Below are 57,671 nucleotides of genomic sequence, written 5' to 3'. Positions count from 1 at the left end.
CAATGGTACATTTACAATATAACTGCCTTCACTATTAGGAATAGCAGATATGTTTTTTACTTTTCCTTCAAGTACTCCATATTCTGTTTCAGGGTAGTTTAGTAGTTTAATATTAACTTCTTGACCGGACTTTATTTTTCCACTATTTTGAATCGGGGCTTTAATCCTAGCTAAATAATTCTCAATTTTGTTTGGGACAATAGTAAATAGCAAATCTCCCTTGCTAACTGTTTGATTTTCATTCCAAATGCTCATGAAGTTTACTTCTCCCTCTATGTCAGATTTTAAAAGGTATAGTTGTTCCCAATCTTTAATTGTTTTTTTTAATTGGTTGAGAGATTGAATAACGTTTTTAAATAATCGTGTTTCGACCATCTGATTATTAATCACATTTTCTTTTTCAGTATGATAAGCATCATTAAGTGTTTGTTTAAGCTGTGAAATAGAAATGTCAATATTCTTTAAATTTCTCTTGTTTTCCAGAAAACCTAGCTGTTTTGATTCATATTCCTGAAGGGAAATAACTCCTTTTTCATATAATTTTTTATGTCGTTTTAATTCATTTTCCGAAAATTGAAAAGTCTCATGTGTTATCGCCTTTTGGTTTTCAAGATTGGTGAGTCTTAACTTTAATTCTGAAGCTGATAATTGATTGGCGGCAATTTTATTTTTATAAGGATCTAATGTTTCGTTCAGTAAATAATCAATGTATTCTTTTTCGAAAATAGAATATGCATAAGCGACTTCACCCAATTCCAATATTGGCAATTGCTCAACAGGTAAATTTATTCTACCACCGTTCAGATTTAAAGAATCAATGATTTTTTTTAAAAAAATAATATCCTTCAAATTTGCTGGATTTTCAATCATGGCCATAATCTGTCCTTGAACAACCTTTTGCTTGTCAACAACCAATATTGTATCCATTTTCCCTGAAACCCGTGCAAATTCGCGTTGTGGAGGTGTTTTTGAGGTAATAACGGCTTCGGCACTTATAATATCAGGATATTTTATTAACCAGGCGAGTATGAAAAATAATATGATTAATATCAAAACTATTGTATTTCCCCACTGGATCATCCAATGAGGAACTTTGGTGAGAATATCTTGTACTTCCTCACTCCTTAACTGTTGTCGGCTCTGTGGCATTATTTTCCTAGTTCCAATTGATTTTTAACGAGTTTGAAATAATTTCCTCTAAGAGCTGTTAATTCTTTATGTGTCCCATTTTCTATAATCTTACCATCATCCAAAACTACAATCTGATCGGCATTTTTAACGGTACTTAAACGGTGAGCAATTATAATTACTGTTTTATTTTCAAAAAATCTATTAAGATTTTCCATAATTGTTCTTTCATTATTGGCATCTAAAGCAGAGGTAGCTTCATCAAAAAATAAAAAATTAGGATTTTTATAAACTGCTCTGGCTATTAACAAACGCTGTTTTTGTCCGGTACTAAGTCCTGTCCCTTCCAAGCCAATTTTTGTATTGTACCTCAAAGGAAGAGATTCGATATATGATGTGATATTTGCTACCTTAGTAGCGTGTTCAAGCCGTTCGTAATTTATATAGTCCTCTCCTACGGCTATATTGTGAGCAATAGTGTTATTAAAAATATATCCTTCTTGCATGACGACTCCACAATGTTTCCGCCATACCTTGTTGGAGACTATTTCTAAATCAGTATTTCCTATTAAAATTTTGCCTTCATTAGGCTTATAGAAGTTCAATAAAAGTTTCATTAAAGTAGTCTTGCCACTACCACTTGCTCCAACAATAGCAGTTATTTTTTTAGCTGGTATTTCTAGATTTAAGTTTTTTATAACCAAATCTTTATTACCTATATAACGAAAGCTTACATCCTCTAATTTTATATTTTTAGTGATATCTAGTTTACCTATTTTCTTAGCGTCAATAGGATCTTCATCTTCCTTATTATGAATCTCACCCAAACGCTCCAAAGAAATTCTGGCATCTTGTAACTGCCTTACAAAAGTTATAAATTGTTGAATTGGAGAATTAAGTTGTCCAACTATATAAGATATCGCTAACATCATACCAAGAGTGATATTTCCATCAATCACCAATTTTGCGGAAAGGATAGTTATAATAATATTTTTTAACTCGTTAATTAAAGATGACCCTACGCTTTGATATTGTTCCAGAGCTAAATTTTTTATAGAAATATTAAAAAGCCTAGCTTGAACATGTTCCCAATTCCACCGCATTTGTTTTTCGGCATTATGCAATTTTATCTCCTGCATTCCGTTAATTAATTCAATAACTTTGCTTTGTTCTGCACTTACCTGAGAAAATCTTTTATAATCGAGTTCTCGTCTTTTCTTGAGAAATAGTAAAATCCAGACAAAATAGAGGATACTCCCCAACAAAAAAATAAAAAATATTAACCAACTGTAGTATGCCAAGACAATACTAAAAACCAAAAAATTCATTGTAGAAAATAATACTGTAAGTGACGAAGTAGTAAGAATGCTCTCAATTCTTTTGTGGTCATTAATGCGTTGCATAATATCACCGGTCATTTTAGTATCGAAGAAAGCAATTGGTAAATTCATCAATTTAATAAAAAAGTCTGAGATCAATGAAATGTTGATACGTGTACTCAAGTGCAAAAGAATCCAGCTTCTAATAACTTCTATGGCACTCCGTCCTATAAAAAGCGCTATTTGTGCAAAAAGTATTAGATATACAAAATCAATATCCTGGTTTTTAATACCAACATCTACTACACTCTGTGTTAAAAAAGGAACAACTACTTGTAATAGACTGCCAGCGAGCAACCCAATGATTAATTGCGTTATAAATTTTTTGTATCTAAAAACATACTGAAATAAAAACCCAAAACCATAATCAATATCTTCTTTGTCTGTTTTATAATTTTCAAATTTTGGAGTGGGCTCCAATAATAATGCGATACCTTCAGAATCTTCAGTATTGGCATTTTTACCTATCCAAGTATCTATAAATTCTTGCTCCGAATAACTAATCAAGCCATAGCTTGGATCTGAAATGTAATAAGTTCCTTTTTTTATTTTATAAAGAACTACGAAGTGATCGTTATTCCAATGCAGAATACACGGTAATGTAGCTTCATTAAGAGTTGAAGTGGAAAGTTTGACTCCCAGAGTACGAAAACCAATCTTTTCTGAAGTATCGCTCAATGATAATAAAGAACTTCCTTCCCTAGTTGTCTCACTTAACCGTCTAAGCTCTGGCAAAGAAATTGTTTTACCGTAGTATTTTGCAACTATTTTTAGACAAGTAGGGCCGCAGTCCTTTGCATCTGGTTGTTTATAAAATGGGAAATTTTTAAGCAAAAGTTGAGAAGATTGGGATATATTTAGAAAGGCAAATTAAGTAAAATATAAAAAACTTTAATGTAAAGATTGAATTATTCTGCAGGTGTACAACTAAAAAAGGATTGAAAATTTTTTTTTCAATCCTTTTTAAATTTATTGTACCATACGTGATATAATACGTCTGGAAATTATTAAATAAACTACATTGGTTCTGGCAAACCACATCCCTCGCAGGCAGGATCTAGATTATTATATGCACCTCCATTGTTGTCATAACACGTCTGGCAGTTACCGCCACCTCTAATAGATTTTTGTTGATTTTTACTTAACACCTCTGCGCTGTTTAAAATTTCATTTAACATAATATAAAGTTTTAAATTTATGATATCTTGAACATTTACGGACAATCAAGATTTTTGTCCTTACTCATGTTGTCTCGGCTAAATCAGGTACATTTTTGCCATCTACTATTGTGGTTATATCATTAATCAGATGCGGCAAATCTTCGTAACTGTAATTTTTTGGGAACATTCTATTTTCAACTATTGTTGCTGGAGTATAATTTAAATCGTTAGATTGAATCCACTCTTTTTGTTGTATCAAAATATTTAAAGTTATTTTATCAAATTTAGGTTCGCCATGTGATGATAACCACTCAACTACATTTCTGTTTTCAAACCAACCCTTATAGCTTTTTATAAATTTTTCATTCCCTTTTTCATGATAAATCTCAATCAATCGAGTGCTGATTTTTGTAGAAGGATGTTCTAAATTATCTACGCGAACACTAAAACGGATTACTAGTTTTATATTTTGTTGATGAGTATTTAATATTTTAAGATAGTTTTCAAAAGCAGTTTTACAAAATCCACAAAGAGGGTTTGTAACTACAGTTATTTGAAATGATGCTTCTGGGTTTCCAAGAGTAATTTCTTTCGGTATTGGTGATATCCGTTCGAAAACTTTTGCCTTTGAAAAGATATGCTGAAAGATTTCTGGATCTCTTTTAAAACGTCTCAAAGAAATATTTTCAGAAAATAATTTTTTTCTTATAATATATTGATTTTTGGCAAATGTGAATGAAAAAGCAACTAAAGAAATAATCAAAATAAATTGAACTGCATCAATGATTAAGAAAATTAGGGGGTAATTTAGTATGGCTATCGAGGTGAAAACAATTAGTAAACCGCTAACAGCCAAACATAGGACACACCATTTTTTTAATATTACTGCTTGATAATAAATTGAATATAATACTATGGGAATGGATGTTAGTAATATAAAATTCAAAAAGGAACTCCATTGAAAAAAAAGCTGGAATAACATTAAACTACTAAAAAAGATAAACGTCAAATCAGACAAGTCTAAATAATCAAAAATTTTAGATCCTTTTGAATTTATAACCTCATTGCAATTTGTCTTCTGATGGATATTACAAATATTATACACCGCTTGGGAATGTTCTCCTATTTTTTCCTTGATTAATAAATAACCAAGATATATGCCCGCACTTGTCATAATCAACAGGAAAATTTCAATAAAAGAAATTCCTTGAAGAAATAACAATCCAAATATTATAGTGGTGATTAGGAAGATCCAGATTATTTTAATTTTTGTTTTTTTCAGTTTTTTTCTTCCTGGTTCTATTGCAATAATTGAATTTTCCCAAATCGCAATAAAAGCATTTTCGGTCAAAGTTTTTTTTTCACCTTTGGCGTTCCTTGTCTTAATTTGTTGTCCTTTCTTAGAAACAAGAACTAATTCCTTAGTATTGCCTTGAATTATTAAACTTAAGAAATGGTCTGGTAAAATTGCCAAAGAATCAGTTGGAATTTTAGCAGCAAGATTTTCAATATTAAAATAGTTAAGTGTTTCGGTTATCGATAAAAAACTTGGATAGTTTGGATGAGTCTGTAACTGAAGTTTTATTACATTTTCGTCAAAATTAGTATAGTTGTTCTTAATTAAAAATTGTTCAAGTAATTGTTCCAAATGTCTTATTTTTTAGTTGTAGGTTATAAATATGTCGATAGAAAAATATTGCAGATCTACCAACTGGATATTCTTAAGATTTTTACAATTATTTACTTTCGAAAAGTAAATAGAATTTTGTAATTCTTGATTAATTTCAATGAATTATTAGGAATTTTATCAAAAATAATTAAATTTAATGTATGTAATATAAAAAAGAAATAATTAGATTAGAGACTATATTTTAAATAAATTCGAAGCTTTTTAATTATTTTTTAAATGAACTAATGCCTTGCTAGTTCTAAAATGTTCAAGGTAAATAATTAATTAAAATTATAAATATGTTAAAAACTATTTTGAGTCGCGTAAACGTATTGGAGCTTTCTTCTGAACAATTAGGCAAAATTAATGGAGGAGCTTCTTCCTGTCCTTCCTATTGTGCAACGGATAGTGATTGTGCTCCATGCACTAACTATCAGTTCGATGCTACAGAGTGGAAATGCTTAGATGGAACTTGTTTTGAAGCTTAATCTATGTTAAACAGGATAGGGTAGTAAAAATAATATCCTATCCTTTTATTTGAGATTTTATTTAATATATTAAAACACCAGTGTGTTTTGGATGTTATAAGGTGAAGATATTTTATAATATTTCAGGAAAAATTTTAAATAAAGTTGCAAGTAGTAGCTAACCTTTGTCTTCAAAATCTAGTGGTATTATTTCAATATCATATAAGTAGATAAATAGCTCGAATCTTTTAAATCATTTTCCTAATTAAAGGACAAAACAAATGAACTATTTAGAATTTACGTTTTATAAATATTTACTAGTAACGAATGAATAGTAAGCAAAAGTGTTGCGGTAAAACTTTGTAACAACTGAATTTTGCAATTCATAAATTTCCTTACCAAAAAATATTTTAGCTATCATGGTAACATCAAGTAAATCATGTCCGGATTTCTACAGTAAAATTGAAGTAGAATTTTATGTGAAAGCAAAAGGGGAAATTTTGATATTTTTATCAGAATACAGTAGCTTTAATTCAATGCAGGTTTAGTAGCGTTATCTTAAGATTCATTCCGTTTGCAAGTTAATTTTTGGCGCTCGGATCAGAATTACCTTCACTAATTTCTTCTGTTCTTACCACAAAATTTAGCGTGTTTTAATAAATTTTCCGGCATAATAAATACCTTAATTTTATTTTCTATCAATTTTTCTAAATCTATTAGTAGAGTCATCTTAATTTAAGTATACTTAAAATTATATATATTCATTTAAGATCAATAATAGCATCTATTTAATTTCAAATACTGTTTTTAGTGATGTTAATTAAAATTGAAGAAAATTTGAAAGCTTCCTCACCTTTTGTTTTTACAAGCGGAACTATTGGTTATCCGCTTTTATTTGTGCTCCTTATCTGGATCGTTTTCTGGATTGAAGTCCGTTTTGGTGTAAGCTTTAATTCATTTGGAGTAAGGCCTGGTGAAATTGTTGGTTTACGCGGAATCATTTTTTCTCCTTTTATTCATTCAGATATAAAACACCTTTTTAATAACACCATTCCATTATTTATTTTATCTCTGGCACTTTTCTATTTCTATAAACCTATAAGCTGGAAAATACTTTTTATAGGACTTATTTCCACAGGGCTTCTTACATGGTTAATTGGCAGGCCGGCCAATCATATTGGCGCCAGTGGGATTATCTACCTGCTCGCTTCCTTTCTGTTTTTCAAGGGCGTCTTTTCCAAACATTACAGGCTGGTGGCCTTATCTCTAATAGTTGTCTTTATTTATGGGGGACTGGTGTGGTATGTAACTCCAATAGATCCTACAATTTCGTGGGAAGGTCACCTCTCTGGATTAATTAGTGGATTTTCGCTTTCCCTTATTTTCAGAAGAAATATTCCTGAACCGCCTAAATATAATTGGGAAAAACCAGACTATTCCGAAGAAGATGATCTCTTTATGAGGCATTTTAATAAAGACGGGAACTTTATTGAATCCCCCCAGCCCCCGGAGGGGGAGAAAATAGCTACAAATGAAATTCAGGATGAGGAAGCGGATGCGGGAAATTCAGAAAATGATGGGCATGATAAAATTACTTATCGTTACATATATAAAAAATCGAAAAAGAAAGATTAAATTCCTGCCAAATCTACCTATGCATGGGTTAGGGGGATGCGCTGCCTAATTACTTCGTAAAGAAAAGCACCACAGGCTACCGAAACATTCAGCGATTCTATGCTGCCGTACATTGGTAATTTAGCTTTAAAATCAGCGGACTTAATAATAGAATTGGAAACCCCTTTTGCTTCATCCCCCATTATAATTGCAACAGGTTGCTTAAGATCTATATCATATACTAAATCATCAGTTTTTTCAGTAGCAGCTACTAATTTGATATCATACGTCTGAAGATGGAAAACGGCATCTTTAATATGATTTACTTTGCAAATAGGAACATTGAATACCGCGCCGGCTGAAGTTTTTACTGTGTCGGCATTAATAGGGGCAGAGCCTTTTTCCTGGATAATGATCCCCGTAACGCCACAACATTCCGCGGTTCTAATGATCGCTCCAAAATTACGAACATCTGTTAAGCCATCCAATAAGATAAAGAGCGGAGTGGTTTCATTATTTTGAGAATCTTCCACCAGTTTCTCAAGGCTTACAAAATTAATAGGTGAAATATTAGCAACAACGCCCTGGTGATTTCCTCCCTTGCTAAGTTTGTTCAGTTTTTCTACCGGAACATAAGAAACATTATAATTGGCTTTTTTAAGATGCCTGTTCAATTCCTGAAATAAAGCTCCTGAAAGTCCTTTTTGAACAAATATCTTTTCCAGTTCCTTTCCGCTTTCCATCGCTTCAATAACTGATCTGATTCCAAATATACGTGTGGTTTCTTCCATGCGGCAAAGGTACAATCTTAATTCAAATAAAAAGCACCTCCCGAAGGAAGTGCTTTTCAAAATAGAATTATAAAAATTGGCTAATTAAATTTCCACTAGTTTCTAGGGAACACCCAAATATCATCATCTAGTAAATGTCCTCCCTGGGCGTCTATTGCCGCCTCGTATTCTTCTGGATTGGATTGTCTTTCAGAAATAGGGTATAAGAGTCTTCGAGGTACGATTCCAGAAGGATTATTTCCATTCTCTCCATTTGGATTAGGAGTGATATCTGGGAAACCAGTTCTTCTGAAATCATTCCACACCTGGATTGGAGCCTGTCCGTACAGAGCCTTATATTTTTCTGTAATTATTGTTTCAATGCTGGAACCTTCCAGATCATCAATATAATCCTGAGTTGCGCTGGCAGAAATACCTAAATACTGGAAATTTGCTCTGATAGCTTCTTCAAGAGCTTCGCTACCATCTCCACCAGTTCGTTCAAGAGCTTCTGCTTCGATAAATTTGAGTTCAGAATAACTGATTACAGGAGAAGGACTATCTAGTTGAGCCCAAAAAAGATTAGGGTTATCGGCATCGAAGTATAGAAAAAGATCTCCTTCGTCTGGGGTCATGTAAAGATCCATTCTAGGATCGCCCATCATTAAATCTGCAAAAAAATCTCCAATTATCATGGTGTTAGGTCTCTGGAACCCAAACAAAGCAAGTGGATGTCCACCATTTTGTGTGTTTTCCCATATAAAGTCCAGTTGATTAGCATTACCCTCAAAAGCCATTTGAGCCTCTGCCAGAGCCTGTTGCGCTGCGTCGCTCTTCACGCTGGTTTGCTGAATAAAAAACCGAGCTTTTAAAGCGTGTGCAGTGGCTATCCACTGTTCATTACTTCCACCAATCAAATCGCCCTGAATTCCTGCTGGATCGTCAGCTTCTAAATCAGTTATAGCTTCTGAAAGTAATGTTTGTAATACACCGTAAAGCTCTTCCTGATCATCATATTTGGGAGAAAGGTTTTCATCTCCCTGGAAAGCTTCTGAATAAGGAACATCCCCCCATACATTGGTCGCAATCCCCAGGTTTATAGCCATATAGATCTTAGCTAAACCGCGGGTGTTAGGTGCGTCTGTAAGGGTTGCTCTCTCGATGATATCTGCCGCATCTCTCATTGATCCAGTATATAAGCCAAAATCCCATGGATTATTGGTATCATTTTCTCCAATTACGTAAGAAGTATATTGTAATTGCTGCGCATCGAATCCCTGCCATTGCTGCATAATTATTCCTCCATACCTGCCTAATACGGCACCAATATTTCGGTGTGTTTGTGTTTGCATGGCTGGAACAATAGCTACTAATGGAACGCTATCTCCACCAGGCCTTGTAGGATCCTGGTTTACGTCATCATATTCACAGGAAACCAGTAACGACATACTGAATAGAACTGTGAAAAAAACTGCTGGTATTTTATAATATTTCATATTGTCCTTTAATTAAAAATTAAGTTTCACCGTTAAAGCATAACTTTTTGTATTTGGCTGGTTGAAATAATCCAGGCCAATTCCATTGGATGCTCCTGTTAAATTTGTTTCTGGATCAATCCCTGGATAATCAGTAATTACAAATAAATTTCTCGCAGAGGCTGTAATAGATCCACCTGAAAGAAAAGAGTTGTCAAGAAGAGCTCCGGGTAACCTATAACTTAAAGAAGTTTCCCTTAATCTAACCCAGGATGAGTCAAATATATAATCTTCTGAAACTCCCCCAAATCCGTAACGTACCCATCTATACGAGCCAAGGCCGTTGTCTGGATCAGCTAGTGCAACCTGTTGAGTATTTGTTTCCCCGGTATTGGCATTAACACCTTCAAAAACAAAATCTGTGATTTCCCGTTGATCTGCTGTTTTCTGGGACGTACCAAAGTAATCTATGATTCCGCAAGTACCACACCAAATATCTCCCCCTTCACGTATATCAAGTAAAGCAGTAAGAGAAAAGTTTTTATAAGAGAATGTGTTTCTAATACCCATATTGAAATCTGGGGTCGGGTCACCAATTACACCATCTTCTGGGTCCACTAGTGGGAATCCATTATCACCTATTAATACTTCTCCATTTTCGTTTCTAGCAAATCTTGATCCAAAAATAGCTCCATAGGGTTCTCCAGCAATAACCCTTGAAGAGGTTGAGGTGAAACCCGCAAGAAAAATGGATTCTACATCTTCAGCTAATTCTTCTACAATATTCTCATAAGTTGAAAAGTTGGCATCGATATCCCAATTGAAATTTTCAGATTGGATCGGTTTAAGGCTTAGTAGGGCTTCCCATCCTTTGTTAGATATTACTCCAGCATTTACAATTCTTGAAGTAAAACCGGTAACAGCTGGTTGATCAACTGCTATAATTTGATCGGTAGTTTCTTTGTCATAATAAGTAACGTCTAACTTTACTCTTGAATCCAAAAATCTGAATTCTGCACCCACTTCAAATTCCTTGGTTACTTCGGGACGGATATTTGGGTTACCCTGTTGCTCAGATCTTTCAAATGCAACTGTAGAAAAGATGGGGAATTGATTCTCATCTATAAATCCATCTCCGCCAGATTCTGCAGCATTATAATAGGTGATGGTACCAAAAGCTGGTGCATCATTACCAGTCTTACCATACGAACCTCTAAGTTTTCCATAATCCATAAATCCATTATCCCATAATTCTGTAAAAATGAAAGATGCACCTAAACTGTAAGATTCAAAGCTATTATCATCTTCTGGAAGGGTAGAAGACCAGTCATTTCTAAAAGCTGCATTTACGAAAAGAGTTTCGTTAATTCCAAATTTCGCTTCCGAAAGAAAGGCATCCAGATGTCTTCTGTTTAATAAACTTTCAGAAGTTGCCTGACTTGCTGTATTAGAAACATTGAAGAAACCTGGGATAGTTAGTCCATTTCCAAGTACATCACGCAAAAGGCTTTCTGTTTTAAATCCATCATACCCAATGATACCATTAAAGGTGATATTTTCAGAAATGTTTCTATCAAAAAGCATTAGCAATTGCGTATTGATATCTTCACTAAAAATATTCGAATCGTAAACCTGACCTTGTGGATTTCCAGCACTGTTTATATCAACCCCTTGTTTTCTAACATCCGAATACTGATCATAACCATAGGTACCCTGTACTGTTGCCCAGTCAAAAGGCTTGTACTCAAAAGATAATCTACCAATAAAACGTTTAACATCATCAGTTGATGGGTTTTTAGCTACCGTCCAATAAGGGTTGTCATAGATGCCACCTCGGTAGCTTCTTTGTCTTCCGTCAGGTAACTGATATGTACTTGGAGTATCTGCAGCACTTCTTCCGCTTAGGCCATTCCCATTGTCGAATGTGGGTGTGGACCTTAAAAGACCCAGCATAATACCGGAAACGTTAGATCCTCTTTGAACACGACGACCGCCTGAAGTTACATAGTTTCCGCTTGCAGATACTTCTAGATTATCTGTAAGTGTCGCGCTTATATCACCTCTAAAAGATCTCCTATCAAATTCCTCTTTTGGCGCAACTCCTGTCTGGTTTAATTTTCCTCCAGAGATATAGTATTTTACATTTTCAGAACCACCTCTTACAGATACATTTTGTTCGTTTAACACACCTGTTACGAAGAAGTCAGTGTGATCAAAACTCATTGCAGGCATCCCATTCCCTTCACCTTGAGGTACTAACCTTCCAAATCTGCTATATGGGTAAGAAGTATCCCCATCATATTCCAAGGAAGATATTCTTGGGCCCCAGCTAAAGCCTTCACCTGTTTCAGGCCCTCTGTAGGTTGGTTCTCCACCAACTGGTCTACCTTGTGCATATTCTCGCTGTAAATCTGGTAATTGATTTACTTCACTAAATTGGATCGTTGAAGATACACTTACTGAAGGAGCTCCAGATATTCCTTTTTTAGTAGTGATGATAACTACTCCATTCGCAGCTCGTAATCCATATAATGTTTGTGCTGCTGTACCTTTAAGGATATCAATTGAAGCAATATCGTTCTGGTTGATATCTATTGCTCTGTTAGATTGATCTACATCTCCAACTCCATTTCCTGTACTGGAGTTATCAATCGGTACTCCATCCACAATAAAAAGTGGACTGTTTGATCTGTTGATCGAGGTATTACCCCTAATTCTAATATTGGATGAAGATCCTACTGAACCAGAAGCACTGGTCACATTTACCCCTGCCGCTTTAGAAGAAAGTGAATTCACCAGGTTGGTTTCTCCTGTATTCTCAATTTCTTCAGATGTTACACCCTCGACGGCATAAGTTACAGAGCGCGGTGTAGCTCTTACACCTAATGCAGTCACAACTACTTCTTCGAGTTGAGCGGCGTCACCTTGCATGGTAACATCAATTTGATTTGAAGATCCCACTGGAACTTCGGTGGTTTGTAATCCCACGAAAGAGAATACCAAAACCTGGCCTTCTTCGGCATTAATGGAGTAATTTCCATCGAAATCAGTTTGAGTACCCGTATTGGTACCTTGAATTAAAACGTTGACTCCAGGTAGTGGCAGACCATCACTGTCTGTCACTGTCCCGGATACCGTTTGTTCTTGTGCAAAGCTAAGTTGCACCACAAACGCCAGTAATAGCGTTAGAATACTAGTAAATTTTACTTTCATAGTTTATAGTTGTTTGAATTAACCAATATCAAAAATGCCAAAAAACACTTAATAGTCAATATAAAAAATGTTAAATAAATTAGGATTCGGTAGATATTTCGATAATTGGTTGAATAGCCTGATGTAAAGCTATACTTAAGTTACCTTAAAGATGGAATTTATTGAACTTAAATTTTAAGCAAAAAAAAACCACCCAGAAGGGTGGTTTATAATATTTAATCAATTAATACCGATTTACTGGACATCCCAGAATATCTTTGTATAAAGATCATCAGTACCACCAATGTTTTGAACAGCAGCTCTGTAGTTTTCCTCATTCAAAGCAATTTCATTTGTAGGATAGAAAATTCTAAGTGGAACTGGCTGATCAGATAATTCTGAATTCACAAGGAAATCAGGATAGTCTAATCTTCTCCATTCTGTCCAGCCTTCGAATCCACGGTTGAAAAGAGCAATCCATTTTTGAGTACCGATTAATTCTTCCCAGTTTGAAGAATTGTAAGCAACACCATCTTGAGAGAGGTATGTAGAAGCTTCCTCTTCAGTGCCATTATAGTAAAGAATATTAGCTGTTACAGCAGCCTCATAATGCTCCTGGGCATCTCCAGAGATAAATCCTCTCTCAATAGCTTCGGCTAAGAAAAACTCAACTTCAAAATACTGGAAAATTGCCCCTTCATAAGTTGGTTCGAATACAATATCTTCAGAAATGTGAGAGTAATTTGCGTAAGAATTATTGCCTCCAATTGGTCCACCTACATATTCTCCATCCGCAGTAGTTGTGAAGAAATCATCAATACGCGGGTCATTAACAGATTTCAAGTATTCTACTGAAGTTTCCCCAGCTACATAATCACCAAATCTGTTGTTCAATACAAATAAATTGTAGATAGGGTTGGTATTAGGAGCAGAACCTTCATAGTTGATTATGGCACTATCATCTGAAGATGTCATAACGCCAGCATTAAAAGCTTCATTAACTGTAGTAGATGCTAAAGTTTCATCAAAATCGGCAAGACGCATACCAAGGCGTAATTTCAAAGAAGCTGCGAACTTAGCCCACTTAGCAGTGTCTCCACCGTAATAAATATCTGCAGATCCCCAGGAAGCTCCTCCATTAGAAAGAGTTTCTATATCTGAAGAGATTCTGGAGATAAGATCTTTATAGATAGTGAAAGCATCATCATAAGCAGGGGTAAATGTTTCATTTACCATATTTGCTTCTGAATAAGGTACGTCCCCATTAAGATCCACCAATGTTTGATAAGAATATACTTCCAGAACATCAATAATAGCTAATTGATTAGCTTTTACATCATCAGCAAGGAAGTCATCTGCAGCAATAGCTTCACGTGAAGATTGTAGATCCTGAAGAATATTAGTATAAATTCTTACCCAAAATCCATCTGAAGGATCACGACCTATAATTTGGTAGTTGGCTTCATCGTTATATGTAGTTTCTGTCCAATGTTGTGTCCAAAGTTTTAGCAGGTTTCTTCCTGAATTAACTTCAGTCATCAAATCGCCCAGGTTTTTCTCAGCATTCGAGAAAGTTGTGGCTGCCGGTACTTCTGCCGGACTTTTTGGATCCTGATTGTAATCGGTAATATCGTCTGTACAGCTTGTAACAGCAAATCCGATAAACAGGCTAAAAATTAATAATTTTTTCATTATTCTGTTTTGTTTTAGAATTGTAATTGAACGTTTAATCCGTATTCTTTTACAGCAGGGTATGCACCAATTTGGAAACCTTGCACATTACCAGCACCAAAGGAATCTTCTGGATCTGCATAAGGAAGATCTTTATCTATTATCCAAAGGTTCCTCCCCGTTGCAGTAAGCTTAACTGCTGTAAAAGGCAGGTTATCTATAGCTTTAGAGGGTAAAGAATAAGAAAGAGTCGCCTCTCTTAATTTTACGTAAGATGCATCGTAAACGAACTGTGCATCTGGTGCATTACCATATCTACCAAGTGGGTTAGCATATGTAGACATATCTGCTCTAACATCGTTCACAGAACCATCTGCCTGCACACCATCAAGAATGATACCACCACTATCTGGTCCGTCTGTAACAGGATTTCTCTTAGGGTTACCTAACTCGTTAAGACCGGCAGTTTCAGGGTAAAGTCCAGTAGCCATACCAAAGTAAAGGTCACCAGTGAAAATACTTCCACCTTCCTGAATGTCAATAAGGAAACTAAAGTCCCAGTTTTTATAAGAGAATACGTTTTGGATACCTGCTTTAAAATCTGGGTTAATATCTCCAATAATATTATCTCTATTAGCAGTCTTGGCATAAAGGCCATTTTCAAGTACCAGTCTTTCACCGTTTACATACTGGTAATCTGTACCTTTTATTACACCGTAGGGCTCTCCAAGGGCGGCGTTTAATGTAACTCCAAAGAAAGAGTTTACAAGTAAGTTTTGAGAATCCTGGAATAACTTGGTTACTTCACTTTCATAAGTTGCGAAATTACCGTTGATTTTCCATTCGAAATTATCAGTTCTAATTGGAGAACCAAAAACATTCAATTCGAGACCTTTCTGCTCTACAACACCAGAATTTACAACACTACTTGTAAATCCAGCGGCAGGAGAAATAGTTACCGGAATAATCTGGTTTTCAGTCTCTTTTTTGTAGATAGAGGCATCAAAACCAAAACGACCACTAAACCAGCTCGTTTCAAGACCAATTTCTAATTCATTTGTACGTTCTTCAGTAAGATTAGGATTTTTAGAACTCGCCGGGTTAGAGTATAATGCTGTACCACCGAATCCGGTAATTGCATTAAAGGTATTTTGTAATTGGTATGCGTTTGCACCGTTACCTACTTCACCATAACCTGCACGGATCTTACCGTAGGTTAAAGCTGTACTATCAAATAAATTCGAGAAGATAATGCTTGTCGAAATCGCAGGATAGTTAAAAGAGTTGTCGCCATCAGGAAGAGTAGAGAATGTATCTCTTCTTAAAGATCCTTCAATGAAGAATGTGTTATCATAATCAATACTAGCAGTTCCAAATAGACCTAATACTCTTATATCCTGTTCAGATTCCGTTGGGAATTGGATAGGGGAAACAGAGTTGCTTAAGGTATAAAGGCCTTCTAAAGTTAGGCCCCCATTGGTTGAAGCTGTGATTGAGTTTAATTTAGTCTGACGATAGTTAGCACCTAAAGTACTATTCACACCAAAATCACCAAAATCCTCATCAAAGTTCAAGAACAAATCATAGTTAAATTCAGTAAAGTTAATGTTGTTTCTATAATATCTAGAAAGATCAACACTACCTACATTGTTTCTTTCTTCACGAATTTGATCGTAGGTATCTACAGAGACGCGGGTTTGGATATCAAACCAATCTGTGAATTCATAACCTAAAGTCGCGTAACCAAACAATCTGTTTCTTGTGTCATTGTTGTAGTTTTCGAAACGTGTAAAATAGGGGTTGTCCCAATAGATTGGATTTGTATTATCAGCACCAAATGGATTCCAGGTGATGTTTCTTCCAGTTTGCTCGTAAGCTCTTTCTTGAGCTGCAAGGTCTACATTTACAGCCCACCATTGGCGGAAGTTTGTCATCAGGTTTTCAGCGTCGTAACCAGTACCATAACGACCAAGTCCATCAGTTTTTGTGTAGATGGCTTTAGCAGTAGCAGTTAACTTATCTGTAAGATTTAAAGTACCAGAGAAATCAAATGTATTTCTATTGATCTCAGAATTAGGCATGATACCTGTCTGGTTAAATCTTGTATAACTAAGTCTCGAAGATCCGCTTTCGCCTCCCACAGATAGTGCTACGTTTTCAATATCGGTATAAGAAGTTTGAAAAATATAAGATGGATCGTTAGCACCAGCAGTCCAGGGTGAAGCCTGCTGATAAGTATCTAATTCCGGGTAGAAAGACTCCCATCCATAAACCATAAGGTTTGGATCAAAAGCACTACCATAAGAAGCATCTTCTGTAGTAGGAACTACAAGGTCTGCATTTCCATCGCCATTGATATCTCCAGAAAGAAAGCCATTTCCAGGGCCTGATCCGTAATAAGGACCGTACCCCTGCCCGTATTCTTTCTGATATTTAGCAAAAGTGTCTGGATCATAATTACCTACATTCACAGTTGTATTGATTGTTACTCCAATACCCTTTGTTTTAGAGCCATCTTTTGTAGTAATTATAATAGCACCATTTGCTGCACGTGAACCGTACAGAGCGGTTGCTGCTGCACCTTTTAGTACATTTACACTTTTAATGTCATCAGGGTTAATGTCTGAAGCGGCATTACCGTAATCATATCCACCGCCCCCACCAGATTGCGATCCAGTGTTAAAAGTAGAGTTGTTAACCGGCACTCCATCAATTACAAATAACGCCTGGTTGTTTCCAGTAATAGAAGAATAACCACGAATTACTACGTTAGAAGAACCACCAAGAGAAGAACTCTTTTTAACATCTAAACCGGAGATTTTACCAGAAAGAGAATTTACAAAGTTACCTTCTTTGGCAGTATTAACTTCTTCTCCCGATACTTCCTGGGTAGCATACCCAAGGGATTTTTTTTCACGAGAGATACCAAGCGCTGTCACAACTACTTCATCAAGAGTCGCTGCATCAGCTTTCATTACAACATCTATAGTGTTGCTGTTTGCTACAGTTACTTCTGACGTTTCTAGTCCCACGAAAGAGAATACCAATACATCTCCCTTTGCGGCCTCAATGGAATAAACACCATCGAAATTTGTTTGGGTACCACTAGAAGTTCCTTTAATTAGAACATTGACACCGGGTAGTGGCAGACCATTTTCATCGGTCACCGTACCGGTAATCGTTTGTCCTTGTGCAAAGGTTATTTGCACCACAAACGCCAGTAATAGCGTTAAAATACTACTAAATTTTGTTTTCATTTTTAAATTTGTTTGAATTAGCCGACGCCAAATTTGCTAATAAATGCTTGATTAAACAAGCGTACACTTCTAAATGTTTAAGTGGAGTTAATCTTTATTATACCATTATTTTAGTGTTAAATTATTGTGGATATTCTTTGGAATTAAGGTTTATATTTCATTCTGTGAAGTTGTAAATCGATCTTTTTGAAAAATTCAATAAAAATGCTAAAATAAAAAAGTCTCCAACTTGGGGAAGTTGGAGACTTTTTTTGAATCAAAAATCAGCAAGTCTAATTTTGATCAGACGGTCCTAAGTTTGGGTTGGCATTTATTTCTGCCTGTGGGATTTTAAAAATCCAGTCATCATTTACAGAAGGCTTATCCATTTGAAATGCTCCCTGGTAAAGAACTTCAGATGCTCCGGAACCTCCGTTCGCAGCGTGGTCTATGCCCTCATCCCATCTAATATGGTTAGTATAACCGAAGCCTTCAGCATACATTTCTAATCTCCATTGAAATTTTAGGTGTTCAAAGAAAGATTCTTCTGAATTGAATTCATCTGCACTCCATTCTTCATCTCTTGCTTCTGCTAATGGCTTTAATGCTTCTTTAGCCCCTGCGAGATCTCCCATCATTAATTTTGCTTCCGCTTCAATCAAATACATTTCTGAAGCTCTCATATATATAACATCATCGGGATCTATTGATCCAGGATTTGCCTGCTTTAATTTAAAATGCATGTAAGGATGGGTATTATGTCCTGATACTAAGCCATAGGTGCTTTTTATTTCAGCTATAGCTGCATCAAACTCTTCTTCTGTGGTGTATAAGGGGTTGGTGTTGTTCTCCCATCCACCGTTGCCATTCGCTGCAGAAGTATTTGAATTTGGTGCATCTGGTAAAAAGACATCTTTTCTATAGTCTGTTTCTGGTATAGCGTCAACCATTCTGCGGTCTGCTATCTTCGGATTATTTCTAATCTGGCTTCCATTAAATGTATTGCTGGCCAGGTAGAAATAAGATCTGAAAAAGGTGGTCTCGGCAGCAATCACATTGCTTCCCCATATTACTTCTGAAAGTTCATTAGAATTGAAGCCTGATTTCCATTCATCTTCACCTAATAATGCATAGCCTTCTCTTGCTTTCGCAGCGGCTTCTGCTGCTGTAGCCCAATCTCCTTTAGAAAGTGCCCAACGAGCCTTAAGGCCCTGAGCAACATCAACACTTAACTGTGCCTTTGCAGCTGGACCACCCACTGACGGACCCTCACTACCTTCAAATGCGCTAAGCGCAGCCTCTAAATCTGACCCAATCTGGTTATAAACTTCCTGTACAGTGGATCGTGGCTGACTGGTAAATGGAGTTTCTGATGAGAATAAAATTGGAACCCCAGGGTCAGAAGCCGGGTCACCGATTAAATAGCCTCTTCCATAGTGCTGCACTAATGATAAGTATGCATACGCTCTATAGGCGTATGCCTGACCTAAGATATGTCTAAGTCTCGCTGTTTCTGTTAAAGATCCGCTTTCAATCTCATTTATAAGCAAATTTGCATGTAGAATGATATTGTAACGGTGGTACCATAAAAGTTCCGTTGTTAGGGAAGTTGGTTGGGTGTGTTCATTCCATTGCATTGCAGAACGCCAGGATAAATTGTTTGCATTTGCAGAATGAATCAGGTCACCAGTCAAATTATCACCTAGAGGCACCCAATAATGGTTATTGGCTCTTGCAGTATTTCCACCTGGGAATACAGTTTGGGACTGGGAATACAGGCCACGATGTATCCCATCTAATATGAGTTGCATATTATCTTCATTTGCCAGGGCATCTGCTGCCGAAATAGCATCTGTGGGTCTTCTTTCTAGAAATTCCTCCTCGCACGAGGTTATTGATATCGAAAGAAATATCAATAAGAGGTATTTTATTTTATATGACATAGTATAATTTTTTTATTATTAGAAGGATAGGTTTAGGCCTAGCGAAATTATTCTTGCTGGAGAGAAATCATCTCCAGGCGCTGTTCCCGCTAAATTGTATTGCGGATCTAATCCTTTTCTTTCACTGTTAATATATAAATTTTCGCCTGTGATCGAAATTCTAAGATCATCCAAACCAAGAGCTTCTGTTGTGTTATCATCAAAATTGTATCCTAAATTAACGTTTTTTAGTGACCAGAAGGAAGCATCGGTTATAAATCTGTCTGATTGCGTACGAACTAAATTAGGATTACCATTTTCCAGTCTTGGTACATCTGTGATGTCGCCGGGTTGTCTCCACGCATTCAGAATGTCAGGATGAAGAGAGCTACCGTAAGAGCCACTGTGCATTAAACCAGCGTAAGCATTGTCAAGAACACTACCGCCAATACCATAAGTAATCAGGAAATCTAAATTAAATCCTTTATATCTGAAGCTATTTGCTACAGAGCCGAGAAGATCTGGAATGGAAGAATCTCCCGTATAAGCTCTTTCAGTTTCCTGCCAGTTGTTAGTAGTCTGAATGCTGCCGTCGGCATTTCTAACAGGTACGCTTTCTCCATTTTCATCCTGCTCGTATACAAAGAATAATTGGTCACCATTCTCTGGATCTACTCCAGCTGTTCTTAATAGGAAGAAGTCAAATCTTGACCTTCCTTCAGCCCATCTTTTGGATCCGTTAATGAATGGATCAGGTAAAGAGGTGATTTCATTTTTAAATGTGGAAGCCTGTAACGTTAGGTCCCAGAAAAAGTCATTCCTGTTCATCAAGTGACCGGTTACAGCAAATTCCCAGCCCGAATTGTACATATCTCCAAGATTAACAGGTACTTCATTTAGACCGTTACTTAGGGCAATTGGTAAATTGTAAAGAAGGTCGCTTGAATTTTTCTTGTAATATTCAATTGAACCATCTAAGAAGTTATTGAATAATCCAAATTCAAGCGCAATATCAAAGCTTTCAATTGTTTCCCATTGTAAGTTTGTATTTCCAATATCTGTAAATAATATTGCGGGTCTTGCGGCATTTGAAGTAATGGAAAATCTAGCCTGAGATAAATAGCTATCTAAAAGATCATCATTACCTACTTCTCCGTAAGAAGCTCTCAGCTTGAATTTATCGATAAAAGAAACTTCATTCATAAAGTTTTCCTGATCTATTCTCCAGGATCCGCCCACAGAATAAAAAGTTCCCCATCGTTTATCAGCATTAAAGACAGATGATCCATCACGTCTTACTGAACCACTTAAGTAGTATTTATTATCAAAATTATAATTAGCTCTAAAGAAATAACCTTCAATAGCCTTATCGAAAGTGGCGCCATCTAAATCTACAATGTTCGAGAAGTTTGCAAATTCAAAGATTCCATTCGCTGCCTGAACGGTAGCTAAACCTGAAAGATTTGAAAAAGATCTTTCAAAACTTTCATGCCCGGCTGTAAAGTCTAGGTTGTGGTTGCCGAAGCTGTTTGAATAAGTAAGGAGCTGATTGAAGTTTTCTACTTCTCTTCGAGCACGATCCTCACTAAGTCTTCCGTCTGGCTGGGCATCCCCGATAATAGCATTTTCATATTCTCTTTCAAAAAGTTCATTGATATCTCTACCGTAGTTCATTCTGAAATTTAGACCTTCAAACACTTCAAGCTCTCCAAAAAATCTAAAGCCATAGGTGTTATCTCTATCTCTTTCATTATTTAATAGTAATTCCTGAAGTGCGTGACGACCCTGGTTAATTGGGCGTGATCCAATATTAAATTCAGAGAAGCCTTCACCGTTGTCAAAAACCGGATTACCAAAATCATCTGTCACAATATTTCCTTGTAAATCATTTACGAATACTGGATAAATAGAACCAATACCCTGAGCGAAACTAAAAGGATTTACAATACTTCCTGTTCCTGCAGAACTAGGTCCAACTGCTTCAGAAATGGTAATATTTGCGCTACCTCCAATTGTGATTTTGTCACTTACATCAAATTCCCCATTTAATCTTGCAGTCAAACGATCAAAACCAGATGTGACTACATAGCTCTCTTCGTCTAAATATGATGCAGAGAAAAATACGGTGTGATCTTCACCACCGGCAGAAACATTCATATTATAATTTGTTCTCAATCCCGTTTGCTGAAGTTCATCAAACCAATCTAAGCTCTGGTAAATAACCTCTGCATTTGGGTTTAATTGACCGTTAACGCCTACAATTTCATCATTAGGAACATTAAAAGGGTTATATCCTAATTGATTGTAAATATTGGCACTGGCAAATTCAGGATCACCGTTACCTGCACTGGAATTTTTAAGAGCTTCCCACATTACTTCATAATACTCTCCTGGCGAAACCTGGTCGTATCGTGGAATACCATTACTAACTAAGCCAGATTGAGCTGAAACACTCATTTTAATTTCCCCTTTAGATCCTGATTTTGTTGTAATGATCACAACACCATTAGCAGCTCTTGAACCGTATAAAGAAGTTGATGCTGCATCTTTAAGGATTGTAAAAGAAGCAATATCTTCCTGGTTAATGGAACTTAAACTCCCTTCAAATTGCATCCCGTCTACTATATATAAAGGATCAGTGTCTCCGTTTAACGTTCCTACACCTCGTATTACTATTCCCGGTGATTCACCTGGTCCAGTCGGTGAGGTGAATTGAACACCCGTTGCTTTACCTTCTATTGCTGCAATAGGTGAAGTAACATTTCGCGAAGCGAGCTCTTCAGAGCCAATAACGCTGGCAGAACCTGTAAAAGCTTCGAGGCTGGAGGTTCCGTAAGCCACTACCACAACTTCATCCAGGGATGCAGCATCGGTAGTCATGGTTACATCTACAATATTCACAGAGCCAACAGTATATTCCTGAGACTCCATTCCTAAGAATGAAAAGACAAGAATATCTCCTTCTGCAGCTTCAATAGAGTAATTACCATCAAAGTCGGTTTGTGTTCCGGTAGATGTACCTTTTTTAAGCACATTTACACCGGGCAGAGGAAGACCGTCTTCGCCTGATACCGTTCCGGTGATAGTTTTTTGTTGGGCAAAACTAATTTGCACAACCAACGCCAATATAAGCGTTAAAATACTACGTAATTTAACTTTCATTTTAACATAATTTGAATTAATCTCGTCAAAAATGCTAATTAAAAGTTAATAAAACAAGATAAACCGATGTCATTTTAACATTTGTAGTAAAAAGGGAACAAGTGGTTGTTGAGTGGTGGTAAGGTTCTGCTTATAAATTTCTTTTTGAAATGAATGTTAAGTCTCAATTTTATTATTTATTATAAATGAAGGCTTTTAAAGAATTCTAAATTAAATAAATGGGATATTATTTGAATTATCTTTTTTTATTTCTACCTTTGCAGACCCTAAAAAAACAGGGAGTAAATTTTATTAATAATTAGTGTATAGGAAATTATGCCAACAATTTCACAATTAGTACGAAAAGGAAGAGCCAAAATAACCAAGAAGAGTAAATCGGCTGCTTTGGATTCGTGCCCTCAAAGGAGAGGTGTTTGTACACGTGTGTACACAACAACTCCTAAGAAACCAAACTCGGCTATGAGAAAAGTTGCCAGGGTAAGGTTGACTAACGGAAAAGAGGTGAATGCCTACATTCCGGGAGAAGGACACAATCTACAAGAGCACTCGATAGTATTGGTTAGAGGTGGAAGGGTAAAAGATTTGCCTGGTGTTAGATATCACATTGTACGTGGTGCGCTAGATACTGCCGGTGTTGAAGGTAGAACTCAGCGTAGATCTAAATACGGAGCTAAACGCCCTAAGAAGTAATTAAAAACTTTTAATGTAAAGAAATGAGAAAAAGACAGGCGAAAAAACGACCTCTTTTACCAGATCCAAAATTTAATGATCAGCTTGTTACACGTTTTGTGAACATGATGATGTGGGATGGTAAGAAATCGGTTGCCTTTAAAATTTTCTATGATGCTATTGCAATTGTAGAAGAAAAGAAACAAGACGAAGAGAAATCTGGATTAGAAATATGGAAAGATGCTCTTTCTAACGTAATGCCTCACGTAGAAGTGAGGAGTAGACGTGTTGGAGGTGCAACTTTTCAAATCCCAATGCAGATAAGACCAGACCGTAAGGTGTCTACTGCTATGAAGTGGTTAATTAGCTTCGCGCGTAAGAGAAATGAGAAATCTATGGCTGCTAAATTGGCCGCTGAAGTTCTTGCTGCTGCGAAAGAAGAAGGAGCTGCTGTTAAGAAAAGAGTAGATACTCATAAGATGGCTGAAGCTAACAAAGCATTCTCTCACTTTAGATTCTAAAACAACATGGCACAAAGAGATTTAAAATTTACTAGAAATATCGGAATTGCAGCTCATATTGATGCGGGTAAAACTACAACTACTGAGCGTATCCTTTATTATACAGGTATAAGTCATAAAATTGGTGAAGTTCATGATGGTGCTGCCACTATGGACTGGATGGAGCAAGAGCAGGAACGTGGTATTACGATTACTTCTGCAGCTACACACTGTAAGTGGATGTACCGCGATCAGGAATTTACAGTTAATATTATAGACACTCCAGGTCACGTTGATTTTACCGTAGAGGTAGAGCGCTCATTACGTGTGCTTGATGGTGTGGTGGCATTGTTTTCTGCAGTAGACGGGGTAGAGCCTCAGTCTGAAACTGTTTGGAGACAGGCTGATAAATATAGGGTTCCACGTTTAGGGTTCGTTAACAAAATGGACCGTCAGGGGGCAGATTTCTTTAATGTATGTCGCCAGGTAAAAGAAATGCTTGGTGGTAATCCGGTGCCTCTTCAGGTGCCAATCGGTGATGAAATCGACTTTAAAGGTGTGGTTGATCTTATTTCTAAGAAAGCGATTATCTGGAATGACGAAGATCATGGGATGACCTATGATACTATTGATATTCCTGCTGAATTAGAAGCTGATGTAAACAAATATAGAGCAGAGCTTGTAGAAGCTGTTGCGGAATATGATGAGGCATTGATGGAGAAATTCTTCGAGGACGAAAGTTCTATTACTGAAGATGAGATCATCGCTGCTTTAAGAGCTGCAACCATAGATATGTCTATCATCCCTATGATGTGTGGTTCTGCATTTAAAAATAAAGGTGTTCAGGCGATGCTAGACGCTGTGATGCGTTACCTTCCATCTCCAGTAGATGTTGAGGCTATCGTTGGAACTAACCCTGAAACTGGTGAAGAAGAAAGCCGTAAGCCAAATGTGGATTCTCCATTTGCTGCGCTTGCGTTTAAAATTGCTACCGATCCTTTCGTAGGTCGTTTGGCATTCTTCCGTGCTTATTCAGGTACTCTTGATGCTGGTTCTTACGTTTTAAACGTTCGTTCTGGTAAAAAAGAGCGTATCTCAAGGATTTACCAAATGCATTCTAATAAGCAAGAGCCTATTGATAGCATTGAAGCTGGAGATATTGGAGCTGCTGTAGGTTTTAAAGACATTAAGACTGGAGATACTCTTACAGATCTTAAGAGTCCAATCGTATTAGAATCTATGTCTTTCCCTGCACCGGTAATCGGTATTGCAGTAGAGCCGAAAACTAAGGCAGATGTTGAGAAAATGGGAATGGCTCTTGGTAAGTTAGCTGAAGAAGATCCTACTTTTACGGTTAAAACTGATGAGAACTCAGGTCAGACTATTATTTCTGGTATGGGTGAGCTTCACCTTGAGATCATTATTGATCGTATGAAGCGTGAGTTTAAAGTTGAAGTGAATGTTGGTGAGCCTCAGGTAGAGTACAAGGAAACTATTACAAGAAATGCAGATCATAGAGAAGTTTATAAGAAACAGTCTGGTGGTCGTGGTAAGTTTGCTGATATTATCTTTGAAATGGGGCCTGTAGATGAAGACTTTGAAGGAACTGGTCTTCAGTTTATAGACTCTATAAAAGGTGGACGTATTCCTAAGGAATTTGTTCCATCTGTAGAGAAAGGTTTCAAAGAAGCTATGAAGAATGGTCCTCTTGCAGGATTTACAATGGACAGCTTAAAGGTTGAATTAAAGGATGGATCTTTCCACCCTGTGGATTCAGATCAGCTTTCTTTTGAATTGGCTGCTAAAATGGGATATAAAGATGCTGCTAAAAAAGCAGGAGCTGTTATCCTTGAGCCAATCATGAAGGTAGAAGTTGTTACTCCGGAAGAAAATATGGGTGATATCGTTGGTGACCTTAATAGAAGAAGAGGTCAGGTAAACAATATGTCAGACAGATCTGGAGCGAAAGTAATCAAAGCTGAAGTGCCACTTTCTGAAATGTTCGGTTATGTAACTACATTAAGAACACTTTCATCTGGTAGAGCAACTTCAACTATGGAATTCTCTCATTACGCTGAAACTCCTTCTAATATTTCTGAAGAAGTGATCAAAGCAGCTAAAGGAGCAGCAAACGAATAATCTTAAGGAAATGAGTCAAAAAATCAGAATAAAACTAAAATCTTACGATCATAACCTGGTAGACAAGTCTGCTGAAAAAATCGTAAAAACCGTAAAGACTACGGGAGCTGTTGTTACCGGTCCAATTCCGTTACCAACAAACAAAAAAATCTTTACTGTTCTTCGTTCACCTCACGTGAACAAGAAATCCAGAGAGCAGTTCGAGTTAAGCTCTTATAAGAGATTGCTTGATATCTATAGCTCTTCTTCAAAAACGATCGATGCGTTGATGAAGCTTGAATTGCCAAGTGGGGTAGAAGTAGAGATCAAGGTGTGATAAAACAGTTCCACGTACTTCGGTACGCGGTTACATGTCCGGCGCGTTTCGCAAAGGAAAAACGGTGAAAAATACAATTCAGGGCTGAATGTGTTTTTCAGCCCTTAGTTTTTAAATAAGTAAACAATTAATAATTAATTAAATATGTCTGGGTTAATAGGAAAAAAGATCGGCATGACCAGCATCTTCGACGAGAATGGGAAAAATATCCCATGTACCGTGATACAGGCTGGACCATGCGTGGTTACCCAAGTCAGAACCAAAGAGGTTGACGGGTATGAAGCACTTCAACTTGGTTTCGATGACAAAAAGACTGTAAGTAAAGCTGCTGAAGGGCATGCTAAAAAAGCAGGAACCGTTGCAAAACGTAAAGTCGTTGAATTCCAGGGTTATAATGAAGATTACAAATTAGGTGACTCTGTTACCGTGGAGCATTTCAAGGAAGGTGAATTTGTGGATATCGCAGGTACATCTAAAGGTAAAGGTTTCCAGGGTGTTGTTAAGAGACACGGGTTTGGAGGAGTTGGACAGGCCACTCACGGTCAGCACAACAGATTAAGAGCTCCTGGTTCTATTGGTGCAGCGTCTTATCCTGCGAGAGTTTTCAAAGGAATGAAGATGGCCGGTAGAATGGGTGGCGAGAGAGTTAAAGTTGAAAACCTGAGAGTTTTAAAGGTAGTAGCAGACAAGAATCTTTTAGTAGTAAAAGGATGTGTGCCAGGATCTAAAAACTCATACGTAATCATTAGTAAGTAATGGAAATAGCAGTTTTAGATATAAAAGGAAAAGAAACAGGCAGAAAAGCAAAGCTTTCTGATGCTGTTTTCGCTATAGAGCCTAATGACCATGCTGTTTATCTAGATGTTAAACAATACTTGGCTAACCAGCGTCAGGGAACTCATAAAGCTAAAGAAAGAGCAGAAATTGCGGGTTCTACTCGTAAGATCAAAAAACAAAAAGGTACTGGTACTGCAAGAGCAGGTAGTATCAAGTCTCCCATCTTTAAAGGTGGTGGACGTGTTTTTGGGCCAAGACCAAGAAATTACGGTTTTAAATTAAACAAAAACCTTAAGCGTCTTGCAAGAAAATCTGCGCTTTCTATCAAAGCAAATGATAAGGCAATTATGGTAGTGGAAGATTTTTCATTTGATACTCCAAAGACCAAAAACTTCATCGAAGTTCTTAAGGCTCTGGGTGTTGAAAGTAAGAAATCTCTAATAGTGTTGGGTGACTCAAATAAAAATGTATATTTGTCGTCGCGCAATTTAAAAACCTCTGAAGTGATAAGTAGTTCAGAATTAAGTACTTATAAAATACTTAATGCGAAAAACATTGTCTTTTTAGAAGGTTCTTTAGAAGGAATTGAGTCGAAATTAAGTTAATAAACCGTTATGAGCATCTTGATAAAACCTGTTATTACAGAAAAAGCTACCGCAGATAGCGAGATGAACAATCGCTTCACTTTTGTGGTAAGTAACAAGGCAAATAAGATTCAGATCAAAGACGCGATCGAATCTGCTTATGGCGTGTCTGTTACTAAAGTTCGAACTATGAATGTCCGTCCAGATCGTAATACCAAATTCACAAAATCTGGTATGATCACTGGTAAAACTAATGCTTATAAAAAAGCAGTAGTACAGGTGGCGGAAGGTGAAACTATTGATTTATATAGTAATCTTTAAGATTAAAGAATGTCAGTTAGAAAATTAAAACCAATTACACCTGGTCAGCGTTTTAGAGTAGTTAATGGGTATGACGCCATTACTACTGATAAGCCGGAGAAAAGCCTATTGGCGCCGATAAAAAAATCAGGTGGTAGAAACAGTCAGGGTAAGATGACCATGCGCTACAAAGGTGGTGGTCATAAAAAACGTTACCGAATTATCGATTTTAAACGTGACAAGCAGGGAATTCCTGCAACTGTCGCTAGTATAGAATACGATCCAAACAGAACGGCCTTTATCGCATTATTGAATTATCAGGATGGTGAGAAAAGGTATATTATTGCTCAAAACGGGCTTCAGGTAGGGCAGAATGTTACTTCTAGTAATGATGCTGGAACTCCTGAAATTGGGAATGCAATGCCGTTGGCAAACATTCCTCTTGGTACTGTTATTTCCTGTATAGAGCTTAGACCTGGACAGGGTGCTGTAATGGCACGTAGTGCTGGTGCTTTTGCTCAATTATTGGCAAGGGAAGGGAAGTATGCTACTATTAAATTGCCTTCAGGTGAGATTCGTAGGGTTCTTGCTTTGTGTATGGCAACAATAGGAGCTGTTTCTAACAGTGATCATCAGTTAATGGTCGGTGGTAAAGCCGGTAGAAGCAGATGGTTGGGTATACGTCCAAGAACAAGACCAGTAGCGATGAACCCTGTAGATCACCCAATGGGTGGTGGTGAAGGTAGAGCTTCAGGTGGTCACCCACGTTCTAGAAAAGGTCTTCCTGCTAAAGGATTCAAGACCCGCTCAAGAACAAAAGCGAGTAATAGATATATTGTAGAACGTAGAAAGACTAGAAAGAAAAAATAAGATATGGCACGTTCATTAAAAAAAGGACCTTTCGTTCATTACAAACTGGAACAAAAAGTGGCTCAAAATGTTGAGTCAGGAAAGAAAGCCGTGATCAAAACCTGGTCTAGAGCTTCTATGATTACTCCAGATTTCGTAGGACAAACCATCGCAGTACATAACGGAAAACAATTTGTTCCTGTATATGTAACTGAAAATATGGTAGGTCATAAACTAGGAGAATTTTCACCAACACGTTCCTTCAGAGGACACGCTGGTGCAAAAAATAAAGGTAGAAAATAATTGAAGCTATGGGAGTTCGTAAAAGAGAAAGAGCAGAGCAAATAAAAGAAGCCAAGAAACAGGTAGCTTTTGCAAAGTTAAATAACTGCCCTACTTCGCCTAGAAAAATGCGTCTTATGGCGGATTTAGTAAGAGGTGAAAAAGTAGAAAAAGCGCTTCATATTCTAAAATTCAGTAAGAAGGAATCTTCTATTAGACTGGAGAAGTTATTGCTTTCAGCAATTGCTAACTGGCAGGCTAAAAATGAAGATGCAAATCTTGAAGAAGCTGAATTATTTGTGAAAGAGATTCGTGTAGACGGAGGAAGTATGTTAAAAAGACTTCGTCCAGCTCCACAGGGTCGTGCACACCGAATTAGAAAAAGATCCAACCACGTTACATTAGTGCTTGGAGCAAACAATAATACACAAAGCTAAGAGATAGTATGGGACAAAAAACAAATCCAATCGGGAATCGCCTTGGTATCATCAGAGGTTGGGAATCCAACTGGTACGGAGGTAATGACTACGGCGATAAGTTAGCCGAAGACGATAAGATTAGAAAGTATATCCATGCTCGTCTTTCAAAAGCGAGTGTATCGCGTGTAATCATCGAGCGCACGCTTAAGCTTGTAACCGTTACTATCACCACTGCAAGACCTGGTATCATTATCGGGAAAGGCGGTCAGGAGGTAGACAAGCTTAAGGAAGAGCTTAAAAAGATTACCGACAAGGAAGTTCAAATCAACATCTTTGAGATTAAGAGGCCAGAACTTGATGCTCACCTGGTGGGTGCAAGTGTTGCCAGACAAATTGAGAATCGTATCTCTTACCGTCGTGCAATTAAAATGGCTATCGCGGCTGCAATGAGGATGAACGCTGAAGGAATCAAAATTGAGATCTCCGGACGTCTAAACGGTGCTGAGATGGCACGTTCAGAATCATACAAGGATGGTAGAATTCCATTGTCTACTTTTAGGGCTGATATTGACTATGCTTTAGTTGAAGCACATACTACCTATGGTAGATTGGGTGTTAAAGTATGGATCATGAAAGGTGAGGTATACGGAAAAAGAGAGCTTTCGCCTCTTGTGGGTCTTGCAAAGAACCAGGGTAAAAAATCCGGTGCCGGACGAGGTGGAAATAAATCACGTCGTAGAAAGTAATTTTTTAAAGGAAAGAAAAAATGTTACAACCTAAAAGAACAAAATACCGTAAGCAACAAAAAGGCCGAATGAAGGGCTTGTCTCAAAGAGGACATAGACTTTCTAACGGTACTTTTGGAATCAAATCTATGGATTCCAGCTTTGTTACTGCACGTCAAATAGAAGCAGCGCGTATCGCCGCTACCCGTTATATGAAGAGAGAAGGTTCTATCTGGATCAAAATTTTCCCAGACAAGCCTATTACAAAGAAACCTCTTGAAGTACGTATGGGTAAAGGTAAAGGTGCCGTAGAATATTGGGCAGCTGTAGTAAAGCCGGGAAGAATCATGTTTGAAATTGGTGGTGTACCAATGGCAACGGCTAAAGAGGCATTGCGTCTTGCAGCACAGAAACTTCCTGTAAGAACAAAATTTGTTGTAGCTAGAGATTATCAAGAATAATATTGGAATTATGAAACAATCAGAAGTAAAAGAATTGTCTGTTGCAGAATTGCAAGAAGAGCTTGGTAAATCTCGAAAAGCTTATTCAGATTTAAAAATGGCTCATGCTGTTTCGCCTTTAGAAAATCCAATACAGTTAAGAACTGTAAGAAGAGATGTGGCGAGACTAGCTACAGAGTTAACTAAAAGAGAACAACAATAATTGTTATTCTGCTGAAAGATGGAAAAAAGAAACTTAAGAAAAGAGCGTGTAGGAGTTGTTACAAGTAACAAAATGCAGAAATCCATTGTGGTTTCTGAAGTGAAAAAAGTAAAACATCCTATGTATGGAAAATTCGTTTTGAAAACGAAAAAATACGTAGCACACGACGAAAATAACGACTGCAACGAAGGTGATACTGTAAAGATCATGGAAACACGACCTTTAAGTAAATCCAAGACTTGGAGACTAGTAGAAATAATTGAAAGAGCTAAATAAACCATGGTACAACAAGAGTCCAGACTAAAAGTAGCAGATAATACCGGAGCTAAAGAAGTTTTAGCTATCCGTGTATTAGGAGGTACAAAGAAAAGATACGCATCTGTTGGAGACAAAATAGTTGTCAGTGTAAAAGAAGCTACACCTAACGGAAATATCAAGAAGGGTGCAGTTTCAACAGCAGTTGTTGTTCGTACCAGGAAAGAAGTTCGTAGACCAGACGGATCTTACATTCGTTTTGATGATAACGCTTGTGTGTTGTTAGGTCCTCAGGGAGAAATGCGCGGAACCCGTGTATTTGGACCTGTAGCCCGTGAACTTCGTGATAAGCAATTCATGAAAATTGTATCATTGGCACCAGAGGTGCTTTAATACATTAAGAAAATGACAAAGCTTAAAATAAAATCAGGAGATACCGTTCGTGTAATTGCCGGAGACCATAAAGGTCAGGAAGGTAAAGTGCAGAAGGTACTTATTGAAAAGAATAAAGCCATTGTGGAAGGGGTTAATATGATCTCTAAGCATGAGAAGCCAAGTGCTTCTAATCCACAAGGTGGAATTAAGGAGAAAGAAGCTCCTATCCATATTTCTAATCTTTCACTAATCGATAAGAATGGTGAAACCACAAGGGTTGGTTATAGAGAAGAAGATGGTAAGAAGGTGAGATTTTCCAAAAAATCTAATGAAGTAATTTAGTTATGGCATACGTACCAAGACTTAGACAGGAATATAACGAGAGAGTGAAAAATGCTCTTAAGGAAGAATTCAGCTACTCCAATATTATGGAGGTGCCAAAACTTACAAAAATAGTAATTAGCCGTGGAGTTGGTGGAGCAGTGGCAGATAAGAAACTTATCGATCATGCTGTAGACGAACTTACCGCTATTAGTGGTCAAAAGGCTGTTTCTACTATTTCAAAGAAGGATGTTGCATCGTTTAAACTTCGTAAAGGAATGCCAATTGGTGCTAAAGTTACTTTACGTGGATATAGAATGTATGAATTCTTAGACAGACTAATCACTAGTGCATTACCACGTGTACGTGATTTCAACGGTATCAAATCTAATGGATTTGATGGTAGAGGTAATTATAACTTGGGGATCACTGAGCAGATCATTTTTCCTGAGATCGATATTGATGCAGTAAACAGAATTGCTGGTATGGATATCACTTTTGTTACGACTGCTGAAACCGATAAGGAAGCAAAAGCATTGTTAACTGAATTAGGATTACCTTTTAAAAAGAACTAATTATGGCTAAAGAATCAATGAAAGCCCGTGAGGTAAAAAGACAGAAATTGGTAAAGAAGTATGCTGAAAAAAGAGCCGCTTTAAAAGAAGCTGGTGATTGGGAAGGCCTTCAGAAATTACCAAAGAACTCTTCTCCGGTTCGTTTACATAACAGATGTAAATTAACAGGTAGACCTAAAGGCTATATGAGACAATTTGGTCTTTCTCGTGTAATGTTTAGAGAAATGGCTAATCAGGGTCTTATCCCAGGAGTTAAGAAAGCAAGCTGGTAAATTATAAATTGGATGAAGGTTCGAACTAATGAAAACCACATCCGCAAATAAATATAAATGAATACAGATCCTATTGCAGATTACTTAACAAGAATCAGGAATGCAAATGCTGCAAACCACAGAGTAGTGGAAATTCCTGCATCCAATGTTAAAAAAGAGATCACAAAGATATTATTCGATCAAGGATATATTCTTAGTTACAAATTTGAAGATACTACCGCTCAGGGAACTATCAAAATCGCTCTTAAGTATGATAAACTTACTAAAGAGCCGGTAATTAAGAAAATTCAAAGAATAAGTAAACCTGGTTTGCGTAAATACGCTGGCTCAACTGAAATTCCAAGAATCCTTAATGGTCTTGGTATCGCTATTGTTTCTACGTCTCACGGAGTGATGACAGGAAAGCAGGCAAAAGCAAATAAAGTTGGTGGCGAGGTATTGTGCTACGTATACTAATACTTAAAAGACTAAAGAAATGTCAAGAATAGGTAAAAACCCAGTTACAATCCCAGAAGGTGTGACAGTAGATCACAAAGATGGAGTTGTAACGGTAAAAGGAAAATTGGGAGAGCTTAAACAGGAAGTTAAAGATATCGATGTAAAAATCGAAGATAACGTAATTACCTTTGAGCGATCTTCAGAAAAAAGTGATCAGAAAGCAAAACATGGTCTTTACCGTGCTTTGATTAACAATATGATTGAAGGGGTTACAAACGGATATACCAAATCACTAGAATTAGTGGGTGTAGGTTACCGTGCTAGCAACCAGGGGAACAAGTTAGATCTTGCTGTTGGTTATTCCCATAATATTGTACTAGATTTGGCTCCCGAAGTGAAGGTGGAGACTATATCAGAAAAAGGTAAGAATCCTATCGTGAAGCTTACTTCTCATGACAAACAACTTGTAGGACAGGTTGCAGCAAAGATCCGTTCATTCAGAGCGCCAGAACCTTACAAAGGAAAAGGTATCAAGTTTGTAGGAGAGCAATTGAGAAGAAAAGCAGGTAAATCAGCTTAATAAAGTTTAGTTATGGCATTATCAAAATTAGATAGAAGAAATAAAATTAGAAAACGTATCCGTAAGGATATCGTTGGAACAACAAGCCGTCCTAGATTATCTGTTTTTAGAAGCAATAGAGAAATTTATGCTCAGATTATAGACGACGTGGAAGGCAAGACCTTAGCATCGGCTTCTTCAAGAGATAAGGATATCGCTTCTGCTTCTGCAGATAGAAAAGAGCAGGCTGTAATGGTAGGAAAAGCTATTGCAGAAAAGGCGAAAAAAGCCGGAATAGATACTATTTCTTTCGATAGAGGAGGATATTTATATCACGGTAGAGTTAAATCATTAGCAGAGGGTGCTCGCGAAGGCGGACTAAAATTCTAGAAAATATGTATCAAGATTATAAAAACGTAGAACATGTAAAACCAGGAGGTCTTGAATTAAAAGATCGTTTGGTTGGAGTACAACGTGTTACTAAGGTTACAAAAGGTGGTAGAGCATTTGGATTTTCTGCTATTGTTGTAGTTGGAGATGAAAATGGTGTTGTAGGACAGGGACTGGGTAAATCCAAGGAAGTTGCAGACGCTATTTCTAAGGCAGTAGAAGACGCTAAGAAAAATCTGGTACGCATTCCTTTACATAAAGGAACTTTACCTCACGAACAAAAAGGTAAGTACGGAGGAGCAAGAGTAATGTTGCTTCCAGCTGCTGCCGGTACCGGTATTATTGCCGGTGGTGCGATTCGTGCGGTATTGGAATCTGTAGGAGTGCATGATGTACTTTCTAAGAACCAGGGATCTTCGAACCCTCACAATGTTGTAAAAGCTACTTTTGATGCCTTACTGCAATTAAGAAGTGCTGAAACTGTTGCGAAACAGAGAGGTGTTTCATTGGAAAAGGTTTTTAAAGGATAAATCAAGGAATAAGATGGGAAAGATAAAAGTCACAAAAGTAAAAAGTGCCATCAACCGCACGAAGAATCAAAAGCTTGTTCTTGAGTCATTAGGACTAAAGAAGATCGGGCAGACGGTTGAGCATGACGATACGCCAAACATCCTTGGTATGGTAAATAAAGTTAAACACTTAGTTTCTGTTGAAGAAACAAAATAATAATCTCTCATGGATTTAAGTAACTTAAAACCTGCAGAAGGTTCAGTTAGAAAAAATAGCAAGCGTATTGGTCGTGGTGAAGGATCTGGTAAAGGCGGAACCGCTACCAGAGGTCACAAAGGAGCCAAATCACGTTCTGGTTATTCTAAAAAGATTGGTTTTGAAGGTGGGCAAATGCCACTTCAAAGACGTGTTCCTAAATTTGGATTCACTAACAGAAACCGTAAAGTGTACCAGGGGATCAACCTTGATACTCTTCAGAATCTGGTAGACGAAGGAAGAATTAAGGATACAGTTGATATGGACGTGCTGGTTGAAAACGGTCTTGCCGGAAGAAACGAGCTTGTTAAGATATTAGGTAGAGGTGAATTAAAGGCAAAGTTGAAAATATCTGTTCATAAATTTACGGCCTCAGCGAAAGAAGCTATTGAAGCTGCCGGAGGTGAAGTTGTTACTTTATAATAGATAATCAAATGAAATTCATCAATACGATTAAAAATATTTGGAAAATCGAGGAGCTAAAAAATAGAATTTTAGTTACCCTCGGTTTGCTTTTGGTATATCGTTTCGGTGCACAGGTAGTGCTTCCGGGAATTGATGCCGCACAGCTTTCAAATCTTGCAAACCAAACAGATAGTGGTTTATTAGGTTTGCTTAATGCTTTTACAGGTGGGGCGTTTTCTAATGCCTCTGTTTTTGCATTGGGTATTATGCCTTACATTTCTGCTTCGATTGTGGTTCAGCTGATGGGAATTGCGATTCCTTATCTGCAAAAACTACAGAAAGAAGGAGAGAGTGGACGTAAGAAGATCAATCAAATCACACGTTGGTTAACGATAGCGATTACCCTGGTACAGGGCCCTGGTTATATTTATAATCTTTTTGCTACACTTCCATCAGAAGCGTTTATGTTGGGTGATAATATCACATTTGTGGTGTCATCTGTAATTATCCTTACTACAGGTACCATATTTGCGATGTGGCTCGGTGAAAAGATTACAGATAAAGGTATTGGTAACGGTATTTCATTATTGATTATGGTTGGTATTATTGCCACTTTACCACAAGCCTTTATTCAGGAATTCGCTTCAAGAGTATTTGAATCGAATGGTGGTCTGGTGATGATATTAATTGAATTAGTTATTTGGTTTGCTATTATCATGGCTTCAGTGATGCTGGTTATGGCAGTGCGCCAAATTCCGGTTCAGTATGCCAGAAGATCTGCCTCAGGTGGATATGAAAAGAATGTTTTCGGATCTAGACAATATATTCCATTAAAATTAAATGCTTCTGGAGTAATGCCTATCATTTTCGCCCAAGCGATTATGTTTATTCCTGTAGCTGTTGCAGGTCTTTCAGACTCAGACACAGCCCAGGGTGTTACGGCAGCCTTTCAGAATATTTTCGGATTTTGGTATAATCTTGTGTTCGCTTTATTGATTATTATATTTACATATTTCTATACTGCGATCACAGTTCCAACAAATAAAATGGCTGATGATCTTAAGAGAAGTGGTGGTTTTATTCCTGGGATTCGTCCCGGAAGTGAGACTTCTGAATATCTAGATCGTATTATGTCCCAAATAACCCTGCCGGGATCTATATTCCTGGCGCTTATTGCAGTGTTCCCTGCAATAGTAGTTCAACTGTTGGGTGTACAACAGAACTGGGCGTTATTCTTTGGGGGTACCTCGCTTTTAATTATGGTTGGAGTTGCAATAGATACTATGCAACAGGTAAATTCTTATCTGCTGAATAGGCACTATGACGGATTAATGAAAACAGGTAAAAACAGAAAAGCAGTAGCTTAAATTATGGCAAAACAACCACCAATTGAACAGGACGGAACTATTATTGAAGCATTGTCTAATGCGATGTTTCGTGTAGAATTGGAGAATGGTCACGTAGTGACTGCCCACATCTCCGGGAAAATGCGTATGCATTACATAAAATTGCTTCCTGGTGATAAGGTAAAACTGGAAATGAGTCCTTACGATTTAACGAAGGCTCGAATAACTTACAGATACTAAAAAGTAATTTTCAGCCTTTTATAAATTTTTTATACTTTTGCACTCTGAAAAATTTATGACGGCTAAAATTTCACTGAATGAGTAAAACTCTGCCAGTGAATAAAAAAGAGATAAGATGAAAGTAAGAGCATCAATAAAAAAGAGAAGTGCCGACTGCAAGATAGTACGCAGAAAAGGGCGCCTTTACGTAATTAACAAAAAGAATCCTAGATTTAAACAAAGACAAGGCTAATTATGGCAAGAATTGCAGGGGTAGATATACCTAAACAAAAGCGAGGGGTTATAGCATTGACCTATATCTTCGGAATTGGCAAAAGCAGGGCTCAGGAGATACTTGCACAGGCTAAAGTAGACGAGAGTAAGAAAGTTTCAGATTGGGACGATGACGAGATTGGTAAGATCCGTGAAGCTGTTGGTCAATTTACAATCGAAGGAGAATTACGTACTGAGGTTCAATTGAGCATTAAGCGTCTTATGGACATTGGTTGCTATAGAGGAATTCGCCACAGGGCTGGACTTCCTTTAAGAGGCCAAAGAACTAAGAACAATTCAAGAACCAGAAAAGGTAGAAGAAAAACAGTTGCCAACAAGAAGAAAGCAACTAAATAGTAAGTAGTATGGCAAAGAAAGCAAATCCAAAAGCTAAAACTCAGAAAAAACGTAAAGTAATCGTTGAATCTAACGGTGAAGCACACGTAACTGCCTCTTTCAACAACATCATTATTTCCCTTACCAATAAAAAGGGAGATGTGGTAGCATGGTCGTCTGCAGGTAAGATGGGCTTTAGAGGATCTAAAAAGAATACTCCTTATGCTGCGCAGCTAGCGGCTGAAGATGCGTCGAAAGTAGCACATGAAGCTGGAATGCGTAAAGTAAAGGTGTATGTAAAAGGTCCAGGAAACGGTAGGGAATCTGCAATTAGATCTATCCATAACAATGGGATAGAAGTGACAGAGATCATTGATATCACTCCGCTTCCACACAATGGTTGTCGTCCACCTAAAAGACGTAGAGTTTAATAAATTTAATTAATAGGAGAGGAATTAGATTATCGAAGGACTAATGCCTTAATTCATAATCCCTTTCTAAAACAACTATAGTAATGGCAAGATATACAGGTCCAAAAACTAAAATAGCCCGTAAATTCGGTGAAGCTATTTTTGGAGACGACAAATCTTTCGAAAAAAGAAATTATCCTCCAGGACAGCACGGTAATAACCGTCGTCGTGGAAAAAAATCTGAATACGCTATCCAGTTAATGGAGAAGCAAAAAGCCAAGTATACCTATGGTATTCTTGAGCGTCAATTCCGCAACATGTTTGAAAAAGCGACTCGTGCACAGGGAATTACCGGTGAGGTACTTCTTCAACTTTGCGAGTCTCGTTTAGATAATGTAGTGTACCGTATGGGAGTTGCTCCATCAAGAAGAGCTGCCCGTCAATTAGTTGGTCACCGTCATATCACTGTTAACGGAGAATTGGTAAACATCCCTTCTTACCACCTAAAGGCTGGTGATGTTGTTGGTGTTAGAGAAAAATCTAAATCACTTGCTGTGGTTCAGGAATCATTATCAAATAACAGCAGTGTTTACGAATGGATTTCATGGAATTCAGAAAAGAAAGAAGGAACTTTCGTATCTGTTCCTGGAAGAGTTCAGATTCCTGAAAACATTAACGAGCAATTTATAGTCGAATTATATTCGAAATAATAATTCACACAGAAGTCGAAATATGGCAATACTAAATTTTCAGAAGCCCGATAAAGTTATAATGATTGATTCAACAGATTTCGAAGGGAAATTTGAATTTCGCCCTTTGGAGCCTGGTTATGGATTAACTGTTGGTAACGCTTTAAGACGAGTGCTTTTATCTTCTTTGGAAGGTTTCGCGATCACTTCAGTAAGAATTGAAGGGGTAGATCACGAATTCTCTACCATCGCAGGTGTAGTGGAAGACGTAACTGAAATTATTCTTAACCTTAAGCAAGTAAGGTTTAAAAGGCAAATCGATGAGATCGATAACGAATCGGTTACCATTTCAGTTTCAGGAGAAGAGCAGTTAACTGCCGGTCACTTCCAGAAATTCATTTCAGGATTCCAGGTTCTTAACCCAGATCAGGTAATTTGCCACATGGATAAGAAAGTAAGCCTGAACATGGAGGTTACTATCGAAAAGGGTAGAGGTTATGTTCCGGCTGAAGAAAACAAGAAAGCCAATGCTCCTTTAGGGACCATTTTTGTAGATTCTATTTACACTCCTATAAAGAATGTAAAATATAGCATCGAGAACTTTCGTGTAGAACAGAAGACTGACTATGAAAAACTGGTGTTTGAAATCATCAGTGACGGTTCTATTCATCCAAAAGATGCTTTAACTGAAGCAGCGAAGACTCTTATTCACCATTTCATGTTATTCTCTGATGAGAGAATTACCTTGGAGGCTGATGAGATCGCTCAAACTGAAACTTATGATGAAGAGTCCCTTCACATGAGACAACTTCTTAAAACGAAGTTGGTAGATCTGGATCTTTCAGTAAGAGCTTTAAACTGTCTTAAGGCTGCAGAAGTTGATACGCTTGGAGACCTTGTTTCTTACAATAAGAACGATCTTATGAAATTCAGAAACTTCGGTAAAAAATCACTTACTGAATTGGAAGAGCTTGTTAGCAACAAAGGTTTAAACTTTGGAATGGACCTTTCTAAATATAAACTTGATAAAGACTAGTTGTTTTTATAACATCAGTCCAAATCTATAATATAATAACCATCATATTTTGCTCCCCATAAAGGGTCGCAGCAAGATGATGAAACAAAAAATGTCATGAGACACGGAAAAAAAATAAATCACTTAGGTAGAAAAACTGCACATCGTAAGGCAATGCTTGCGAATATGGCATGTTCCCTAATTGAGCACAAACGAATCAATACTACTGTAGCTAAGGCAAAAGCCTTAAAGGTATTTGTTGAGCCGTTAGTAACAAAGTCTAAAGAAGATACTACTCATAACAGACGTATCGTGTTTAGTAAACTTCGAAGCAAAGAAGCGGTAAGCGAACTTTTTCGTGAAGTAGCTCCTAAAGTAGGAGACCGTCCGGGAGGATATACCAGAGTTATTAAACTTGGTAGTCGTCTTGGAGATGCTGCAGAAATGGCGCTAGTAGAATTAGTAGACTTCAATGAAACTTACAATGTAGGTGAGAAGACTAAGAAGAAGAAATCTACTCGTCGTGCTGGTAAGAAGAAGACTGAAGATACAGCTTCAACAGCACAACCAAAAGAGGCTTCTGTTGAAGAGACTAAAAAAGAAACGCCTAAAGCTGAAGAGCCAAAGGCTGAAGAAAAAAAGGATGATAAAAAAGAAGAGTAGAAATGATTCTTTTTATAACCTAAATTTTAAAAGGATAAGCTTTAATAGTTTATCCTTTTTTTTATACATTAATTAAAAATATATGTTATGAAAAATATTTTAATATTTGTTTTGTATTTGATTCCGGTCATTCCTGTATTAGCTCAGGAGAAACCAGAAACAAATGCAATTGACGTTAACTCCTATTTGGCTAACTCATCTTTAGGGCAGACTCCAACTATTCAGTCCTTTAATAAAAACATAGATGGCACCTTTTATTTATTTGAAGATTGGGATAATTATGCTATTCTTTATACAAACAGGAAGGCGGTAAAATTAAGATCATTTAATTATAATCTTAAAAAGGAACTTCTTGAAATAAGACTTTCCAAAGATTCCGTATTTTCTATAAATTCTTCTACAATCGATAGTTTGTCTATAAATAATCGATTATTTAAACCTATTAAAATACCTGGGTCTAAGGCTGTTTTTTCGGAAATCATTTTTGAGCAGGGGGATGTAATCCTGGTTAAAAATTATCAAACGAAAATTAAGGAAGCTGAGCTTAACCTTATCACTGGCAGATATGATTTTCCTGATAAAATAGAAAAGGAATTAAATTATTATAGCTCTCTAGGCAATTATGGGAATTTAAAACAAATTAATTTAAGAAAAAGAGAGATTCTAAACTTCTTTGATTCAAAAAGTGATTTTATCAGGCATTTTGTGAAGAAAAATGATTTGTCCTATAAGAAGGAATTAGACATTAAGAAAATTTTTCAATATTATACCACTATAAAATAACTATGAAATATCAGGCTAAAAGAAAAGCAATTATTTTATTAGAAGACGGCACAATCTTCTATGGCAAATCAGTTGGAAATAAAGAAGGAAATGCTTCTGGAGAGGTTTGTTTTAATACCGGAATGACCGGTTACCAGGAAATATTTACAGATCCTTCCTACTTCGGACAGTTAATGGTGACTACCAATGCACATATTGGTAATTATGGTACCAATGAAAATGAAAATGAATCGGATGGTGCTAAGATCGCAGGTTTAATCTGTAAAAATTTTAGTTATACAGAATCTAGACCTGCAGCTGACAAAACACTAGAGGATTTTCTGGATAAGAATAACATTTTTGCCATATCTGATGTGGATACCAGGGCTCTGGTAACCTATATTCGTGAAAATGGAGCAATGAATGCTATTATTTCTACAGATGTCTCTAATATTGAGGGTCTAAAAAAGCAGTTAGCGGAAGTACCGGATATGAATGGATTGGAACTTGCTTCAAAAGTTTCAACCAAAGAAGCGTACTATTTCGGAAATGAGAATGCTACTTATAAGATCGCTGCTTTAGATGTTGGAATTAAAACCAATATTCTTAGAAACCTTTCTGAGAGGGATGCTTATATCAAGGTTTTTCCCTACGACGCTACTTATGAAGATATGAAAGCATGGAATCCTGACGGCTACTTTCTTTCGAATGGGCCTGGGGACCCACAGCCTTTAGAAAGTGCGATAAATGTAACTAAAACCATCATTGAAAAGGATCATCCTTTATTCGGGATTTGTTTAGGACATCAGATTATTGCCTTAGCAAACGGTATTAAAACTTATAAAATGCACCATGGACATAGGGGTATAAACCACCCTGTGAAGAATATGGTGACAGGTAAAGGCGAAATTACTTCTCAAAACCATGGTTTCTCTGTAGATATTGAAGAAACGCAGGCTCATCAAGATGTTGAAGTGACTCACGTTTGTCTTAACGACGGAACTGTTGGAGGGCTAGCCATGAAGAATAAGAATGTATTTTCAGTGCAGTATCACCCGGAAGCAAGTCCCGGACCGCATGATGCCAGCTATTTATTTGATGAATTTATAGACAGGATTAAGTCGGTAAAAGCTTAGTCTTATAATATTAATTTTTGAAAGAGGCTGTCTAGAAAGTCAAAAAAAAAAACGTCCTTCTGAATTTATTTTAGGATTTAAACTAATTGAAAATCAATATCAATTAGTAGCTGAATCAAGTTCAGCTGGACGAAATAAGGACTTTCTAGATAGCCTCTTTTTTATTACTCTTAGAGATAAAAAAAGTTTGGTATTATATGAAATAAGTCTAGATTTGATCATCAAATCTTTTTAATGAAGAATTTCCTTTTTCTAATTTTCCTCTTTTCAGGAATTACTTCAACTGCCCAGCAAACAAATAGTCAGTTTTCATTAAACTTTCTAGCTCCCTCCGTTGAATACGAAGCATCCATTTCCAGCCGTTCCACCATAGATTTGAATTTAGGTGTTGGTTTTACTTACCAGTATTCTGCGACCTTTGGGGAGGCCTATGGTGTTTATCCCGGTTTGGAAGGCCAATACCGTTATTATTATAATTTTGAAAAAAGGGCAGATAAGGGCAGGAAAATTTCCGAAAATTCGGCGAATTATATAGCGGGTGTAGCCTCTATAAATAGTGGAAATCCCATTATAGGAGATCTGGAATATGATAATAATTATGGTGCTTTTGTGGGGCCGGCCTGGGGATTACAGAGAGTTTACAACAGTGGATTTAAATTGAACCTGAACCTTGGGTTAGGAATGGGTTTTAACGATTCGGGTGACACTTATTTTAGGCCATTGTTTGGATTCCAACTGGGATGGAAAATAGGAAAATAAAACAATGAAGAATTTATATTTGTTGTTCATTGTACTATTAATTTTTGGTTCTGCACAATCCCAGTTTCAGCCAAAAATATATGCCGGTCTCCAGGGAATATATGATAAAGGATTTGAGAGTAATGTATATGGTAGTTTTGAAGCCGGAGCAGAACTATTTCAGTACAAATTTTTAGCTCCGGAAATAGGTCTTAAATATTACACAGGTTCGCCAAATGAACTGGAAATTTTAAATTTTGACCCAAATCCTCCTGTAGGAATAGGGAAATTCGACTCACGGTTTAAATCTTTTGTTTTTTCAATTGGTCCTAAACTGATCTTCGGAAATGAAGAAGCTGCCTTAGTAATTCTACCTGAATATAACGTGGGTAATATTCGCACTTTTAAACGATTTTTCAATGCGGAAAATAATTCTTATCTGCTTACAGAAGATATAAATAATTCGCAGAACATCAATTTCTGGAATTTTTCAGCAGGAGTGCAGGGAAATCTCTTTGACCTCGATAGAATTACATTTAGCGTTTTAATAACTTATTCTACTTTAGATTCCGAAGAAGCCTTCGATAATCTTGATTTTAGAGAAACTTCAAAAAAATATAGCGCGGGTAGTAAAGACGGAATCGGGTTAACTCTACGTGCATATTTCGATATTTTCTGAAATAAAGGAATAAGATTTTTAAATTCACCGAAAACGTTTTAGTGGATTATTTTCCTATAAATGCTTTAAAACTAAAGGCTTCAGTCGCTTTTTTGCCTTCGTATTTGTATCTTGCAGCTTGTTCAACTAACTAATTAAATAAAAAAAATGAGCGCTATTTTAGATATTCATGCACGTCAAATTTTTGATTCAAGAGGAAATCCTACCGTAGAAGTAGATGTATATACCGAAAATGGAATTATGGGCCGTGCTGCGGTTCCTTCAGGAGCATCTACAGGAGAACATGAGGCAGTGGAACTTCGCGACGGAGGTAAAGATTTTATGGGGAAAGGAGTTCAGAAAGCCGTTGAAAATGTAAATGGCGAGATTGCTGACACCTTACTCGGATATTCGGTTTTTGAGCAGAACCTGATAGACCAGACCATGCGAGATCTGGACGGTACTCCGAATAAATCTAAACTTGGTGCAAATGCTATTCTTGGCGTTTCCCTCGCGGTGGCAAAAGCTGCGGCGAACGAGCTGAATATGCCACTTTACCGGTATGTTGGTGGAGTAAGCGCAAATACGCTTCCGGTGCCAATGATGAATATTATCAATGGAGGTTCACATAGTGATGCACCCATCGCATTTCAGGAATTTATGATTATGCCGGTTATGGCAGAAAGCTTTTCCCACGCTTTGAAAATGGGGACTGAAATTTTCCATAATCTTAAAAAAGTTCTTCATGATCGGGGTCTAAGCACTGCCGTTGGCGATGAAGGTGGTTTTGCGCCTACTCTAGATGGAACTGAAGATGCTTTAGATACGATTTTAAAGGCTATTGAAAAAGCAGGTTATAAACCAGGAAAAGAGGTGATGATCGCTCTGGATTGTGCTGCAGCAGAATTTTTTGTAGATGGTAAATATGATTATACCAAATTTGAAGGTGATAAAGGGAAAATAAGAACCAGTGAAGAGCAGGCAGAATATCTTGCTGAACTCGCTTCTAAATATCCAATTATTTCTATTGAAGATGGAATGGATGAAAATGACTGGGAAGGCTGGAAAGCGGTTACAGACAAAATTGGGGATAAAGTACAGCTAGTGGGTGATGATCTTTTTGTGACCAATGTAGAGCGTCTTGGAAGAGGGATCAAAGAAAATATCGCCAATTCCATCCTGATTAAAGTGAACCAGATTGGTACGTTAACCGAAACGATTGCTGCTGTGAACATGGCGCATAATGCCGGCTATACTTCGGTAATGTCTCATCGTTCAGGAGAGACAGAAGACAATACTATTGCAGATCTGGCGGTTGCTCTAAATACAGGTCAAATAAAGACCGGTTCTGCCTCACGTAGTGATCGTATGGCTAAGTACAACCAACTGCTGAGAATCGAGGAAGAATTGGGAGATATTGCTTACTATCCGCAGGATAAAGCTTTCAAAATAAAATAATTTTAAGTGCTATTAATTATTAAGCCTCTTTGAAAGAAGGGGCTTTTTTGTTTAATCCTAATAAATTTATGCATTATATTAACAATCATTTAATTAATTAAGTTGCGAGAGCGATTTCTTAATTATTAAATTCAGATAATTAATCAATCCATCTATCTTGAAGACCAATTTTTTATTTGTAGCTGCGGAAAATGACGGAATTCCTCGCTGTAAAGCCGGAGGAATGGGCGATGTTGTTCGGGATGTTCCAAGACAGATCGCAGCCAAAGGTGATGCGGTACATGTAATCACTCCTTCCTATTCCAGGTTGCATACGGCGGGGGCAGAAAAGCTAGCTGATGTAAATTTTGTGTTTCGGGGAGTTCCCCATAATGCGGAAATTTATAAAGTGGCCGGCAAAAAAGATATTCCCGGTGTCAAACATTATGTGCTTCATCATCCCGATATCAAAGCTGGGGATATTGCCCATATTTATTTTAATGATCCGGAACAACCTTTCTATACAGATGCGAATGTTTTTTCGCTTTTTTGTACAGGAGTCGCTGCGGCTATCAGGGAAAATATTTTTGGAAGTATAGAGGTTATACATTTGCATGACTGGCATACCAGCATGCTCTTATTCTTGAGGGAATTTAATCCCAGGTTTCAAGCGCTAAAAAAAATAAGATTTATTTATTCCATTCATAATTTGGCAATCCAGGGGATAAGACCCTTCAGTAATAATTTCTCTTCGGTTGATGCTTTTTTTCCAGATATTGAATATAACCGGGAACTGCTTTACGATCATCGCTATCCTGATTGTATAAATTTAATGGCGGTAGGAATTAGATTGGCTGATGCCGTTCATACCGTTTCTCCATCTTATAAAGAAGACATTCAGAAACCCAGCAATCCGCCACATTTTATTGGAGGAGAGGGACTGGAAGAAGACCTTCAGAAAGCTGAAAAAGAAAAACGTTTATTCGGAATTTTAAATGGAGCGAATTACTCGAACATCGACGCGGTTGAAAAAGGAATACTACTAAGGCAATGTGCTCGTAGATTATTCAGATGGCTTCAGGAAGAAAAGAAGGATTATAAAGCCCATTATATGGCGCATACAGGTGAAAAGATAACCCGTTGGCAGGAGAAAAAACCAGACTTTATCTGTTCCAGTGTAGCCAGGTTAACCGAACAAAAATTCTTTTTTTTCAGGGAGAATCCAGATTTACTACCCGGTTTAATGGAAAAACTTACGAAGGTAAATGGTGTCTATATTTTATTAGGAACCGGCGCACCAGAGTATGAATCTATCTTCAGGGAGGCTAGTTATAAGCATAAGAATTTTATTTTTATAAATGCACAATCAGATAGTATTATCGATATGTTATACCAGGATTCCAATCTTTATTTAATGCCTAGCCAGTTTGAGCCTTGCGGAATCAGCCAGATGCTGGCCATGCGAAACGGGCAGCCTTGCCTGGTGAATCATACCGGTGGATTAAAGGATACCGTAATACACGGAAAAACGGGTTTTAGTTTTGAAGGAAAAACCACTAATGAAAAGACAGAGAATTTTATTAAGGTCTTTTCAGAAACCGTAGATCTTTTCTTTGAAGATAAAAAACAATGGAAAAAAATATGTGGTAATGCCAAAAAGCAGAGATTTACCTGGGAAAAATCTGTAGATAGATATTATAAAGAATTGTATCAAAAATAATTTAGAGAAACCTTAAATCGGTTTAAAAGCAAATGATGAGGTCTATTTCTGGATAGAAATTAAATATTGAAAGCTTTATTTTTTCCATATTAAAGGCTTTATTATTAAAACAAGCCCAAGTTTTTGCTTAGGTATAGTTAAAATTCACGAAAACTGAATAAAATAGCGCTATTTGTGAAATTTCGTTACTCAGCTTAAAATTATTTTAACACTAAATTTCGTAATTTAGCAATCCTTAAAAAATTAATCTAAAAAGAACTATATAAAATATGTCTAAAACAGCGACACTCGAATTTGACGGAAAGAAATATGAGTTTCCCGTTACCGTGGGAACCGAAGATGAAATAGGGGTAGATATTAAAAAACTGCGTGGAGAAGCAGGAATTATCACGTTAGACCCTGGATTTAAGAATACTGGTAGCTGCGAGAGTGCGATCACTTTTTTAGACGGTGAAAAAGGTATTTTAAGATATCGTGGCTACGCCATTGAAGACCTTGCTGAAAAAGCAGATTTTCTGGAAGTTGCTTATCTTTTAATTTTTGGGGAGTTGCCTAACAAGCAACAACTGGAGAAATTTACCAATGATATTAAAGAGCAGTCTCATGTTGATGAAGAGATGAAAAAGATCCTTGATGGATTTCCTAAATCAGCTCATCCCATGGGAGTGCTTTCTTCGTTAACAAGTGCTTTGATAGCCTTCAATCCATCTTCTGTAGACGTTTCTTCAGAAGATGATATGTACAAGGCAATAGTCAAAATCCTGGGAAAATTCCCGGTACTTGCTGCATGGACTCTAAGGAAGAAAAATAGTCTTCCGCTAAATTATGGCGATGAAGATCTTGGATATGTAGAAAACCTACATAAGATGATGTTTGAGAAGCCAAATAAGACCTACAATGTTGACAAGGCAGTGATCGATGCACTTGATAAATTATTGATCCTTCATGCAGATCACGAACAAAACTGTTCTACTTCAACGGTAAGAATGGTAGGTTCTTCACATGCCGGTTTATTTGCCTCTCTTTCAGCCGGTATCTCTGCACTTTGGGGTCCGCTTCACGGTGGAGCTAACCAGGCAGTGATTGAAATGCTTGAGGGAATTAAAGAAGATGGTGGAGATACGCACAAGTTTATGCAGAAAGCGAAGGATAAAGAGGATCCTTTCCGTTTGATGGGCTTTGGACACCGTGTTTATAAAAACTTTGATCCAAGAGCCAAGATCATTAAAAAATCTGCCGATGAGGTGCTTGGCCAATTAGGAGTTGAAGATCCTGTACTTGATATTGCTAAAGGACTGGAGAAAGAGGCTTTGGAGGATGATTATTTCGTGAAAAGAAAATTATATCCCAATGTAGATTTCTATTCAGGCATTATTTATCGAGCGCTTGGTATCCCCGTAGATATGTTTACCGTAATGTTTGCTTTAGGTAGACTTCCCGGTTGGATTGCTCAGTGGAGAGAAATGAGATTGAGAAAAGAACCAATTGGTCGTCCACGTCAGATTTATATCGGTGAAAATCACAGAGACTTTAAACCACTTGGTAGCAGATAATAATCATTTATTATTCTGAAATGAATTCATAAAAAAAGCTTCATCATAGGATGGAGCTTTTTTATATTTGTCAAAATTTTAGCAATGAAATTGCATATAAATAATGAAACTTCACGATTAAGGGCAGTAGTGCTCGGAACCGCAAAAAGTAACGGGCCAATTCCTACTTTGGAAGAAGCTTATGATCCAAAATCACAGGAGCATATTAAGGCCGGTACCTATCCCAAAGAGGAGGATATGGTGAAAGAAATGGAAGCAGTGGCAGCTGTCCTGGAAAAGTATGATGTAAAAGTATATAGGCCCAAAGTCATTGAAGATTACAACCAGATCTTTACACGAGATATTGCTTTTGTAATCGACGATAAATTTGTTAAATCCAATATATTGCCAGATCGTGATCAGGAAATAGAAGCTATTGAGCATGTGGTAAAGCAAATAGCTCCTGAAAAGGTTATCAATTTACCTGAAGAAGCCCATATAGAAGGAGGTGATGTAATGCCTATAGGCGATTATATTTTCGTGGGTACTTATAAAGGGGAAGATTATAAAGACTATATAACCGCCAGAACAAACTGGCAGGCGGTAGAAGCCTTGGAGAAAGAATTTCCAGATAAAAAAGTAATTTCTTTTAGTTTAAAAAAATCAAATTCGGTAGCTAAAGACAATGCCCTGCACTTAGATTGTTGTTTCCAGCCGGTAGGAAAAAATAAGGCAATTCTTTATAAAGAAGGCTTTTTAATTGAAGATGAATATAATTGGCTGGTGAATTTCTTCGGAAAAGAAAATATTTATGAGATTACTCGTGATGAGATGTATGAAATGAATTCCAATATATTTTCTATTTCGGAAGATGTGGTGATTTCAGAAAAGGGCTTTTTCAGATTGAATAGTTGGCTGAGAGAACAGGGAATCACCGTAGAGGAGGTTCCTTATGCTGAAATTTCAAAGCAGGAAGGATTGTTACGTTGTTCCACTTTACCTTTAATTAGGGATTAAATTATTAAAATGAAGCAGATTACAGATACGATATTGATGGTAAGACCTGTTGGTTTCAGAATGAATGAAGAAACTGCAGTAAACAATTATTTTCAGAAAAACCTGCAAGATCCAGATTTGAATACCTGGGCGGCAAAAGAATTTGATGATTTTGTCACTAAACTTAGAAAAGTCGGGGTCAATGTAATTGTAGTAGATGATATTTTGGAAGATAATACCCCAGATTCCATTTTTCCGAATAACTGGGTCTCTTTCCATGAAGACGGGCAAATCGCCCTTTATCCTATGTTTGCAGCAAACCGAAGAAAAGAACGACGGCTCGAATATTTTTCAGTGCTGGAAGAAGCCGGGTTTAAGATAACCGATATTGTGGATTATACGATAGCCGAAGAAGATGATGTTTTTCTTGAAGGCACCGGAAGTCTTATTCTAGATAGAGAGCATCAAAAAGCCTATTGTGCAATCTCTCCAAGAGCAGATGAAGATTTGTTAATTGAATTTTGTGAGGATTTTGAATTTACGCCGGTTATCTTTAATGCCTACCAAAGTGTGGGCAGCAAGAGATTACCTATTTATCACACCAATGTAATGATGTGCGTGGCAGAAGAATTTGTTGTGATCTGTCTTGATACTATTGATGATAAAAAGGAACGAAAAAATGTAGTAAAGCATTTAAAAATGGATGGGAAGGAGATCATTTCTATCAGTGAAGAACAAATGCATGAGTTTGCTGGAAATATGCTTCAGGTGCAGGGTGCAGAAGGTAAAAAATACCTGGTGATGAGTGCCAGGGCCCACAGAAGCTTGTCTGAGGATCAGACTGCCAGGATTGAAAAGCATTGCGAAATTTTAAGTTCAGAAATACAAAGAATAGAAACCTGCGGCGGTGGAAGTGCCAGGTGTATGATGGCGGAGGTGTTTTTGCCTAAAGCTTAAACTTTTTCAGAATGCCTCCTGAACAATTTAAGGCTAAAAAGCAAAATGATCAATACGCTCAAAAATGCAAAAGGTAGAGAGCTAATAATTAGAAATTTTTGCATGGCGGTCAATACGTTTGAATCTGGTTTAACCTGCCCAAGCACAATTATCGCCTCGCAAAATATAAGGATTAATACCGCCCAAATAAGGCGGTGTTTCTTTTTAGGTTCCTGCTCTCCATGATCGGTAAACATACTAAGAACAAAAATTGCTGAATCTACAGATGTCACCAGAAAACTGATGAGCAGGACGATCACGATCAGGCTTGTAACCACAGGAGCGGGATAAGCTTCAAAGAAAACAAACATAGAAGTAAATACATTCCCGAATTCATTAGAATAGTTCTGCCAACTTTTAATCAGGTTAAAGGCTGAGGTGCCAAAAACACTGAACCAAAAAAAGCTTCCCAAAGAAGGGATCAATAAAACCCCTAAAATCATTTCACGTAGCGTTCTGCCTTTCGAGATGCGGGCGATGAATATTCCTGTAAAAGGAGCCCATGCGAGCCAGAATGCCCAATAATAATAAGTCCAGTCGGTTAAAAACTGTTTTCCCGGATCATAATTTCCCAACGCGAGGCTTAAAGGAATAAAATCTACCAGGTAGCGATAGAGAGCATTGAAAAAATTGGTGATGATTTCAGCAATATTTCCGGTGAAGAATACGAAAAGCATAAGCACCAGAGCTACATAAATATTCCAGTTCGATATTCTTTTAATGCCTTTATTTACTCCTGCCCAGGCCGACATAAAAGCAAGTGAACAAATTAACAATACCAGCACCATATTTTGCCATAATGATCCAGGTTCCCGCGATTCCAAATGACTCAGGCCACCTTCAATTTGGGTTGTTCCTAGACCTATTGCTGCAACCAGGCCAATAACCGTGGTTAAAATTGTTAAGATGTCAATGGACGGAGAAAGTAAACGATATTTTCTAAAAATTAGAAAACCGGAGCTTAAGCGAACATCGGTTTTTTCCACAAAAATGGAATAGCCTATTACCAGTGCAAATAAGCCGTAGAAGGCCCATGCGGTAAATCCCCATTGATAAAAAGTGTATTCTAAAGAAATAATTTCAGCCTTCTCTCCTGATTCAATTGGTGGATTTAGAAACATGAATACAGGTTCCTGTACCGCTCTTAGTAATATTCCTGCGCCCATACCTGCGGAATACAACATGGCAATCCAGGATTGTCGGTCAAAATCGGGCGGTGAATTTCCCAATCTAATCTTTCCAAATTTGGATAGGGCGATAAAGAGTAGAAAAAGCACACAGCCCAGTCCCAGCCATAAATAAAATATTCCGAAGTATTCCCTTACCCGAATGGATATCAGCTCAATACCGCTATAAAATTCATCTGTGAAGAGGAATATGAGCACCGAGCTACATATTAATATAGCGGCAGAAACCGAAAAGGAATAATTTTTAAGAATAGTATTGGAAGATTGCTTCAACTTGATTAGTTCTTACCTATAAAACTAATTCTTTTTATTTCCCTTCGCAATCTTGTTGATCATACCTTCAAAAATAAAATAATGAAAAGGATACATAGAATACCAATAGGCACGGCCTAAAAGACCCTTTGGTCTAAAAGTGGCATTTTGATGGAGTATATTATCTTCATCTATTTTGAATTCCAGCCAGGCCTCACCTGGAACCTTCATTTCGGCAAAGAGGAGAAGTCTTCTTTCTTCTTTATCAGCCAATAATACCCTCCAGAAGTCGAGCGAATCTCCGGCATTAATTTTATTGGGATGGGTTCTTCCGCGGCGTAGACCCACTCCGCCTGCAAGTTTATCTAGGTAACCCCGAACTTTCCATAGCCAGTTTCCATAGTACCAGCCATTGAGCCCCCCAATAGCCCAAATGCGTTCCAAAGTCTCTTTAGGATCCTGGACTTCTACAGACTTTTTGTCGTGTAAACAACCGTATTTGGGTATTTGCACGTATTTATTCAGCTCCTTTCTAAATCTACCACTGCTTAAAGAATCCTTCCAACTGGAGATCACCTCGTTTTGTTCTATCTTATAAAAGGCCATTTCAATAGCTTCTTTATAAGAAATCAAATCAATATTTAAAATTTCTTTTAACCTGGTATCTCTGGTAATGACTTCAACAGACATGCTGTCTACCAGGTTTTGAGCCAGTCGGTAAGAAGTGGAGGTCACAAAATACAGCCAGTAGGAACTCAATTTAGGAGACATAAAAGGTACTCCCACAATCCAAAGCTTCAATTTACGTACTTCCGCATATTGTTCCATCATTTCCTGATAGGTGAGAACATCGGGGCCTCCAACGTCAAAGGATTCATTGTAGCATTCTTCCCGACCTATCACGCCGGTTAGAAACTGTATGATATTTCTAATGGCAATAGGCTGGGATTTTGTTTTCACCCATTTTGGGGTTACCATAACAGGGAGTTTTTCACAAAGGTCACGTATAATTTCAAAAGAAGAGCTACCGGAACCTACAATAATGGCGGCTCTTAAAACAGTTAAATTAAAATCTCCTTTATAGAGAATTTCTTCTACCGCTTTTCTGGATTTTAGATGTTTTGATAGTTCCTCTTCATTAATGATCCCGCTAAGGTAAATAACCTGATTGACTGAAGTTTCAGCCATTATCTTATTGAAGTTTTTGGCAGCCTGAGCCTCTTTTTCATCAAAATCTTTGGTAGAGGCACTCATGGAATGTATCAGGTAAAAAGCTACCTCTATATCTTTTATTTTTTCAGGAGCAGAAGTATCATCGAGAAAATCTAATTCTACAATTTCAACTTTTTCCTTTAACTCTTCATTGGAAGTAAATCTATTCTTGTTTCTTACTGCACAAATCACTTCATGACCCTGTTCAATTAATTGAGGAAGTAGTCTCATTCCAATATAACCATTGGCACCGGTAAGTAATATGCGCATTTGAAATATTTGAATCTCAAATTAGAGATTTAATTCTTACTTTCACTTCAGATTAATAAAATTTTATTAAATGAATAACGTGCTTAAAATCGTCCTTTTAATTATTGGAATAGGCTTAATTGGATATGGAGTGTATAATCTTATCACGCCAGAATTCTCTATAGATGCAGGGCCTTTGCAAGTAGAAGCACACGGCGATAACACGCAATCTTATGCGATGATTGTCTTTGGAATACTTTCGCTGGTAGGAGGATTGGCTTTTGGAAAGCGATAATTAGTTAAACAGGCTGTTCAGAATATTTATAAGCGAGGAGCTTATATATTCAACTCCAATGGCGATTACTATAAATCCAATGATCCGGGAAATAGCGTTTATCCCGGAAGCTCCCAGCATAGCCACTATATAATGTGAGCTTCTAAGGACTAAAAAAGTCGCCAGGCAAACACTAAAAATGGCAAATATGGCGATTAGTTTATCGTTCCAGGCTTCGTATTGCTGGTAAAGTCCTATTAAAAAGGAAATAGACCCTGGCCCGGCCAACATTGGTATTGCCAGGGGAGTTAAGGAAACTCCCTCTCTTTGAAATGCATCTTCCTTCACCCGTGGTTTGTCCATTCCTTTATGTTTGGAAAAGGAACCCGTAAGCAGGGCAAATCCTGAACTTGCAATAATTAAGCCTCCGGCAATTCTTAGGGAATCGAGGCTTATTCCGAAGAAATTCAGGATATATCTACCGGTAAAAAAACTAATTAACAGGATAACAAAAATATTGATAGCCGTTAATATCGAGGTTTTGGATCGTTCACTTTTTGAATCTTCTTTGGTAAGCCCTACAAAAATAGGAACGGTTCCAAGCGGATTGATTACTGAAAAAAGGGCGGCAAAAACATAAATAAATAACTCCATTGATTTTTTCAGCAAAATTGCGTCAGCTTTATTTCTGAAAAATTAAAATGAAATCAATATTAGGTTAAACAAAGTGCAGGGAAATCTATACTTTGTAAATAGAATATTACTAAAGATCTTCAATTTGGGTTGGCGCATTATCATTCTTATAACCGATGATCTTCTGAAAAAAATTATGTATCCCCGGCTTGTCTGCTTTAACTTTAATAAAATGATGATCTTTATAAATACTGTACTCTTCTGCTTTTCCTTTGTAAAGGTTAAGCTTATAATATGGAATTATTAAGGCATACGTTTCCAATAACGACCGAAACATCACAATAATCCCTTTACTTCTCATCTCCACGTTGCAGTTATTCGCATTGTTATCCAGAATCAGGAGGTTGTGAATGTCTATACTGGTAGAAGTGATCTGGAGTTTTGGAGAGCCGGAACCTTTTAATTTTACCCTTTCAAAAAGGGTAAAAGGTTTGCCCACTTCATTATTTATCTTTTCTGAAATGGCCGGACGGTTATAGGAAATATTTACAAGCATTTCTTTTTTCCTAAATATAAAGATTTGAGCACAAAGCCTGGCGACTGAAACTTCAATTCTTTTTATCTTTGCGCACTTAATTATTGGAAATACCCTAAAAAGCGTAGGAAAATGAATATTGAACAAATTCTGGCATCAAAAGTTAATGAAGCCGTTAAGAAACATTACGAGATGGAACCTGAAAATATCGAATTTCAGCCTACCCGTAAAGATTTTGAAGGCGATATCACTTTGGTGGTTTTTCCTATGCTGAAGCAGATAAAAACCAATCCCGCACAATTAGCTGAAAATATTGGAAAATATCTTGAAGAGGAGGTTGAAGAAGTCGCTGCTTATAATGTTATCCAGGGTTTTTTAAATATTGTGATAAGTAATAAATACTATATCAACTTTTTTAATGAGGTAAAAGATCGTGAAGATTTTGGAATTCTGCTTCCTCAAAGCGATGCGAGCGGGATCATGGTAGAGTATTCTTCTCCAAACACCAACAAGCCATTGCATCTTGGGCATATAAGAAATAATCTTTTAGGTTACTCGGTTTCTGAAATTTTAAAAGCTGCCGGCAATGAAGTCTACAAAGTACAGGTGATCAATGATCGTGGAATTCATATTTGTAAATCCATGGTGGCCTGGCAGAAATTTGGAAATGCAGAAACTCCTGAATCCACTGGATTAAAAGGAGATAAACTGGTAGGAAATTATTACGTAAAATTCGATAAGGAATATAAGAAAGAGATCGCTCAGTTAACAGAAGAAGGAAAGAGTGAAGATGAAGCAAAAGCTCAGGCTCCAATTTTTGTAGAAGCCCAGGAAATGCTGAGAAAATGGGAAGCAAATGATCCTGAAGTGGTAAAGTTATGGTCTACCATGAATCAGTGGGTTTATGACGGATTTGAGAAAACTTACGAGGCTCTTGGAGTTAATTTTGACAAGAATTATTATGAAAGTGAAACCTATATTTTAGGTAAGGATAATATCCAGAAAGGCCTGGAAGATGGTGTTTTCTATAAAAAAGAAGATGGCAGTGTCTGGATAGATCTTAGCGATGAAGGTCTGGATGAAAAGATCGTATTGAGAAGTGACGGGACGGCGGTTTATATGACTCAGGATATTGGAACTGCGATCCAGAGATTTGCCGATTTTGACATCAATCAGATGGTTTATACTGTTGGTAACGAACAGGAATACCATTTTAAAGTGCTTTTCCTTATCCTAAAAAAACTTGGCTATGATTGGGCAGATGCCCTTTACCATTTAAGTTATGGAATGGTGGATCTTCCTTCCGGAAAAATGAAATCTCGTGAAGGTACCGTAGTAGATGCCGATGATCTCATCAAGGAAATGGCCGAAACTGCTAAAAATATTTCTGAAGAATTAGGGAAACTTGAGGGATATTCTGAAACTGAAAAAGAAGAGCTTTATAGAATTATTGGGCTTGGAGCCTTGAAATATTATATTCTGAAGGTTGATCCCAGAAAACGAATTCTTTTTAATCCGGAAGAATCGGTTGATTTTCAGGGAAATACGGGGCCATTTATCCAGTATACTTATGCCAGAATTCAGTCGATCATGAGAAAGGCAGATTTTGATACTTCAGCAGAACTTTCAAAAGATTTCAGTTTTCATGAAAAGGAAAAAGAATTGATCAAGCAGATACAGTTATTTCCTGAGACAATTGGACTGGCAGCAGAGAATCATTCCCCGGCATTGATCGCCAATTACACCTATGAACTGGTAAAATCATTCAATTCATTTTATCAAAATGTTCAAATTTTAGGTATTGACGATGAGGAAGAGAAGGTATTTAGGGTTCAGTTATCAGGATTGGTAGCGAATGTGATCAAATCAGCATTTAAATTGCTAGGGATCGAGGTTCCGGAAAGAATGTAAGTTGAAATGATAAGTGAGAAGTGAGAAGTGAAGTTGGCGAAATCTGGGAGAGTCTTCGGGAGAAAGTAAATTAAAGAGAAAGTACTAAGGTTGGAAATTTCATCATGCTGAACTTATTTCAGAATACAAATTAAAAAGCGTTTTCAGCCGTTAAAGAAATACGATTGTCATCCTGAGCGAAGTCGAAGGATGAATTTTGGAAGATGGACTTTATACTTCAGCTTCAAATCATTAAATTTGCAATTCGCTGCTTAGCAGCAATAGAATAAAATCATAGGAAAGATTATGTTTGATAATTTAAGCGATAAGTTAGATAGTGCCTTTCACGTCCTGAAAGGACATGGTCAGATTACAGAGATAAACGTTGCAGAAAGCCTTAAAGAGGTGAGACGGGCTTTGGTTGATGCCGATGTAAACTATAAAATTGCTAAGGAATTTACCAATACGGTAAAAGAAAGAGCTCTTGGACAGGACGTTTTGACCACTTTGAAGCCTGGACAATTAATGGTGAAACTCGTAAAAGACGAGTTGACGCAATTAATGGGTGGAGAGGCTGAAGGCATCAATCTTTCCGGAGATCCTTCTGTGATTTTAATGTCTGGTTTGCAGGGTAGTGGTAAAACTACTTTTTCCGGTAAACTGGCAAATTTTCTAAAAAATAAAAAAACAAAGAAACCTCTTTTAGTAGCTTGTGATGTCTATCGTCCAGCGGCGATCAATCAGTTACATGTAGTTGGTGAACAGGTTGGTGTTGAGGTATATTCAGATGAAGGGAATCAGGATCCGGTGGCAATTTCAAAAAATGCCATTGCGTATGCTAAGGAAAATGGTCATAATGTAGTGATCATTGATACCGCCGGTCGACTTGCTGTTGATGAAGCGATGATGACCGAGATTTCCAATATCCATCAGGCAATTCAGCCACAGGAAACTCTTTTTGTAGTAGATTCTATGACGGGTCAGGATGCGGTGAATACTGCCAAAACCTTTAATGAAAGGCTGAATTTTGACGGGGTGATCCTTACCAAATTAGATGGTGATACTCGTGGTGGTGCCGCGATCTCTATTA

General features: G+C 37.2%; 60 protein-coding genes (2 of these 60 cut by a window edge). 46 read left to right on the top strand and 14 right to left on the bottom strand.

The annotated features are described in order from the left end of the window. The 3 genes from Q1K34_RS02785 to Q1K34_RS02775 all read right to left on the bottom strand — a co-directional run. Window positions 1-1,149: the 5' portion of an HlyD family efflux transporter periplasmic adaptor subunit gene (locus Q1K34_RS02785; RefSeq protein ID WP_300434154.1), read on the bottom strand. Its footprint begins 138 nt before the window's first position; 1,149 of the gene's 1,287 nt are visible here — the first part of the coding sequence; its start codon is at window positions 1,147-1,149; its stop codon lies off the left edge, out of view. Then, window positions 1,149-3,341, bottom strand: coding sequence for a peptidase domain-containing ABC transporter (locus tag Q1K34_RS02780; RefSeq protein WP_300434149.1), 2,193 nt, complete (start codon window positions 3,339-3,341; stop codon window positions 1,149-1,151). Before Q1K34_RS02780 ends, Q1K34_RS02785 begins: the two co-directional genes overlap by 1 nt. A gap of 408 nt (window positions 3,342-3,749) precedes the next feature. Further along, window positions 3,750-5,315, bottom strand: coding sequence for a vitamin K epoxide reductase family protein (locus Q1K34_RS02775; protein ID WP_300434145.1), 1,566 nt, complete (start codon window positions 5,313-5,315; stop codon window positions 3,750-3,752). 335 nt (window positions 5,316-5,650) lie between these two features. On the opposite strand from Q1K34_RS02775, the gene Q1K34_RS02770 reads away from it, so the two are divergent. Further along, complete coding sequence (locus tag Q1K34_RS02770) at window positions 5,651-5,824, top strand: hypothetical protein (protein WP_300434142.1); 174 nt, start codon at window positions 5,651-5,653, stop codon at window positions 5,822-5,824. A 792-nt stretch (window positions 5,825-6,616) separates the two neighbouring features. Then, window positions 6,617-7,438 (top strand): rhomboid family intramembrane serine protease, encoded by an 822-nt coding sequence (locus Q1K34_RS02765; protein WP_367183292.1) that lies wholly within the window; start codon window positions 6,617-6,619, stop codon window positions 7,436-7,438. A gap of 17 nt (window positions 7,439-7,455) precedes the next feature. Here Q1K34_RS02765 and rlmB read toward each other — a convergent pair whose 3' ends face one another. From rlmB to Q1K34_RS02730, 7 genes are all read right to left on the bottom strand, one after another. After that, on the bottom strand, window positions 7,456-8,208 hold the full coding sequence (rlmB, locus tag Q1K34_RS02760; RefSeq protein ID WP_300434138.1) for a 23S rRNA (guanosine(2251)-2'-O)-methyltransferase RlmB: 753 nt from the start codon (window positions 8,206-8,208) through the stop codon (window positions 7,456-7,458). A 95-nt stretch (window positions 8,209-8,303) separates the two neighbouring features. Then, the gene (locus Q1K34_RS02755; RefSeq protein ID WP_300434136.1) at window positions 8,304-9,683 is read right to left on the bottom strand and encodes a SusD/RagB family nutrient-binding outer membrane lipoprotein; all 1,380 of its coding nucleotides are present in this window, start codon (window positions 9,681-9,683) and stop codon (window positions 8,304-8,306) included. A gap of 12 nt (window positions 9,684-9,695) precedes the next feature. After that, on the bottom strand, window positions 9,696-12,875 hold the full coding sequence (locus tag Q1K34_RS02750) for a SusC/RagA family TonB-linked outer membrane protein (protein WP_300434135.1): 3,180 nt from the start codon (window positions 12,873-12,875) through the stop codon (window positions 9,696-9,698). A gap of 234 nt (window positions 12,876-13,109) precedes the next feature. Next, window positions 13,110-14,546: a SusD/RagB family nutrient-binding outer membrane lipoprotein gene (locus Q1K34_RS02745; protein WP_300434134.1), complete on the bottom strand. Its 1,437-nt coding sequence runs from the start codon at window positions 14,544-14,546 to the stop codon at window positions 13,110-13,112. Between the two features lie 14 nt (window positions 14,547-14,560). Further along, entirely contained in the window at window positions 14,561-17,782 is a 3,222-nt protein-coding gene (locus Q1K34_RS02740; protein WP_300434133.1) for a SusC/RagA family TonB-linked outer membrane protein, read from the bottom strand. Window positions 17,783-18,054: 272 nt separating this feature from the next. Beyond that, a complete protein-coding gene (locus Q1K34_RS02735) occupies window positions 18,055-19,704 on the bottom strand; it encodes a RagB/SusD family nutrient uptake outer membrane protein (RefSeq protein WP_300434131.1) in 1,650 nt (549 codons plus the stop codon). Between the two features lie 18 nt (window positions 19,705-19,722). After that, complete coding sequence (locus tag Q1K34_RS02730; RefSeq protein WP_300434129.1) at window positions 19,723-22,845, bottom strand: SusC/RagA family TonB-linked outer membrane protein; 3,123 nt, start codon at window positions 22,843-22,845, stop codon at window positions 19,723-19,725. Window positions 22,846-23,160: 315 nt separating this feature from the next. Here Q1K34_RS02730 and rpsL point away from each other — a divergent pair, with 315 nt between their 5' ends. From rpsL to ctlX, 41 genes are all read left to right on the top strand, one after another. Continuing rightward, window positions 23,161-23,535 (top strand): 30S ribosomal protein S12, encoded by a 375-nt coding sequence (gene rpsL / locus Q1K34_RS02725; protein ID WP_010230128.1) that lies wholly within the window; start codon window positions 23,161-23,163, stop codon window positions 23,533-23,535. 23 nt (window positions 23,536-23,558) lie between these two features. Then, window positions 23,559-24,035 carry a 30S ribosomal protein S7 gene (gene rpsG / locus Q1K34_RS02720; RefSeq protein ID WP_108172297.1) on the top strand — a complete coding sequence of 159 codons (477 nt, stop codon included), beginning with the start codon at window positions 23,559-23,561 and terminating at the stop codon, window positions 24,033-24,035. A gap of 6 nt (window positions 24,036-24,041) precedes the next feature. Beyond that, the gene (gene fusA / locus Q1K34_RS02715) at window positions 24,042-26,153 is read left to right on the top strand and encodes an elongation factor G (protein WP_300434126.1); all 2,112 of its coding nucleotides are present in this window, start codon (window positions 24,042-24,044) and stop codon (window positions 26,151-26,153) included. 10 nt (window positions 26,154-26,163) lie between these two features. Then, window positions 26,164-26,469 (top strand): 30S ribosomal protein S10, encoded by a 306-nt coding sequence (rpsJ, locus tag Q1K34_RS02710; RefSeq protein ID WP_010519396.1) that lies wholly within the window; start codon window positions 26,164-26,166, stop codon window positions 26,467-26,469. Window positions 26,470-26,613: 144 nt separating this feature from the next. Then, window positions 26,614-27,225 (top strand): 50S ribosomal protein L3, encoded by a 612-nt coding sequence (rplC, locus tag Q1K34_RS02705; protein WP_300434123.1) that lies wholly within the window; start codon window positions 26,614-26,616, stop codon window positions 27,223-27,225. After that, window positions 27,225-27,851: a 50S ribosomal protein L4 gene (rplD, locus tag Q1K34_RS02700; protein ID WP_300434121.1), complete on the top strand. Its 627-nt coding sequence runs from the start codon at window positions 27,225-27,227 to the stop codon at window positions 27,849-27,851. The genes rplC and rplD overlap by 1 nt, the downstream gene beginning before the upstream one ends. A gap of 9 nt (window positions 27,852-27,860) precedes the next feature. Next, a complete protein-coding gene (gene rplW / locus Q1K34_RS02695) occupies window positions 27,861-28,151 on the top strand; it encodes a 50S ribosomal protein L23 (RefSeq protein ID WP_300434119.1) in 291 nt (96 codons plus the stop codon). Between the two features lie 9 nt (window positions 28,152-28,160). Further along, a complete protein-coding gene (rplB, locus tag Q1K34_RS02690) occupies window positions 28,161-29,000 on the top strand; it encodes a 50S ribosomal protein L2 (protein ID WP_300434117.1) in 840 nt (279 codons plus the stop codon). A gap of 3 nt (window positions 29,001-29,003) precedes the next feature. Then, complete coding sequence (gene rpsS / locus Q1K34_RS02685; RefSeq protein ID WP_011710692.1) at window positions 29,004-29,282, top strand: 30S ribosomal protein S19; 279 nt, start codon at window positions 29,004-29,006, stop codon at window positions 29,280-29,282. Between the two features lie 8 nt (window positions 29,283-29,290). Next, complete coding sequence (gene rplV / locus Q1K34_RS02680; protein WP_300434116.1) at window positions 29,291-29,698, top strand: 50S ribosomal protein L22; 408 nt, start codon at window positions 29,291-29,293, stop codon at window positions 29,696-29,698. A gap of 8 nt (window positions 29,699-29,706) precedes the next feature. After that, entirely contained in the window at window positions 29,707-30,426 is a 720-nt protein-coding gene (rpsC, locus tag Q1K34_RS02675) for a 30S ribosomal protein S3 (RefSeq protein WP_011710690.1), read from the top strand. A gap of 20 nt (window positions 30,427-30,446) precedes the next feature. Then, the gene (rplP, locus tag Q1K34_RS02670) at window positions 30,447-30,866 is read left to right on the top strand and encodes a 50S ribosomal protein L16 (protein WP_108172303.1); all 420 of its coding nucleotides are present in this window, start codon (window positions 30,447-30,449) and stop codon (window positions 30,864-30,866) included. A gap of 10 nt (window positions 30,867-30,876) precedes the next feature. Next, the gene (gene rpmC, locus Q1K34_RS02665; protein WP_011710688.1) at window positions 30,877-31,068 is read left to right on the top strand and encodes a 50S ribosomal protein L29; all 192 of its coding nucleotides are present in this window, start codon (window positions 30,877-30,879) and stop codon (window positions 31,066-31,068) included. A gap of 18 nt (window positions 31,069-31,086) precedes the next feature. Next, window positions 31,087-31,344 (top strand): 30S ribosomal protein S17, encoded by a 258-nt coding sequence (rpsQ, locus tag Q1K34_RS02660; protein WP_011710687.1) that lies wholly within the window; start codon window positions 31,087-31,089, stop codon window positions 31,342-31,344. A gap of 3 nt (window positions 31,345-31,347) precedes the next feature. After that, window positions 31,348-31,716: a 50S ribosomal protein L14 gene (gene rplN / locus Q1K34_RS02655; RefSeq protein ID WP_026933550.1), complete on the top strand. Its 369-nt coding sequence runs from the start codon at window positions 31,348-31,350 to the stop codon at window positions 31,714-31,716. Between the two features lie 12 nt (window positions 31,717-31,728). Continuing rightward, window positions 31,729-32,040 carry a 50S ribosomal protein L24 gene (rplX, locus tag Q1K34_RS02650; RefSeq protein ID WP_026933551.1) on the top strand — a complete coding sequence of 104 codons (312 nt, stop codon included), beginning with the start codon at window positions 31,729-31,731 and terminating at the stop codon, window positions 32,038-32,040. Window positions 32,041-32,042: 2 nt separating this feature from the next. Beyond that, window positions 32,043-32,594: a 50S ribosomal protein L5 gene (rplE, locus tag Q1K34_RS02645; RefSeq protein ID WP_143410988.1), complete on the top strand. Its 552-nt coding sequence runs from the start codon at window positions 32,043-32,045 to the stop codon at window positions 32,592-32,594. Window positions 32,595-32,596: 2 nt separating this feature from the next. Beyond that, the gene (gene rpsN / locus Q1K34_RS02640; RefSeq protein WP_026933553.1) at window positions 32,597-32,866 is read left to right on the top strand and encodes a 30S ribosomal protein S14; all 270 of its coding nucleotides are present in this window, start codon (window positions 32,597-32,599) and stop codon (window positions 32,864-32,866) included. A gap of 57 nt (window positions 32,867-32,923) precedes the next feature. After that, on the top strand, window positions 32,924-33,322 hold the full coding sequence (rpsH, locus tag Q1K34_RS02635) for a 30S ribosomal protein S8 (protein ID WP_143410986.1): 399 nt from the start codon (window positions 32,924-32,926) through the stop codon (window positions 33,320-33,322). Window positions 33,323-33,341: 19 nt separating this feature from the next. Further along, complete coding sequence (gene rplF / locus Q1K34_RS02630; protein WP_300434115.1) at window positions 33,342-33,884, top strand: 50S ribosomal protein L6; 543 nt, start codon at window positions 33,342-33,344, stop codon at window positions 33,882-33,884. 12 nt (window positions 33,885-33,896) lie between these two features. Further along, complete coding sequence (rplR, locus tag Q1K34_RS02625; protein ID WP_300434114.1) at window positions 33,897-34,253, top strand: 50S ribosomal protein L18; 357 nt, start codon at window positions 33,897-33,899, stop codon at window positions 34,251-34,253. Window positions 34,254-34,258: 5 nt separating this feature from the next. Beyond that, the gene (gene rpsE, locus Q1K34_RS02620; RefSeq protein WP_011710679.1) at window positions 34,259-34,783 is read left to right on the top strand and encodes a 30S ribosomal protein S5; all 525 of its coding nucleotides are present in this window, start codon (window positions 34,259-34,261) and stop codon (window positions 34,781-34,783) included. A 13-nt stretch (window positions 34,784-34,796) separates the two neighbouring features. Then, window positions 34,797-34,979, top strand: a complete 183-nt coding sequence (gene rpmD / locus Q1K34_RS02615; RefSeq protein ID WP_026933557.1) for a 50S ribosomal protein L30 — start codon at window positions 34,797-34,799, stop codon at window positions 34,977-34,979. A gap of 9 nt (window positions 34,980-34,988) precedes the next feature. Further along, entirely contained in the window at window positions 34,989-35,441 is a 453-nt protein-coding gene (gene rplO / locus Q1K34_RS02610) for a 50S ribosomal protein L15 (protein WP_011710677.1), read from the top strand. Between the two features lie 11 nt (window positions 35,442-35,452). Next, on the top strand, window positions 35,453-36,790 hold the full coding sequence (gene secY / locus Q1K34_RS02605) for a preprotein translocase subunit SecY (RefSeq protein ID WP_300434113.1): 1,338 nt from the start codon (window positions 35,453-35,455) through the stop codon (window positions 36,788-36,790). A 3-nt stretch (window positions 36,791-36,793) separates the two neighbouring features. Beyond that, window positions 36,794-37,009 (top strand): translation initiation factor IF-1, encoded by a 216-nt coding sequence (infA, locus tag Q1K34_RS02600; RefSeq protein WP_072553873.1) that lies wholly within the window; start codon window positions 36,794-36,796, stop codon window positions 37,007-37,009. A 115-nt stretch (window positions 37,010-37,124) separates the two neighbouring features. Then, window positions 37,125-37,241, top strand: coding sequence for a type B 50S ribosomal protein L36 (gene ykgO / locus Q1K34_RS02595; protein WP_010519235.1), 117 nt, complete (start codon window positions 37,125-37,127; stop codon window positions 37,239-37,241). A gap of 2 nt (window positions 37,242-37,243) precedes the next feature. Next, window positions 37,244-37,618, top strand: coding sequence for a 30S ribosomal protein S13 (rpsM, locus tag Q1K34_RS02590; RefSeq protein ID WP_300434112.1), 375 nt, complete (start codon window positions 37,244-37,246; stop codon window positions 37,616-37,618). 8 nt (window positions 37,619-37,626) lie between these two features. Next, window positions 37,627-38,028: a 30S ribosomal protein S11 gene (gene rpsK / locus Q1K34_RS02585; protein ID WP_300434111.1), complete on the top strand. Its 402-nt coding sequence runs from the start codon at window positions 37,627-37,629 to the stop codon at window positions 38,026-38,028. Between the two features lie 83 nt (window positions 38,029-38,111). Next, a complete protein-coding gene (gene rpsD, locus Q1K34_RS02580) occupies window positions 38,112-38,717 on the top strand; it encodes a 30S ribosomal protein S4 (RefSeq protein ID WP_026933562.1) in 606 nt (201 codons plus the stop codon). Window positions 38,718-38,739: 22 nt separating this feature from the next. Beyond that, window positions 38,740-39,732 carry a DNA-directed RNA polymerase subunit alpha gene (locus Q1K34_RS02575; RefSeq protein ID WP_089666519.1) on the top strand — a complete coding sequence of 331 codons (993 nt, stop codon included), beginning with the start codon at window positions 38,740-38,742 and terminating at the stop codon, window positions 39,730-39,732. Window positions 39,733-39,828: 96 nt separating this feature from the next. Then, window positions 39,829-40,374 (top strand): 50S ribosomal protein L17, encoded by a 546-nt coding sequence (rplQ, locus tag Q1K34_RS02570; RefSeq protein WP_300434110.1) that lies wholly within the window; start codon window positions 39,829-39,831, stop codon window positions 40,372-40,374. An 87-nt stretch (window positions 40,375-40,461) separates the two neighbouring features. Further along, complete coding sequence (locus tag Q1K34_RS02565) at window positions 40,462-41,157, top strand: hypothetical protein (RefSeq protein WP_300434109.1); 696 nt, start codon at window positions 40,462-40,464, stop codon at window positions 41,155-41,157. A gap of 2 nt (window positions 41,158-41,159) precedes the next feature. Continuing rightward, window positions 41,160-42,272, top strand: a complete 1,113-nt coding sequence (gene carA / locus Q1K34_RS02560) for a glutamine-hydrolyzing carbamoyl-phosphate synthase small subunit (RefSeq protein WP_300434108.1) — start codon at window positions 41,160-41,162, stop codon at window positions 42,270-42,272. Between the two features lie 234 nt (window positions 42,273-42,506). Further along, window positions 42,507-43,031: a hypothetical protein gene (locus Q1K34_RS02555; protein ID WP_300434107.1), complete on the top strand. Its 525-nt coding sequence runs from the start codon at window positions 42,507-42,509 to the stop codon at window positions 43,029-43,031. 4 nt (window positions 43,032-43,035) lie between these two features. Beyond that, window positions 43,036-43,689: a hypothetical protein gene (locus tag Q1K34_RS02550; protein WP_300434106.1), complete on the top strand. Its 654-nt coding sequence runs from the start codon at window positions 43,036-43,038 to the stop codon at window positions 43,687-43,689. Between the two features lie 147 nt (window positions 43,690-43,836). Further along, on the top strand, window positions 43,837-45,126 hold the full coding sequence (gene eno / locus Q1K34_RS02545) for a phosphopyruvate hydratase (protein WP_300434105.1): 1,290 nt from the start codon (window positions 43,837-43,839) through the stop codon (window positions 45,124-45,126). 157 nt (window positions 45,127-45,283) lie between these two features. Beyond that, window positions 45,284-46,825, top strand: a complete 1,542-nt coding sequence (locus Q1K34_RS02540; protein ID WP_300434104.1) for a glycogen synthase — start codon at window positions 45,284-45,286, stop codon at window positions 46,823-46,825. Between the two features lie 269 nt (window positions 46,826-47,094). Continuing rightward, window positions 47,095-48,378, top strand: a complete 1,284-nt coding sequence (locus Q1K34_RS02535; RefSeq protein ID WP_300434103.1) for a citrate synthase — start codon at window positions 47,095-47,097, stop codon at window positions 48,376-48,378. 84 nt (window positions 48,379-48,462) lie between these two features. Continuing rightward, window positions 48,463-49,374 carry a dimethylarginine dimethylaminohydrolase family protein gene (locus tag Q1K34_RS02530; protein ID WP_300434102.1) on the top strand — a complete coding sequence of 304 codons (912 nt, stop codon included), beginning with the start codon at window positions 48,463-48,465 and terminating at the stop codon, window positions 49,372-49,374. Between the two features lie 9 nt (window positions 49,375-49,383). Then, window positions 49,384-50,310 carry a citrulline utilization hydrolase CtlX gene (gene ctlX, locus Q1K34_RS02525; protein ID WP_300434101.1) on the top strand — a complete coding sequence of 309 codons (927 nt, stop codon included), beginning with the start codon at window positions 49,384-49,386 and terminating at the stop codon, window positions 50,308-50,310. Here ctlX and Q1K34_RS02520 read toward each other — a convergent pair. Both Q1K34_RS02520 and Q1K34_RS02515 read right to left on the bottom strand, forming a co-directional pair. Beyond that, a complete protein-coding gene (locus tag Q1K34_RS02520) occupies window positions 50,307-51,809 on the bottom strand; it encodes a BCCT family transporter (protein ID WP_300434100.1) in 1,503 nt (500 codons plus the stop codon). The two genes, ctlX and Q1K34_RS02520, sit on opposite strands and share 4 nt — an antisense overlap. A gap of 24 nt (window positions 51,810-51,833) precedes the next feature. Continuing rightward, window positions 51,834-53,270, bottom strand: coding sequence for an SDR family oxidoreductase (locus Q1K34_RS02515; RefSeq protein ID WP_300434099.1), 1,437 nt, complete (start codon window positions 53,268-53,270; stop codon window positions 51,834-51,836). 70 nt (window positions 53,271-53,340) lie between these two features. On the opposite strand from Q1K34_RS02515, the gene Q1K34_RS02510 reads away from it, so the two are divergent. Continuing rightward, window positions 53,341-53,544, top strand: a complete 204-nt coding sequence (locus tag Q1K34_RS02510; RefSeq protein ID WP_300434098.1) for a hypothetical protein — start codon at window positions 53,341-53,343, stop codon at window positions 53,542-53,544. Here the strand turns inward: Q1K34_RS02510 and Q1K34_RS02505 are convergent, their stop codons facing one another. Further along, window positions 53,545-54,177, bottom strand: coding sequence for a MarC family protein (locus tag Q1K34_RS02505; protein ID WP_300434097.1), 633 nt, complete (start codon window positions 54,175-54,177; stop codon window positions 53,545-53,547). It abuts the gene before it with no gap. A 109-nt stretch (window positions 54,178-54,286) separates the two neighbouring features. Then, the gene (locus Q1K34_RS02500) at window positions 54,287-54,712 is read right to left on the bottom strand and encodes a hypothetical protein (RefSeq protein ID WP_300434096.1); all 426 of its coding nucleotides are present in this window, start codon (window positions 54,710-54,712) and stop codon (window positions 54,287-54,289) included. A gap of 111 nt (window positions 54,713-54,823) precedes the next feature. Between Q1K34_RS02500 and argS the strand changes: the two genes are divergently transcribed. After that, entirely contained in the window at window positions 54,824-56,602 is a 1,779-nt protein-coding gene (argS, locus tag Q1K34_RS02495; RefSeq protein ID WP_300434095.1) for an arginine--tRNA ligase, read from the top strand. A 285-nt stretch (window positions 56,603-56,887) separates the two neighbouring features. Further along, window positions 56,888-57,671 carry the 5' portion of a signal recognition particle protein gene (gene ffh, locus Q1K34_RS02490; protein WP_300434094.1) on the top strand. It continues 545 nt past the right edge of the window, so the window shows 784 of its 1,329 coding nt (coding positions 1-784); the start codon lies at window positions 56,888-56,890; its stop codon lies beyond the right edge, outside the window.

The organism is Christiangramia sp. (assembly GCF_029937855.1).
Taxonomy (GTDB): domain Bacteria; phylum Bacteroidota; class Bacteroidia; order Flavobacteriales; family Flavobacteriaceae; genus Christiangramia.
Note: the sequence above shows the minus strand (reverse complement) of the source record. Positions and strands in the feature narration are given on the sequence as shown.

What these genes read in the sequence shown, in the direction of transcription:
- Q1K34_RS02765 (WP_367183292.1), top strand. Translation starts at nt 6,617, where the DNA reads ATGTTAATTAAAATTGAAGAAAATTTGAAAGCTTCCTCACCTTTTGTT.
- rlmB (WP_300434138.1), bottom strand. Translation starts at nt 8,208, where the DNA reads ATGGAAGAAACCACACGTATATTTGGAATCAGATCAGTTATTGAAGCG.
- Q1K34_RS02755 (WP_300434136.1), bottom strand. Translation starts at nt 9,683, where the DNA reads ATGAAATATTATAAAATACCAGCAGTTTTTTTCACAGTTCTATTCAGT.
- Q1K34_RS02750 (WP_300434135.1), bottom strand. Translation starts at nt 12,875, where the DNA reads ATGAAAGTAAAATTTACTAGTATTCTAACGCTATTACTGGCGTTTGTG.
- Q1K34_RS02745 (WP_300434134.1), bottom strand. Translation starts at nt 14,546, where the DNA reads ATGAAAAAATTATTAATTTTTAGCCTGTTTATCGGATTTGCTGTTACA.
- Q1K34_RS02740 (WP_300434133.1), bottom strand. Translation starts at nt 17,782, where the DNA reads ATGAAAACAAAATTTAGTAGTATTTTAACGCTATTACTGGCGTTTGTG.
- Q1K34_RS02735 (WP_300434131.1), bottom strand. Translation starts at nt 19,704, where the DNA reads ATGTCATATAAAATAAAATACCTCTTATTGATATTTCTTTCGATATCA.
- Q1K34_RS02730 (WP_300434129.1), bottom strand. Translation starts at nt 22,845, where the DNA reads ATGAAAGTTAAATTACGTAGTATTTTAACGCTTATATTGGCGTTGGTT.
- rpsL (WP_010230128.1), top strand. Translation starts at nt 23,161, where the DNA reads ATGCCAACAATTTCACAATTAGTACGAAAAGGAAGAGCCAAAATAACC.
- rpsG (WP_108172297.1), top strand. Translation starts at nt 23,559, where the DNA reads ATGAGAAAAAGACAGGCGAAAAAACGACCTCTTTTACCAGATCCAAAA.
- fusA (WP_300434126.1), top strand. Translation starts at nt 24,042, where the DNA reads ATGGCACAAAGAGATTTAAAATTTACTAGAAATATCGGAATTGCAGCT.
- rpsJ (WP_010519396.1), top strand. Translation starts at nt 26,164, where the DNA reads ATGAGTCAAAAAATCAGAATAAAACTAAAATCTTACGATCATAACCTG.
- rplC (WP_300434123.1), top strand. Translation starts at nt 26,614, where the DNA reads ATGTCTGGGTTAATAGGAAAAAAGATCGGCATGACCAGCATCTTCGAC.
- rplD (WP_300434121.1), top strand. Translation starts at nt 27,225, where the DNA reads ATGGAAATAGCAGTTTTAGATATAAAAGGAAAAGAAACAGGCAGAAAA.
- rplW (WP_300434119.1), top strand. Translation starts at nt 27,861, where the DNA reads ATGAGCATCTTGATAAAACCTGTTATTACAGAAAAAGCTACCGCAGAT.
- rplB (WP_300434117.1), top strand. Translation starts at nt 28,161, where the DNA reads ATGTCAGTTAGAAAATTAAAACCAATTACACCTGGTCAGCGTTTTAGA.
- rpsS (WP_011710692.1), top strand. Translation starts at nt 29,004, where the DNA reads ATGGCACGTTCATTAAAAAAAGGACCTTTCGTTCATTACAAACTGGAA.
- rplV (WP_300434116.1), top strand. Translation starts at nt 29,291, where the DNA reads ATGGGAGTTCGTAAAAGAGAAAGAGCAGAGCAAATAAAAGAAGCCAAG.
- rpsC (WP_011710690.1), top strand. Translation starts at nt 29,707, where the DNA reads ATGGGACAAAAAACAAATCCAATCGGGAATCGCCTTGGTATCATCAGA.
- rplP (WP_108172303.1), top strand. Translation starts at nt 30,447, where the DNA reads ATGTTACAACCTAAAAGAACAAAATACCGTAAGCAACAAAAAGGCCGA.
- rpmC (WP_011710688.1), top strand. Translation starts at nt 30,877, where the DNA reads ATGAAACAATCAGAAGTAAAAGAATTGTCTGTTGCAGAATTGCAAGAA.
- rpsQ (WP_011710687.1), top strand. Translation starts at nt 31,087, where the DNA reads ATGGAAAAAAGAAACTTAAGAAAAGAGCGTGTAGGAGTTGTTACAAGT.
- rplN (WP_026933550.1), top strand. Translation starts at nt 31,348, where the DNA reads ATGGTACAACAAGAGTCCAGACTAAAAGTAGCAGATAATACCGGAGCT.
- rplX (WP_026933551.1), top strand. Translation starts at nt 31,729, where the DNA reads ATGACAAAGCTTAAAATAAAATCAGGAGATACCGTTCGTGTAATTGCC.
- rplE (WP_143410988.1), top strand. Translation starts at nt 32,043, where the DNA reads ATGGCATACGTACCAAGACTTAGACAGGAATATAACGAGAGAGTGAAA.
- rpsN (WP_026933553.1), top strand. Translation starts at nt 32,597, where the DNA reads ATGGCTAAAGAATCAATGAAAGCCCGTGAGGTAAAAAGACAGAAATTG.
- rpsH (WP_143410986.1), top strand. Translation starts at nt 32,924, where the DNA reads ATGAATACAGATCCTATTGCAGATTACTTAACAAGAATCAGGAATGCA.
- rplF (WP_300434115.1), top strand. Translation starts at nt 33,342, where the DNA reads ATGTCAAGAATAGGTAAAAACCCAGTTACAATCCCAGAAGGTGTGACA.
- rplR (WP_300434114.1), top strand. Translation starts at nt 33,897, where the DNA reads ATGGCATTATCAAAATTAGATAGAAGAAATAAAATTAGAAAACGTATC.
- rpsE (WP_011710679.1), top strand. Translation starts at nt 34,259, where the DNA reads ATGTATCAAGATTATAAAAACGTAGAACATGTAAAACCAGGAGGTCTT.
- rpmD (WP_026933557.1), top strand. Translation starts at nt 34,797, where the DNA reads ATGGGAAAGATAAAAGTCACAAAAGTAAAAAGTGCCATCAACCGCACG.
- rplO (WP_011710677.1), top strand. Translation starts at nt 34,989, where the DNA reads ATGGATTTAAGTAACTTAAAACCTGCAGAAGGTTCAGTTAGAAAAAAT.
- secY (WP_300434113.1), top strand. Translation starts at nt 35,453, where the DNA reads ATGAAATTCATCAATACGATTAAAAATATTTGGAAAATCGAGGAGCTA.
- infA (WP_072553873.1), top strand. Translation starts at nt 36,794, where the DNA reads ATGGCAAAACAACCACCAATTGAACAGGACGGAACTATTATTGAAGCA.
- ykgO (WP_010519235.1), top strand. Translation starts at nt 37,125, where the DNA reads ATGAAAGTAAGAGCATCAATAAAAAAGAGAAGTGCCGACTGCAAGATA.
- rpsM (WP_300434112.1), top strand. Translation starts at nt 37,244, where the DNA reads ATGGCAAGAATTGCAGGGGTAGATATACCTAAACAAAAGCGAGGGGTT.
- rpsK (WP_300434111.1), top strand. Translation starts at nt 37,627, where the DNA reads ATGGCAAAGAAAGCAAATCCAAAAGCTAAAACTCAGAAAAAACGTAAA.
- rpsD (WP_026933562.1), top strand. Translation starts at nt 38,112, where the DNA reads ATGGCAAGATATACAGGTCCAAAAACTAAAATAGCCCGTAAATTCGGT.
- Q1K34_RS02575 (WP_089666519.1), top strand. Translation starts at nt 38,740, where the DNA reads ATGGCAATACTAAATTTTCAGAAGCCCGATAAAGTTATAATGATTGAT.
- rplQ (WP_300434110.1), top strand. Translation starts at nt 39,829, where the DNA reads ATGAGACACGGAAAAAAAATAAATCACTTAGGTAGAAAAACTGCACAT.
- Q1K34_RS02565 (WP_300434109.1), top strand. Translation starts at nt 40,462, where the DNA reads ATGAAAAATATTTTAATATTTGTTTTGTATTTGATTCCGGTCATTCCT.
- carA (WP_300434108.1), top strand. Translation starts at nt 41,160, where the DNA reads ATGAAATATCAGGCTAAAAGAAAAGCAATTATTTTATTAGAAGACGGC.
- Q1K34_RS02555 (WP_300434107.1), top strand. Translation starts at nt 42,507, where the DNA reads ATGAAGAATTTCCTTTTTCTAATTTTCCTCTTTTCAGGAATTACTTCA.
- Q1K34_RS02550 (WP_300434106.1), top strand. Translation starts at nt 43,036, where the DNA reads ATGAAGAATTTATATTTGTTGTTCATTGTACTATTAATTTTTGGTTCT.
- eno (WP_300434105.1), top strand. Translation starts at nt 43,837, where the DNA reads ATGAGCGCTATTTTAGATATTCATGCACGTCAAATTTTTGATTCAAGA.
- Q1K34_RS02535 (WP_300434103.1), top strand. Translation starts at nt 47,095, where the DNA reads ATGTCTAAAACAGCGACACTCGAATTTGACGGAAAGAAATATGAGTTT.
- Q1K34_RS02530 (WP_300434102.1), top strand. Translation starts at nt 48,463, where the DNA reads ATGAAATTGCATATAAATAATGAAACTTCACGATTAAGGGCAGTAGTG.
- ctlX (WP_300434101.1), top strand. Translation starts at nt 49,384, where the DNA reads ATGAAGCAGATTACAGATACGATATTGATGGTAAGACCTGTTGGTTTC.
- Q1K34_RS02515 (WP_300434099.1), bottom strand. Translation starts at nt 53,270, where the DNA reads ATGCGCATATTACTTACCGGTGCCAATGGTTATATTGGAATGAGACTA.
- Q1K34_RS02510 (WP_300434098.1), top strand. Translation starts at nt 53,341, where the DNA reads ATGAATAACGTGCTTAAAATCGTCCTTTTAATTATTGGAATAGGCTTA.
- Q1K34_RS02505 (WP_300434097.1), bottom strand. Translation starts at nt 54,177, where the DNA reads ATGGAGTTATTTATTTATGTTTTTGCCGCCCTTTTTTCAGTAATCAAT.
- Q1K34_RS02500 (WP_300434096.1), bottom strand. Translation starts at nt 54,712, where the DNA reads ATGCTTGTAAATATTTCCTATAACCGTCCGGCCATTTCAGAAAAGATA.
- argS (WP_300434095.1), top strand. Translation starts at nt 54,824, where the DNA reads ATGAATATTGAACAAATTCTGGCATCAAAAGTTAATGAAGCCGTTAAG.